At 57.3% G+C, this 55372-nt stretch carries 56 protein-coding genes, 3 tRNA genes and 2 pseudogenes (2 of these 61 cut by a window edge); 46 read left to right on the forward strand and 15 right to left on the reverse strand.

Annotated features, from left to right (window positions below; genetic code table 11):
- Positions 1 to 1423, forward strand: the 3' portion of a protein-coding gene (uvrB, locus tag GNX18_RS03605) for an excinuclease ABC subunit UvrB (protein ID WP_166215458.1). The gene continues 602 nt to the left of window position 1, outside the view; only the last 1423 of its 2025 coding nucleotides appear in the window; its start codon lies beyond the left edge, outside the window; its stop codon occupies positions 1421 to 1423.
- On the opposite strand, the gene GNX18_RS03610 is transcribed toward uvrB, so the two are convergent.
- Positions 1415 to 2419 carry a DMT family transporter gene (locus GNX18_RS03610; protein ID WP_166215460.1) on the reverse strand — a complete coding sequence of 335 codons (1005 nt, stop codon included), beginning with the start codon at positions 2417 to 2419 and terminating at the stop codon, positions 1415 to 1417. The two genes, uvrB and GNX18_RS03610, sit on opposite strands and share 9 nt — an antisense overlap.
- Positions 2420 to 2701: 282 nt before the next feature.
- Here GNX18_RS03610 and GNX18_RS03615 point away from each other — a divergent pair.
- From GNX18_RS03615 to GNX18_RS03670, 12 genes are all read left to right on the forward strand, one after another.
- A tRNA-Val gene (locus GNX18_RS03615) sits at positions 2702 to 2778 on the forward strand.
- 120 nt (positions 2779 to 2898) lie between these two features.
- A complete protein-coding gene (gene thrS / locus GNX18_RS03620; RefSeq protein WP_166215462.1) occupies positions 2899 to 4833 on the forward strand; it encodes a threonine--tRNA ligase in 1935 nt (644 codons plus the stop codon).
- Between the two features lie 55 nt (positions 4834 to 4888).
- Positions 4889 to 5416 (forward strand): translation initiation factor IF-3, encoded by a 528-nt coding sequence (gene infC / locus GNX18_RS03625; protein WP_138235367.1) that lies wholly within the window; start codon positions 4889 to 4891, stop codon positions 5414 to 5416.
- Positions 5417 to 5569: 153 nt separating this feature from the next.
- The gene (gene rpmI, locus GNX18_RS03630; protein ID WP_105104586.1) at positions 5570 to 5764 is read left to right on the forward strand and encodes a 50S ribosomal protein L35; all 195 of its coding nucleotides are present in this window, start codon (positions 5570 to 5572) and stop codon (positions 5762 to 5764) included.
- A gap of 38 nt (positions 5765 to 5802) precedes the next feature.
- Positions 5803 to 6162: a 50S ribosomal protein L20 gene (rplT, locus tag GNX18_RS03635; RefSeq protein ID WP_010131381.1), complete on the forward strand. Its 360-nt coding sequence runs from the start codon at positions 5803 to 5805 to the stop codon at positions 6160 to 6162.
- 185 nt (positions 6163 to 6347) lie between these two features.
- On the forward strand, positions 6348 to 7361 hold the full coding sequence (gene pheS, locus GNX18_RS03640; RefSeq protein ID WP_138235368.1) for a phenylalanine--tRNA ligase subunit alpha: 1014 nt from the start codon (positions 6348 to 6350) through the stop codon (positions 7359 to 7361).
- Positions 7362 to 7484: 123 nt separating this feature from the next.
- On the forward strand, positions 7485 to 9869 hold the full coding sequence (gene pheT, locus GNX18_RS03645) for a phenylalanine--tRNA ligase subunit beta (RefSeq protein ID WP_166215464.1): 2385 nt from the start codon (positions 7485 to 7487) through the stop codon (positions 9867 to 9869).
- Between the two features lie 131 nt (positions 9870 to 10000).
- A complete protein-coding gene (gene ihfA, locus GNX18_RS03650) occupies positions 10001 to 10306 on the forward strand; it encodes an integration host factor subunit alpha (protein ID WP_010131375.1) in 306 nt (101 codons plus the stop codon).
- The gene (locus GNX18_RS03655; protein WP_166215466.1) at positions 10287 to 10652 is read left to right on the forward strand and encodes a MerR family transcriptional regulator; all 366 of its coding nucleotides are present in this window, start codon (positions 10287 to 10289) and stop codon (positions 10650 to 10652) included. Before ihfA ends, GNX18_RS03655 begins: the two co-directional genes overlap by 20 nt.
- 128 nt (positions 10653 to 10780) lie before the next feature.
- Positions 10781 to 10857 (forward strand) — tRNA-Pro (locus GNX18_RS03660).
- 311 nt (positions 10858 to 11168) lie between these two features.
- Complete coding sequence (locus GNX18_RS03665) at positions 11169 to 11564, forward strand: imm11 family protein (RefSeq protein WP_205828046.1); 396 nt, start codon at positions 11169 to 11171, stop codon at positions 11562 to 11564.
- 20 nt (positions 11565 to 11584) lie between these two features.
- Entirely contained in the window at positions 11585 to 16858 is a 5274-nt protein-coding gene (locus tag GNX18_RS03670; protein ID WP_166215470.1) for a DUF4011 domain-containing protein, read from the forward strand.
- A 260-nt stretch (positions 16859 to 17118) separates the two neighbouring features.
- On the opposite strand, the gene GNX18_RS03675 is transcribed toward GNX18_RS03670, so the two are convergent.
- Positions 17119 to 17799, reverse strand: coding sequence for an outer membrane beta-barrel protein (locus GNX18_RS03675; protein WP_166215472.1), 681 nt, complete (start codon positions 17797 to 17799; stop codon positions 17119 to 17121).
- Positions 17800 to 18221: 422 nt separating this feature from the next.
- Between GNX18_RS03675 and GNX18_RS03680 the strand changes: the two genes are divergently transcribed.
- Positions 18222 to 19430 (forward strand): RtcB family protein, encoded by a 1209-nt coding sequence (locus GNX18_RS03680; protein ID WP_166215474.1) that lies wholly within the window; start codon positions 18222 to 18224, stop codon positions 19428 to 19430.
- Between the two features lie 219 nt (positions 19431 to 19649).
- Here the strand turns inward: GNX18_RS03680 and GNX18_RS03685 are convergent, their stop codons facing one another.
- A complete protein-coding gene (locus tag GNX18_RS03685) occupies positions 19650 to 19928 on the reverse strand; it encodes a Rho-binding antiterminator (protein WP_166215476.1) in 279 nt (92 codons plus the stop codon).
- Between the two features lie 261 nt (positions 19929 to 20189).
- On the opposite strand from GNX18_RS03685, the pseudogene GNX18_RS19805 reads away from it, so the two are divergent.
- The 3 genes and pseudogenes from GNX18_RS19805 to GNX18_RS03700 all read left to right on the forward strand — a co-directional run.
- Positions 20190 to 20252 (forward strand): annotated as a pseudogene (locus GNX18_RS19805) (hypothetical protein); the annotation flags it as partial.
- 47 nt (positions 20253 to 20299) lie between these two features.
- Positions 20300 to 20443 (forward strand): annotated as a pseudogene (locus GNX18_RS19555) (RtcB family protein); the annotation flags it as partial.
- A gap of 6 nt (positions 20444 to 20449) precedes the next feature.
- The gene (locus GNX18_RS03700; RefSeq protein WP_166215479.1) at positions 20450 to 21568 is read left to right on the forward strand and encodes a CapA family protein; all 1119 of its coding nucleotides are present in this window, start codon (positions 20450 to 20452) and stop codon (positions 21566 to 21568) included.
- A 44-nt stretch (positions 21569 to 21612) separates the two neighbouring features.
- Here the strand turns inward: GNX18_RS03700 and GNX18_RS19810 are convergent, their stop codons facing one another.
- From GNX18_RS19810 to dbpA, 4 genes are read right to left on the reverse strand one after another with little or no spacing between them, the layout of a single operon-like run.
- Positions 21613 to 21897, reverse strand: a complete 285-nt coding sequence (locus tag GNX18_RS19810; protein WP_371808097.1) for a DbpA RNA binding domain-containing protein — start codon at positions 21895 to 21897, stop codon at positions 21613 to 21615.
- Positions 21807 to 22457, reverse strand: coding sequence for a hypothetical protein (locus GNX18_RS03710; RefSeq protein ID WP_166215481.1), 651 nt, complete (start codon positions 22455 to 22457; stop codon positions 21807 to 21809). Before GNX18_RS03710 ends, GNX18_RS19810 begins: the two co-directional genes overlap by 91 nt.
- A 15-nt stretch (positions 22458 to 22472) precedes the next feature.
- Entirely contained in the window at positions 22473 to 22928 is a 456-nt protein-coding gene (locus GNX18_RS03715; protein WP_166215483.1) for a hypothetical protein, read from the reverse strand.
- Positions 22925 to 24346: an ATP-dependent RNA helicase DbpA gene (dbpA, locus tag GNX18_RS03720; protein WP_166215485.1), complete on the reverse strand. Its 1422-nt coding sequence runs from the start codon at positions 24344 to 24346 to the stop codon at positions 22925 to 22927. The genes GNX18_RS03715 and dbpA overlap by 4 nt, the downstream gene beginning before the upstream one ends.
- Positions 24347 to 24482: 136 nt before the next feature.
- Between dbpA and GNX18_RS03725 the strand changes: the two genes are divergently transcribed.
- The 6 genes from GNX18_RS03725 (at position 24483) to GNX18_RS03750 (ending at position 30707) form a co-directional block, all read left to right on the forward strand.
- Positions 24483 to 24806, forward strand: a complete 324-nt coding sequence (locus tag GNX18_RS03725) for a helix-turn-helix transcriptional regulator (RefSeq protein ID WP_138235380.1) — start codon at positions 24483 to 24485, stop codon at positions 24804 to 24806.
- Between the two features lie 18 nt (positions 24807 to 24824).
- Positions 24825 to 25277 carry an SRPBCC domain-containing protein gene (locus GNX18_RS03730; RefSeq protein WP_205828048.1) on the forward strand — a complete coding sequence of 151 codons (453 nt, stop codon included), beginning with the start codon at positions 24825 to 24827 and terminating at the stop codon, positions 25275 to 25277.
- A 73-nt stretch (positions 25278 to 25350) separates the two neighbouring features.
- Positions 25351 to 25716 carry a DoxX family protein gene (locus GNX18_RS03735; protein ID WP_138235381.1) on the forward strand — a complete coding sequence of 122 codons (366 nt, stop codon included), beginning with the start codon at positions 25351 to 25353 and terminating at the stop codon, positions 25714 to 25716.
- 152 nt (positions 25717 to 25868) lie between these two features.
- Positions 25869 to 26372, forward strand: a complete 504-nt coding sequence (gene soxR / locus GNX18_RS03740; RefSeq protein ID WP_281282509.1) for a redox-sensitive transcriptional activator SoxR — start codon at positions 25869 to 25871, stop codon at positions 26370 to 26372.
- A gap of 208 nt (positions 26373 to 26580) precedes the next feature.
- The gene (locus GNX18_RS03745; RefSeq protein ID WP_205828049.1) at positions 26581 to 27609 is read left to right on the forward strand and encodes an efflux RND transporter periplasmic adaptor subunit; all 1029 of its coding nucleotides are present in this window, start codon (positions 26581 to 26583) and stop codon (positions 27607 to 27609) included.
- Positions 27606 to 30707, forward strand: a complete 3102-nt coding sequence (locus GNX18_RS03750; RefSeq protein ID WP_166215489.1) for an efflux RND transporter permease subunit — start codon at positions 27606 to 27608, stop codon at positions 30705 to 30707. Before GNX18_RS03745 ends, GNX18_RS03750 begins: the two co-directional genes overlap by 4 nt.
- Before the next feature lie 143 nt (positions 30708 to 30850).
- Here GNX18_RS03750 and GNX18_RS03755 read toward each other — a convergent pair.
- Both GNX18_RS03755 and GNX18_RS03760 read right to left on the reverse strand, forming a co-directional pair.
- A tRNA-Arg gene (locus tag GNX18_RS03755) sits at positions 30851 to 30927 on the reverse strand.
- Between the two features lie 283 nt (positions 30928 to 31210).
- Positions 31211 to 31501: a DUF6471 domain-containing protein gene (locus tag GNX18_RS03760; RefSeq protein WP_166215491.1), complete on the reverse strand. Its 291-nt coding sequence runs from the start codon at positions 31499 to 31501 to the stop codon at positions 31211 to 31213.
- Between the two features lie 147 nt (positions 31502 to 31648).
- Here GNX18_RS03760 and GNX18_RS03765 point away from each other — a divergent pair, with 147 nt between their 5' ends.
- Genes GNX18_RS03765 through GNX18_RS03795 form a run of 8 tightly spaced genes read left to right on the forward strand, consistent with a single transcriptional unit; the run spans position 31649 to position 36687 of the window.
- Positions 31649 to 32053 (forward strand): DUF2170 family protein, encoded by a 405-nt coding sequence (locus GNX18_RS03765; RefSeq protein WP_138235385.1) that lies wholly within the window; start codon positions 31649 to 31651, stop codon positions 32051 to 32053.
- Entirely contained in the window at positions 32050 to 32745 is a 696-nt protein-coding gene (locus GNX18_RS03770; RefSeq protein WP_166215493.1) for a PspA/IM30 family protein, read from the forward strand. The genes GNX18_RS03765 and GNX18_RS03770 overlap by 4 nt, the downstream gene beginning before the upstream one ends.
- Positions 32746 to 32748: 3 nt before the next feature.
- The gene (locus tag GNX18_RS03775) at positions 32749 to 33639 is read left to right on the forward strand and encodes a potassium channel family protein (protein WP_205828050.1); all 891 of its coding nucleotides are present in this window, start codon (positions 32749 to 32751) and stop codon (positions 33637 to 33639) included.
- Positions 33591 to 33812, forward strand: a complete 222-nt coding sequence (locus GNX18_RS19410) for a hypothetical protein (protein WP_205828051.1) — start codon at positions 33591 to 33593, stop codon at positions 33810 to 33812. Before GNX18_RS03775 ends, GNX18_RS19410 begins: the two co-directional genes overlap by 49 nt.
- The gene (locus tag GNX18_RS03780; RefSeq protein WP_166215495.1) at positions 33797 to 34447 is read left to right on the forward strand and encodes a YjfK family protein; all 651 of its coding nucleotides are present in this window, start codon (positions 33797 to 33799) and stop codon (positions 34445 to 34447) included. Before GNX18_RS19410 ends, GNX18_RS03780 begins: the two co-directional genes overlap by 16 nt.
- Positions 34448 to 34462: 15 nt before the next feature.
- Positions 34463 to 34879 carry a DUF350 domain-containing protein gene (locus tag GNX18_RS03785; RefSeq protein ID WP_138235389.1) on the forward strand — a complete coding sequence of 139 codons (417 nt, stop codon included), beginning with the start codon at positions 34463 to 34465 and terminating at the stop codon, positions 34877 to 34879.
- Between the two features lie 14 nt (positions 34880 to 34893).
- Positions 34894 to 35496 (forward strand): DUF1190 domain-containing protein, encoded by a 603-nt coding sequence (locus tag GNX18_RS03790; protein ID WP_166215497.1) that lies wholly within the window; start codon positions 34894 to 34896, stop codon positions 35494 to 35496.
- Positions 35497 to 35508: 12 nt separating this feature from the next.
- Positions 35509 to 36687 (forward strand): glutathionylspermidine synthase family protein, encoded by a 1179-nt coding sequence (locus tag GNX18_RS03795; RefSeq protein WP_240914340.1) that lies wholly within the window; start codon positions 35509 to 35511, stop codon positions 36685 to 36687.
- A gap of 20 nt (positions 36688 to 36707) precedes the next feature.
- On the opposite strand, the gene GNX18_RS03800 is transcribed toward GNX18_RS03795, so the two are convergent.
- Both GNX18_RS03800 and GNX18_RS03805 read right to left on the reverse strand, forming a co-directional pair.
- Positions 36708 to 37430, reverse strand: a complete 723-nt coding sequence (locus GNX18_RS03800) for a pseudouridine synthase (RefSeq protein ID WP_138235392.1) — start codon at positions 37428 to 37430, stop codon at positions 36708 to 36710.
- Between the two features lie 19 nt (positions 37431 to 37449).
- Complete coding sequence (locus GNX18_RS03805) at positions 37450 to 37833, reverse strand: YchJ family protein (RefSeq protein ID WP_138235513.1); 384 nt, start codon at positions 37831 to 37833, stop codon at positions 37450 to 37452.
- Between the two features lie 164 nt (positions 37834 to 37997).
- Between GNX18_RS03805 and GNX18_RS03810 the strand changes: the two genes are divergently transcribed.
- The 4 genes from GNX18_RS03810 (at position 37998) to GNX18_RS03825 (ending at position 41678) form a co-directional block, all read left to right on the forward strand.
- The gene (locus tag GNX18_RS03810) at positions 37998 to 38336 is read left to right on the forward strand and encodes a hypothetical protein (protein WP_138235393.1); all 339 of its coding nucleotides are present in this window, start codon (positions 37998 to 38000) and stop codon (positions 38334 to 38336) included.
- A 175-nt stretch (positions 38337 to 38511) separates the two neighbouring features.
- On the forward strand, positions 38512 to 39972 hold the full coding sequence (locus tag GNX18_RS03815) for an amidohydrolase (protein ID WP_166215501.1): 1461 nt from the start codon (positions 38512 to 38514) through the stop codon (positions 39970 to 39972).
- Positions 39969 to 41276: an amidohydrolase family protein gene (locus GNX18_RS03820; protein ID WP_240914207.1), complete on the forward strand. Its 1308-nt coding sequence runs from the start codon at positions 39969 to 39971 to the stop codon at positions 41274 to 41276. Before GNX18_RS03815 ends, GNX18_RS03820 begins: the two co-directional genes overlap by 4 nt.
- A 9-nt stretch (positions 41277 to 41285) precedes the next feature.
- Positions 41286 to 41678 carry an MAPEG family protein gene (locus GNX18_RS03825; protein WP_166215503.1) on the forward strand — a complete coding sequence of 131 codons (393 nt, stop codon included), beginning with the start codon at positions 41286 to 41288 and terminating at the stop codon, positions 41676 to 41678.
- 171 nt (positions 41679 to 41849) lie between these two features.
- Here GNX18_RS03825 and GNX18_RS03830 read toward each other — a convergent pair whose 3' ends face one another.
- Positions 41850 to 42152, reverse strand: a complete 303-nt coding sequence (locus GNX18_RS03830; protein WP_138235395.1) for a YebG family protein — start codon at positions 42150 to 42152, stop codon at positions 41850 to 41852.
- A gap of 494 nt (positions 42153 to 42646) precedes the next feature.
- Here GNX18_RS03830 and GNX18_RS03835 point away from each other — a divergent pair, with 494 nt between their 5' ends.
- From GNX18_RS03835 to GNX18_RS03845, 3 genes are read left to right on the forward strand one after another with little or no spacing between them, the layout of a single operon-like run.
- Positions 42647 to 43471, forward strand: a complete 825-nt coding sequence (locus GNX18_RS03835) for a DUF6249 domain-containing protein (protein WP_240914209.1) — start codon at positions 42647 to 42649, stop codon at positions 43469 to 43471.
- A 12-nt stretch (positions 43472 to 43483) separates the two neighbouring features.
- Positions 43484 to 44038, forward strand: a complete 555-nt coding sequence (locus tag GNX18_RS03840) for an RNA polymerase sigma factor (protein ID WP_166215505.1) — start codon at positions 43484 to 43486, stop codon at positions 44036 to 44038.
- On the forward strand, positions 44031 to 44474 hold the full coding sequence (locus GNX18_RS03845; RefSeq protein ID WP_166215507.1) for a hypothetical protein: 444 nt from the start codon (positions 44031 to 44033) through the stop codon (positions 44472 to 44474). The genes GNX18_RS03840 and GNX18_RS03845 overlap by 8 nt, the downstream gene beginning before the upstream one ends.
- 93 nt (positions 44475 to 44567) lie before the next feature.
- On the opposite strand, the gene GNX18_RS03850 is transcribed toward GNX18_RS03845, so the two are convergent.
- Positions 44568 to 45041 (reverse strand): LEA type 2 family protein, encoded by a 474-nt coding sequence (locus GNX18_RS03850; RefSeq protein ID WP_138235399.1) that lies wholly within the window; start codon positions 45039 to 45041, stop codon positions 44568 to 44570.
- 281 nt (positions 45042 to 45322) lie between these two features.
- Between GNX18_RS03850 and GNX18_RS03855 the strand changes: the two genes are divergently transcribed.
- Together GNX18_RS03855 and GNX18_RS03860 are read left to right on the forward strand one after the other, a co-directional pair.
- Positions 45323 to 46228 carry a 2OG-Fe(II) oxygenase gene (locus tag GNX18_RS03855; RefSeq protein ID WP_205828052.1) on the forward strand — a complete coding sequence of 302 codons (906 nt, stop codon included), beginning with the start codon at positions 45323 to 45325 and terminating at the stop codon, positions 46226 to 46228.
- On the forward strand, positions 46228 to 47181 hold the full coding sequence (locus GNX18_RS03860) for a mechanosensitive ion channel family protein (RefSeq protein WP_166220340.1): 954 nt from the start codon (positions 46228 to 46230) through the stop codon (positions 47179 to 47181). Before GNX18_RS03855 ends, GNX18_RS03860 begins: the two co-directional genes overlap by 1 nt.
- 56 nt (positions 47182 to 47237) lie before the next feature.
- Here GNX18_RS03860 and maiA read toward each other — a convergent pair whose 3' ends face one another.
- Positions 47238 to 47873, reverse strand: coding sequence for a maleylacetoacetate isomerase (maiA, locus tag GNX18_RS03865; protein ID WP_166215509.1), 636 nt, complete (start codon positions 47871 to 47873; stop codon positions 47238 to 47240).
- Between the two features lie 406 nt (positions 47874 to 48279).
- On the opposite strand from maiA, the gene GNX18_RS03870 reads away from it, so the two are divergent.
- The 6 genes from GNX18_RS03870 to GNX18_RS03895 all read left to right on the forward strand — a co-directional run bounded on the left by GNX18_RS03870 (position 48280) and on the right by GNX18_RS03895 (position 55227).
- Positions 48280 to 48813 (forward strand): MarR family winged helix-turn-helix transcriptional regulator, encoded by a 534-nt coding sequence (locus tag GNX18_RS03870; RefSeq protein WP_138235402.1) that lies wholly within the window; start codon positions 48280 to 48282, stop codon positions 48811 to 48813.
- Positions 48814 to 48907: 94 nt separating this feature from the next.
- Positions 48908 to 50104: an amino acid aminotransferase gene (locus tag GNX18_RS03875; RefSeq protein WP_166215511.1), complete on the forward strand. Its 1197-nt coding sequence runs from the start codon at positions 48908 to 48910 to the stop codon at positions 50102 to 50104.
- A 111-nt stretch (positions 50105 to 50215) separates the two neighbouring features.
- Positions 50216 to 51613, forward strand: a complete 1398-nt coding sequence (locus tag GNX18_RS03880; RefSeq protein ID WP_166215513.1) for a class II 3-deoxy-7-phosphoheptulonate synthase — start codon at positions 50216 to 50218, stop codon at positions 51611 to 51613.
- A 93-nt stretch (positions 51614 to 51706) separates the two neighbouring features.
- A complete protein-coding gene (locus GNX18_RS03885; RefSeq protein ID WP_166215515.1) occupies positions 51707 to 52387 on the forward strand; it encodes a glutathione S-transferase family protein in 681 nt (226 codons plus the stop codon).
- A gap of 297 nt (positions 52388 to 52684) precedes the next feature.
- Positions 52685 to 54898, forward strand: a complete 2214-nt coding sequence (locus GNX18_RS03890) for a M3 family metallopeptidase (RefSeq protein WP_205828053.1) — start codon at positions 52685 to 52687, stop codon at positions 54896 to 54898.
- 35 nt (positions 54899 to 54933) lie between these two features.
- The gene (locus GNX18_RS03895; RefSeq protein ID WP_240914213.1) at positions 54934 to 55227 is read left to right on the forward strand and encodes a DUF2905 domain-containing protein; all 294 of its coding nucleotides are present in this window, start codon (positions 54934 to 54936) and stop codon (positions 55225 to 55227) included.
- A gap of 1 nt (position 55228) precedes the next feature.
- On the opposite strand, the gene GNX18_RS03900 is transcribed toward GNX18_RS03895, so the two are convergent.
- Positions 55229 to 55372, reverse strand: partial view of an Lrp/AsnC family transcriptional regulator gene (locus GNX18_RS03900; RefSeq protein ID WP_138235407.1) — the 3' portion only. The gene runs 339 nt beyond the window's last position; only the last 144 of its 483 coding nucleotides appear in the window; its start codon lies off the right edge, out of view; it ends in the stop codon at positions 55229 to 55231.

Consider the following 55372-nt stretch of genomic DNA (forward strand, 5'->3'; position numbering starts at 1 on the left):
CGACATCTATCCAGCGGACTCAGACCTGGAAGCGGTGCGCCTGTCGCTGTTTGATGAGGAAATTGAAGAGATCACCCTGTTTGATCCGCTGACTGGAGAAGTGCTGCAGAAGGTGCCGCGTATCACCATCTTCCCCAAGTCCCACTACGTGACACCGCGGGAGACGATTCTTGAGGCGATCGACCAGATCAAGGAGGAGCTGAAAGATCGCTTGGAGAGGTTGCGCGAACACAACAAATTACTGGAAGCCCAACGCCTGGAGCAGCGGACCCGTTACGACCTGGAAATGATGCAGGAGCTCGGCTACTGCAACGGTGTGGAAAATTACTCCCGCTACCTCTCGGGGCGCGATGCCGGGCAGCCGCCGCCCACCTTGTTTGACTATCTGCCACACGATTCCCTGCTGTTTATCGATGAAAGCCACGTCACCGTGCCGCAAATCGGTGGCATGTACCGCGGCGACCGCTCGCGCAAGGAAACCCTGGTGGAGTACGGTTTCCGTTTGCCTTCGGCACTGGACAACCGGCCGCTCAAATTTGAGGAGTGGGAGCAGCTTGCGCCGCAAACCATTTTTGTTTCTGCGACGCCGGGCAAGTATGAAGCGGAGCATGCCGGCGCGGTGGTGGAACAGTTGGTGCGTCCTACCGGGCTTGTGGATCCGGTGGTGGAGGTGCGTCCCGCGGCCACCCAAGTTGACGACACCCTGTCGGAAATTCATCGCTGTGTTGCGGCTGATCAGCGCGTCCTCATTACCGTTCTGACCAAGCGCATGGCGGAGGACCTCACCGAATACCTGCAGGACAACAAGGTGCGGGTGCGCTATTTGCACTCGGATATCGACACCGTGGAGCGAGTTGAAATTATTCGCGATCTGCGTATCGGTGAATTTGATGTGCTGGTGGGTATCAACCTGTTGCGGGAGGGGCTGGATATGCCGGAGGTCGCTTTGGTGGCGATCTTCGACGCCGACAAGGAGGGCTTCCTGCGCTCCGACCGCTCGCTGATCCAGACCATCGGCCGCGCTGCGCGCAACCTGGAGGGCAGAGCGATCCTGTATGCGGACCGGGTTACGGATTCTATGCAGCGTGCGCTGGACGAAACCGAGCGCCGCCGGGAAAAGCAGCTGGCGCACAATGCCGAGCATGGCATCACCCCGGTGGGGATTCGCAAAAGTGTTGCAGATATTCTGGAGGGCGCTGTTGCGCCCGGGGTGCCAGCGCGCGGACGGCGCAAAGTGGCAGAGAAGGGCGGTTCTTACAAGGCGGACCAGAAACCGCTTACCGAAAAGCAGCGGTGGGCGCGTATTGAGGAGCTGGAGGAGCAGATGTACAACCACGCCAAGAATCTGGAGTTCGAGGCCGCTGCCAAGTTGCGTGACGAAATCGCCAGGCTTAAAGAGCCTGGCGATTTGTCCTCAGCCTGAATCGGCTTGTGATTTTGCCTGCGGTGCGGATGTTGGTGTGGCGGCACTTGGTCTTGCCGGTGCCTTTTTCATCAGCAGCAGGCTCCCGATAATGATCGCCATTCCTATCAGATGCATGCTGCCAAATGGTTCTCCAAGCACCCATGCGGCGGCGATCAGCGTCACGATTGGCCCAGTGGTTCCTATTGCGCCGGTGGTGGCAGATCCGACTTTTTGTATCGCGGCGCTCATCAGTAAGGAAGGAATTACCGTGCAGACGAAGGCCACGGTAAGTGCATAACCATAGACCGGCCAGGGCTGCTGCAGGCGGCTCCATTCCCCCTTGAGCAAGAAGTGTACGGCAATGGCCGCACTCGCTGCGATCATGGCGAGCGCGGTAAATTGTCGGCTGCCGAGTGCCTTGATCACATCCTCGCTGAACACCACGTAGATGGAGAAAGCCAGCGCGCTGCCGAGCGTCAGTAGAGCTCCCCAGCTGGTGGGTGAAAGTCCAACCCAGCCGGGCGCGGGAACACCTGTGTCAAAGTGCTGATCCTGCCAGAAGATCAGCAGAATTCCTGCATAAGCGCACAGGATGCAAAGCAACTGTCGCAGTGAAACCCGCCTGCCGAGAAACATCCAGCCCAGGAGCAGCACCAGCGTCGGGTACAGGTAAATGATCAGTCGCTCGAAATTGGCGCTGATAAAACGCAAGCCCTGTAAATCCAGAAAGCTTGCCACGTAGTAAGCGCAGATTCCGAGAGCCGCCGCCAGCAGTCCGTTGCGTGCAGAAACTGGTCGCCATTCGTTTTTGTTTTTAAGTTGCCCCAGTATGAGCAGATAAAAGGGGAGGGCCAGCAGCATGCGCAGCAATATAAATGTGTCGACCTCCACCTGATAGCGGTAGGCGAGCTTGATGAATATGGCTTTGATGGAAAACAGTGCAGCCGCGGCCAAGGCGAGCAGGTAGCCATTCTCCTGATAGCCGAGGATCGCCCCTTTTCCTTTGTACAACATCCGTTTATAGCTCCTGTGTAGGCGGCTGACAGCCGAGCCTTGCGGGCTGCCAGCGGCACCTGCATTGCCCTGCGTAGGGTGGGCAAGGGTAACAGGTTTGGGTGGCGGTGGGCTTGCCTGTTTTGCGGCTCTCTCTTGAAGGTGTAGATCTTGTGCCGCTGCTCGCGGTGGGGCGGCTGGAGAGGTGTGAAAATGTCATCCCTAAGTTGTTGATTTGCATGAAAACCGGTGCTAAAGTTCGCGTCCTCTGCAGCGGGGTGCTTCCCTGGTCTGCTACTCTCCAGACCCATAGCTCAGTTGGTTAGAGCGCTGCCTTGACATGGCAGAGGTCAGCAGTTCGAGTCTGCTTGGGTCTACCATTTTCCTGCGAGCTTTTTCACTGAGTATGATCTGGCTCGCTCCGGGCGCCGTGCCCGCCATCACCACTGTGAATCACGCGGTCTTTCGTAGGGATCGCCACTGATAAATAAGGAAGTGCAATGCCTGTTGTCACCCTCCCTGACGGTTCCCGTCGCGAATTCTCCGCTCCTGTTTCCGTATTCGATGTCGCCAACGATATTGGTCCCGGCCTGGCAAAGGCTGCGCTGGCTGGTGTGGTCGACGGTAAGGAAGTGGATACCAGTTTTGTTATCGATCGCGACGTAAATCTCGCTATCGTGACCGACCGCCAGCCGGAAGGGCTGGAAGTTATCCGTCACTCCACCGCGCACCTGCTGGCCCAGGCGGTAAAACAGCTGTACCCGGGCGCCCAGGTCACTATCGGCCCGGTGATCGAAGACGGTTTCTACTACGACTTTGCCTACGAGCGTCAATTTACCCCGGAAGATCTCGAGAAGATCGAAGCGCGCATGGAAGAGCTGGCCAAGGAAGATATTCCGGTCAGCCGTCGCCTGCTGCCCCGGGATGAAGCGGTGAAATATTTCCGCGAGATGGGGGAGGAGTACAAGGCGGAAATCATCGCCAGTATTCCCACCAATGAAGATATCTCCCTGTATCGCCAGGGCGACTTCGAAGACCTGTGCCGCGGCCCGCACGTGCCGTCCACCGGCAAGCTGAAGGCCTTCAAGCTCACCAAGGTGGCCGGCGCTTATTGGCGCGGCGATGCCAAAAATGAAATGCTCACCCGTGTGTACGGTACCGCGTGGGCCAGCAAGAAAGAGCTGAATGCCTACCTGCACCGCATTGCGGAGGCGGAAAAGCGTGACCATCGCAAGCTGGCGAAGAAGTTCGACCTGTTCCATATCCAGGAAGAGGCGCCGGGCATGGTGTTTTGGCACCCGAACGGCTGGACCGTGTACAGCGCCATCGAGCAGTACATGCGCAATCGCCAGCGCGAGCGCGGCTACAAAGAAATCAAAACTCCGCAATTGGTGGATATCTCCCTGTGGCAAAAGTCCGGCCACGCGGAAAAATTCGCCGACGGTATGTTCACCCTGACCAGTGAAGAGCGCCAGTTCGCCATCAAGCCCATGAACTGCCCCTGTCACGTACAGGTGTTCAACCAGGGGCTGCGCAGCTACCGCGACCTGCCGCTGCGCCTGGCGGAATTCGGTTCCTGTCACCGCGCCGAGCCCTCCGGCTCCCTGCACGGCTTGATGCGTGTGCGCGGCTTCGTGCAGGACGATGGCCACATCTTCTGTACCGAAGACCAGATTCAATCCGAAGTGTCCGAGTTCATGGACCTGCTGCACGCGGTGTACAAGGACTTTGGCTTCGAGGAAGTGATCTATCGTTTATCTACCCGTCCGGAGCAGCGCGTCGGCTCCGACGAAAGCTGGGACAAGGCGGAAAAGGCACTGGCGGATGCGTTGAACGCCGCCGGCCTGCCGTGGGAAGAGCTGCCGGGTGAGGGCGCCTTCTACGGACCCAAGATCGAGTTCTCCCTCAAGGATTGCCTCGGCCGGGTGTGGCAGTGCGGCACCATCCAGGTGGATTTCTCCATGCCGGGCCGCCTCGGCGCCCAGTACGTGGCGGAAGATGGCTCGCGCCAGGCACCGGTTATGCTGCACCGCGCGACCCTCGGGTCGTTCGAGCGCTTTATCGGCATCCTGATCGAAAACTACGAGGGTGCCTTCCCGACCTGGCTGGCGCCGCAGCAGGTGGCGGTGCTTAATATCACCGATCGCCAGTCGGAATACTGCCGCGGGCTCGAGTCCAAACTGGCCGCTGAAGGTTTCCGCGCCGCCGCCGACTTGAGAAACGAGAAGATCGGATTTAAAATCCGCGAGCACACGCTTCAGCGTGTCCCTTATCTGCTGGTTATTGGCGATAAGGAAGTGGAAAACCAGACGGTCGCCGTGCGCACCCGCAGCGGAGAAGACCTGGGAACCATGACTTACGAGTCGTTCCTTGAGATCCTTCGCGAGGATGTCGCTCGCCGCGGCCGTTCGTCTATTGCGGGCGCACAAGAATAAGCGCCCCAAAGACATTTTTATTGGGTAACCGGAGACGAGAGTTATTAACCGAGATATGAAAGGACGGTCCAAGAAGGCCCGTATCAACGATCAGATTGAAGCATCGCAGGTACGTCTGATCGGTGCGGATGGTGAGCAGGTAGGTGTGGTTTCTCTGGAAGAGGCGCTGGAAGCGGCGCAGAAAGCCAGCCTGGATCTCGTGGAAATCGCTCCGGACTCAGATCCCATCGTCTGTAAAATCATGGACTACGGGAAGCATGTATTTGAGGCCAAGAAAGCCAAGAATGCGGCCAAGAAGAAACAAAAGCAGCAGCAGATCAAGGAAATGAAGTTCCGCCCCGGTACCGACATCGGGGACTACAACATCAAGCTGCGCGCCCTGACCCGCTTCCTGGAAGACGGTGACAAGGCCAAAGTATCCCTGCGCTTCCGCGGCCGTGAAATGGCCCACCAGGAGCTGGGGATGGAAATGATGCAGCGCATCGAGAAAGATCTCGAGGAGCTGGGTGTCGTGGAGCAGCGGCCGAAAATGGAAGGCCGCCAGATGATCATGGTCATCGCGCCCTCGAAAAAGAAAAAGTAAGTCCCCGGTACTAATACCTGATACCAGGGTCTTCTTTTCGGGAAGTGATCGGGCGACGGCTGCCTTCTCACTCCCGCAAGCCGTCCTTCGGGGCGGCCAATATCAACGTAGTAGCCTGCTTGCAGGTGAACCTTTAAAACTTTGGAGTACAAAATGCCGAAAGCAAAAGTACACAGTGGCGCTGCCAAGCGCTTCAAGAAGACGGCTGCGGGCTACAAGCACAAGCACGCGAACAAGAGCCACATCCTCACCAAGATGACCACCAAGCGTAAGCGTCAGCTGCGCGGCACCTCGACCCTGAACAAGTCTGATGCCACCCTGGTCGATCGTATGATGCGCGCCAGATAACACTGGCACCATTCGCAAAGGTTTAAGAGGATAGAAGTATGGCCCGTGTTAAACGTGGTGTAGTGGCGCGTCGCAGTCACAAGAAAATTCTGAAGCAGGCTAAAGGTTACTACGGTGCGCGTTCGCGTGTATTCCGCGTAGCCAAGCAGGCAGTCATCAAAGCTGGTCAGTACGCTTACCGCGACCGTCGCGTTAAGAAGCGTAACTTCCGCGCTCTGTGGATCACGCGTATCAACGCCCAGTCCCGCGCTGAAGGCCTGAGCTACAGCCGACTGATTGCCGGCCTGAAAAAGGCGGATATCGCTCTGGATCGCCGTGTTCTGGCTGATCTGGCGGTATACGACAAAGCCGCTTTTGCTGCCGTAGTTGAAAAAGCCAAGGCAGCCCTGGCAGCTTAATTAGCGCCTGCAGAATAAATCGGCCCGCAAGGGCGGATTTGTGCTTTAAGAATAGGGAAGGGCTGTTCAGCTCTTCCCTATTTTTTTATTGGTTTGACGCAAAGATTCCAAACGCTTCCGGCGCGTATCACCGGCTGCGTGTATAACAGTACTTGTCACTCATTGATCACAACGAGAAGATTTCAATGCAAGAGTTGCAGTCCCTCACCGAGCAGGCGCTGGCACTGGTAGAAGAGGCCGCAGACCTGGCGGCCCTGGATCAGGTGCGGGTAGAGTACCTGGGCAAGAAAGGCCCGATCACCGAACTGCTGAAAGGCCTCGGCAAACTGTCTGCCGAGGAGCGCCCCGCGGCGGGCGCCAAAATTAACGAAGCCAAGCAGCAGGTACAGGACGCCATTAACGTGCGTCGCGAGGCGATGGAAAAAGCGGCCATCGAAGAAAAACTGGCCAAAGAAACCATCGACGTCACCCTGCCGGGCCGCGGTGAGCACCAGGGCAGCATGCACCCCATCACCCGCACCCTGCGCCGCATCGAAGAGATTTTCCAGCGCCTCGGCTTCTCCGTAGAGCAGGGCCCGGAAGTGGAAGGCGACTACTACAACTTTGAAGCGCTGAATATCCCCGCGCACCACCCCGCGCGCGCCATGCACGATACCTTCTACATTGATCCCTCCACGGTCCTGCGCACGCACACTTCGTCTGTGCAGATCCGCACCATGGAAAAAACCAATCCGCCCCTGCGCATCATCTGCCCGGGCCGTGTGTATCGCTGCGATTCCGACGTCACCCACTCGCCCATGTTCCACCAGGTGGAAGGCCTCGTTGTGGATGAGGGCGTGAGCTTCGCGCACCTGAAAGGCTGCATCGACCAGTTCCTGAAAGCCTTCTTCGAAGCCGACGTACCGGTGCGTTTCCGCCCGTCCTACTTCCCGTTCACCGAGCCCTCCGCCGAGGCCGATATCCAGTGCACCAACTGTGGCGGTGAAGGTTGCCGCGTGTGCTCCGGCACCGGCTGGCTGGAAATTCTCGGCTGCGGCATGGTGCACCCGAACGTCCTGGCGTCCTGCGATATCGACAGCGAAAAATACTCCGGTTTCGCCTTTGGTCTCGGTGTGGAGCGCATGGCAATGCTGCGCTACGGCGTCAACGACCTGCGCCTGTTCTTCGACAACGACCTGCGCTTCCTCAAGCAGTTCTGATGCAGGTTTTTGGGCAGGTTGCACACTGCCCAACCTGCGGCACTAACGAAGCACACTTGTAGGAGCCTGCCTTGCAGGCGAACCGCGAATAGCGCAAACCAGAATTCATAAAGAGACAGCACAATGAAATTCAGCAACGCATGGTTGCGGGAGTGGGTAAACCCGGACCTCACAGCACAGCAGCTGGCCGACCAGATCACCATGGCGGGCCTGGAAGTGGACGCCGTGGAGCCGGTCGCGGGCAATTTTTCCGGCGTGGTCGTGGGTGAAATCGTCGCCTGCGAACAACACCCGGACGCCGACAAACTCCGCGTGTGTAAAGTGAAGGGCCACCCGGAAGGCGAGATGCAGGTGGTGTGCGGCGCTCCCAACGCCCGTGTCGGCATCAAGATTCCATTCGCACTGGTAGGCGCGGCGCTGCCCGGCGACTTCAAAATCAAGAAAGCCAAGCTGCGCGGCGTCGAGAGCTTCGGCATGCTGTGCGCACAGACCGAGCTGGAGCTGGGTACCGACAACGACGGTATCTGGGAGCTGCCGGCGGATGCGCCCACCGGCACCGACCTGCGGGAATACCTGCTGCTGGACGACAGCGCCATCGAAGTAGACCTGACCCCCAACCGCTCCGACTGCCTCGGCGTTGCCGGCATCGCGCGTGAGGTCGGGGTGTTGAATCGCTGCGCCGTCACCGAGCCCGCCATCGACCCGGTGGTTGCCACCATCGACGACAGCTTCCCGGTATCCCTGATGGCAGAAGATGCCTGCCCGCGCTATGTGGGTCGTGTCATCCGCAACATCGACATTACCGCCGTCACCCCATTGTGGATGCAGGAGCGCCTGCGCCGCAGCGGCCTGCGCAGCATCGACCCGGTCGTGGACGTCACCAACTACGTCCTGTTGGAACTCGGCCAGCCCATGCACGCCTTCGACCTCGCCAAACTGAGCGGCGGTATCCGGGTGCGTATGGCAGAGCAGGGCGAGAAGCTCACGCTGCTGGACGAGCAGGAAGTCCAGCTGAAAGCCGACACACTGCTGATCGCCGATGAAAAGGGGCCGCTGGCCATCGCCGGTATCATGGGCGGCCTCGACTCCTCCGTGACCGAAAACACCAAAGACATCTTCCTCGAAAGCGCCTTCTTCAGCCCGCTGGCCATCGCCGGCAAGGCCCGCTCCTACGGCCTGCACACCGATTCCTCCCACCGCTTTGAACGCGGCGTGGATTACCGCCTGCAAGAAAAAGCCATCGAGCGCGCAACCAAGCTGCTGCTGGATATCGTCGGAGGCGAGCCGGGCCCGGTGCACCTGCGCGAAGTGGCCGAAGCCATGCCCGCCGAGCGCCGCATCACCCTGCGCCGCGCGCGCGTGAAAACCGGCCTCGGCATCGACCTGGCGGACAGTGAAATCGTCGAGATCCTCACCCGCCTCGGCCTGGAGAAACTCTCTGCAAGCGAAGAGGGCTGGAGCTTCCTGGTGCCGAGCTTCCGCTTCGACATTTCCATCGAAGCCGACCTGCTGGAAGAGCTTGCGCGGGTCTACGGTTACAACCGCATCCCCAGTGTGAGCTTCAACGCCGCGCTGGATGTCGTGCCGCGCGCGGAAGCCGCGGTGGCCCAGTCCCGCCTTGAGCAGACCCTGCTGGCGCGTGGCTACCAGGAAGCCATCACCTTCAGCTTCATCGACCGCGACACCGCCGCGCGCTTCGATCCGGAAGTGGAGCCGGTGGCCCTGCAGAACCCCATCAGCGCCGAACTCTCCGTTATGCGCAGCACACTGATGGCGGGCCTGGTCAAAGCCCTGCAATACAACCTCAACCGCCAGCAGGACCGCCTGCGCCTGTTTGAAACCGGCCTGCGTTTCGTGCCCGGTCAGTCGCTGGCAGAGCTCAAGCAGGAGCGCATGATCGCCGGTCTGATCTACGGCACCCGCCACCCGGAAGGCTGGGCGGGCAGCAAGGACCTGGTGGACTTCTTCGACATCAAGGCCGATGTGGAAGCGCTGCTGGCGCACTACGATGCCGGTGCCGAGTTCAGCTTCGCCCCGGCCAAGCATCCGGCGCTGCACCCCGGCCAGTGCGCGCAGGTCCTGCGCAAAGGCGTGTCGGTGGGCTATATCGGCGCGCTGCACCCGCAGCTGCAGCAGGCCTACGACCTGCCCAAGTCCGCCTACGTGTTCGAACTCAGCCTGGACGGTCTTGGGCAGGCGGTGATTCCATCCTTCAGCCCGCTGTCCAAGTTCCCGGAAGTGCGCCGCGACCTGGCGGTACTGGCCGATGCGCAAACCCCGGTCGGCGAGCTCGCCCAGGCCGCCGTTGAAGCCGCCGGCGAATTTTTGACAGACTTCAATATTTTTGACGTCTATCAGGGCAAAGGCATTGATTTTAATAGTAAAAGTGTCGCGATGGGCTTGACCTTTCAGCATCCCTCGCGCACCCTTAACGACGAAGAAATCAATGCCGCTGTAGAAGCGGTCGTCCGTCAACTGGAACAAAAATACAACGCCAGTCTGCGCTAACCGGTCTATGCTCCGGGGTACGCACACTGACGAGCGTATCCCGAGAGCGTATGCCTCCGGGTTACAAGCCGACGCGGTACAAGGCTTAAACACCGGGAGTCGACGTCTCTGAATCTGTTGGGCAGGAACCAATGACAGAGGCACTGACCAAAGCCGGGCTCGCCGAGAAGTTGTACGAAGAGCTGGGTTTCAACAAGCGCGAAGCCAAGGAAATCGTCGAATTCTTTTTCGAGGAAATCCGCAACGCCCTTGAAAATAACGAGCAGGTCAAATTGTCGGGATTTGGCAATTTCGATCTGCGTGACAAAAGCCAGCGCCCGGGAAGGAACCCCAAGACAGGCGAAGAAATCCCCATATCCGCAAGAAGGGTGGTTACCTTTAAGCCAGGGCAAAAACTCAAGGCACGAGTAGAAGAAGATGCTGGAAGCGAGTCATAACAGCGAACTCCCCGTAATCCCGGGGAAACGCTATTTCACCATCGGTGAGGTCAGCGAGCTGTGCGCAGTCAAACCTCATGTACTGCGCTACTGGGAACAGGAATTCCCACAACTCAGCCCGGTAAAACGTCGCGGCAACCGACGCTATTACCAACATCAGGATGTCATCCTGATCCGTCAGATCCGCGCGCTCCTCTATGAAGAAGGCTACACCATCGGCGGCGCCCGCCTGCAGATGGAAACCGGAAACTCCGAGAAGGTGCAGACCGTACAACTGCAGCAGGTGATCCCGCAGATGATCGCCGAGCTCGAAGGCGTACTTGAATTATTGGCGGCTGACGCCTGATTCAAAAAAGGCAAAAATCGGACTTGCAATCCCCCGGTACTTCGGTATGATTTGCGCCTCATCGCCAAGCGATGCCCCTTATAAATCAAGCACTTAGGTGATTTTTACCCGGCTTGATTTGCTCTTATCGGAGTGTAGCGCAGCCTGGTAGCGCACCACACTGGGGGTGTGGTGGTCGTCGGTTCAAATCCGGCCACTCCGACCATTATTCACGTTGAGCAATCAACGACTTGAAAGCCCGCCCAACTATGCGGGCTTTTTTGTTTCTCGAATTCAATTGCTCGCGCAGCGTTGCATCCGTTGAGTCTCTTCGCTGTCTGCATTCGATCAGACTTTTTCTAGCCAATAAATCCTCACTCTCCAATCGCCAGCAATGATTGGCGGACGAAGGTTTAATTCAGTATCAATTGTGATTAATATCACAAGGTTATCTAGGCGGAACAACAATAAAATACTCCAAGATCGATTGGCCACTTAGTGCACCATCCCTTCTGTAAATTTGCCCGCTCTTAAATCATGTGCAGGCGAATTTACAAAAGGGATGGTGCAACCGAGGCAGATATCGGAATACTGACATTCTGTTCACTGGTGTTAACCGAGGGGGCATGGTCGGAGCTGAAAGAGATTGCTGAACGGTACGGCCATTTATTGCCTTGGCAATATGGTGAGCGCAGGCTTTGGTTGTGGAACGTTACCAATGTGGCGAACGTGCTTGATAGGGACCGCAGCAGCTTCAATCATTTTGGTGGCGTTTCACATCCTGTATTCACCGCAGACAAGTTGACAGATAACCCGGTGTTCAAATTGCGCGAAGATAATTACACCGCCATCTATTGCACGTACACATTCCGTCAACTGATCGAAAACCACAATTTCACAGGGCTCGAGTTCGAGGCGTTGGACGTCGCCTAACAATAAATACAGGTAAAACCATGACCGACCAACAGCCATCAACCGTCAAGATCCACGCAGCGCTTGTTGAAAAAATTAACTTCGCCTGCCACCAGAGCGCTTTCGCGGTGCTGCGCTCGCTGAAAGTCGAGAATCTGGATGAAACACAGGATCTGTCTGATCTGGTGATAACACTGGAGGCTTCCCCGGCCTTCCTGAAGCCGAAGACCTGGACGATCGACCGGATCTCTGCCGGTGGCGAGCTGGCGGTCAAGGATCGTGATCTGCAACTCGACGGCAGCTTTCTGTTCGGGTTGACGGAATCCATGCGGGGCACTGTGTCTGTTCGCGTACAGCGCGCTGGAGCGTTGCTGGCGGAGCAAGGTATCGAGGTGCAATTGCTGGCCTGCAACGAGTGGGGTGGCACGGCTTATATGCCGGAACTGCTGGCCGCGTTCAGTACCCCGAACGACCCGGCGGTAGACCGTGTGTTGGGGCAGGCCAGCCAGATTCTGAAAAAGGCCGGCAAACCCGCCGCCATCAATGGCTACGAGGGAGGCAGTCACGAAGCCGTGTGGCTGATGGCGTCGGCCATCTACTCCGCCGTCGTCAAACTGCAATTGGGTTACGCGCTGCCACCTTCCAGTTTTGAGCGTAATGGCCAGAAAATTCGTCTACCCGCCCAGATTGAGAGCGGCAAACTGGCCACCTGCCTGGATTCCACACTGCTATTCGCCGCGGCGTTTGAGCAGGCGGGGCTCAATCCGATGGTTGTATTGGTCGAGGGGCATGCGCTCGTCGGTCTCTGGCTACAGCCAGACCATTTCTCCAGCGTGGTGGTCACCGAGGGCGAAGTGCTGCGCCAGCGGCTGCCTCTGAAGGAGTTGATCCTGATTGAAACTACGCTCGTCACGTCTCATCCGGCGGTCCCTTTTTCCAAAGCAGTACAGCAGGGGGCTGAAGCGGTAGCGCTGGAAAAGGAGAAGGAGTTCGTTGCGGTGGTGGATATCCGCCGTGCGCGGGCGCACTGCATTCATCCGATCAGTCTGAAGGCGCCGTCTGCTTCTCCCGCAACGGACGGTATTGATTCTGAGTTTATCGAGCCCGATTTGGAAGCGGCCCCCGATTTGCCGGATTTTCCCGTATCTGAACCGGACGATCCCACCGTGAACACACCCGGTGGCCGCCTGGATCGCTGGCAGCGCAAGCTGCTGGATCTTTCCGCGCGCAATCCGCTGCTCAATCACAAGCCGGGTAAAACCAGCCTCACGTTTGTCTGTAACGATCCGGGTGCGCTGGAAGATGTGCTGGCCACCGGCGCGCGCATTTCTATTTCGCCCTTCCCGAAATTGCAGGGGCAGGATCAGGACGAGGATATCTTCCGTCAGCGCACCGGTCAGGAACTGAAGCACGAATACGCGCGGGACGCGCTGGACAAGAAACAGTTGCTGGTGGAGCTCACCGGTGAGGAGCTGGAGAAGCGCGCGGTGGAAATCTACCGCAAGGCACAGACGTCACTGAAAGAAGGCGGTTCCAATACGCTGTTTCTGGCCATCGGCTTTCTGTTGTGGAAGCCGCAGGACAAGGGCGACCGCCGCTACCGCGCGCCGCTGATCCTGTTGCCCGTCTCCCTGGAGCGCAAATCCGTGCGCAGTGGCGTGAAGATGGTTGCGAGCGAAGATGAACCCAGGTTCAACACTACTCTGCTGGAACTGCTGAAAAAGGATTTCGGCATCGAGATCGGCGGTTTACAGGGTGCCCTGCCACAGGATCACAGCGGTATCGACGTGGCGGGTATCTGGCACCGGGTGCGCCACGCGATCAAGGATGTACCTGGGTTCGAAGTGATCGAAGATGTGGCGCTTGGCCATTTCTCCTTTGCTAAGTACCTGATGTGGAAAGACCTGGTGGATCGGGCCGATGCCCTGAAAGAAAACCCGGTGGTGAAGCATCTGCTGGATACGCCCCGCGAGCCCTACGAGAGCGATATCCGCTTTGTCGACCCCGGGGATATCGACCGCGAATACACGCCGGCGGATTTACTGACGCCGCTGCCCGCAGATTCGTCACAGATGTCGGCGATCGCCACTGCAGACCGCGGCAAGGATTTTGTGATTATCGGCCCGCCCGGAACCGGCAAAAGCCAGACCATCAGCAATCTGATTGCGCACATGCTGGGCACCGGCAAAAAAGTGCTGTTCGTATCCGAAAAGACCGCAGCACTGGAAGTGGTGCACCGTCGCCTGAAGGACATCGGCCTTGGACAGTTCTGCCTGGAGTTGCATTCCAGTAAGGCGAAAAAGGCCGACGTGCTGGCGCAGCTGGGCAGTTCCTGGAACAGCTTTTCCCAGGCGGGCGTCAACAACTGGCTGGTGGAGGCGGATCGCCTCAAGGCATTGCGCGATCGCCTGAACCGGGTCGTCAACGCCCTGCATACACCTCGACGTAATGGATTGACCGCGCACTACGCCATCGGCGTTAAGGTGCGCGATGAAGCGTTGGCGGCGAAGGTGAAACTCAGCTGGCCCTGTGCAGACCATCACGATCAGGCGCAATTGCAGAAACTGCGGGAAATGGCCGGGCTGCTGAGTGTACAGGCCAGGGCAGTGGGCAACCTCGCCGACCATCCACTCAAACTGATAGCCAATCACGACTGGCGCCCACAGTGGCAGGAATCTGTAGTAAAGGCCACAGGACTGCTGAAGGCCAGTGCTCAGCAGGTAGCTGGCAGTCTGGCGGCGTTGCAGAAGGCTGCAGGACTCGCCTTTGGAGAGGTGGATCTATCAAGGCTCGCGGCGGTGGCGGAACTCGGGCAGGTATTGCTGGATGCCTATCGCAAGCAGGCGGCATTTGCGCTGGAGCCGGATGCAGCCGATCGCCTGGATGCGCTGGAGGAGGCGGTTACCCAGCTCAAAGCCTATATCACCCAGCAGTCGCAATTGAGTTGCCGCTATGAAGATCTCGCCTGGAAAAAGCTCGATGCCGATGCGCTGGAGCAGGCGTTGCGTGACGCCAACGAGACCTGGTGGCCAAAAAGCTTCTTTGCCAAACGCAAGGTTATTAAAAATATCTGCAGCAATGGCGCCCTAGGTGAGCCGGACCCGGAGAACGATATCCCGGTGTTGAAACAATTGCGGGAAACCGGCAACCGGATCGACAAACTCGATAGCACACTGACGGGGCTGCGTGCATGGAATTCTTATAACTCCAATCCGGACGATATCGCATCGCTCCAGCAACTCGGCGCCCGCGCTCGCACGGCCGTTGGTAAACTCGCTGACGATGCCGAATCCCTGGGAACACTTCGCGCGGCTGTGCGCAGGTTGTTGTTCGATGCCAATGATCTGCTTGCGCCGGAGGCGTCTGTCGGTCGCGCTGTAGTGCAATTCCTGGAAACATTGAAGCGCTTCAATGCCGTCAGAGAAAAATTCGAAGCGCTGATCGGAAGCGGGCTGGAGGACGATTGGGAGGGGAATTCTCGGACGCTCCCGGCAGTCGGCGCGCTTTGCCAGCAGATTATTGACCACCATATCTCCCTGAAAGACTGGTGTGCCTGGGTGCGCAGGCGCGCCGAGGCGCTGGATTACCAGATGGGTCCTCTGGTTGCGGCTATCGAAAGTGGCGGTGTAGAACCGGGAGAAGTGGTCGAAGTGTTCGAGGCGGCCTACTGCGCCTGGTGGTCGTCGGCAGTCATCGGTGAAGATGACGTGTTGAGGACATTCTCGACTCCAGAACATGAATCCGCGATTCAAAACTTCCGTGTGCTGGATACCCAGTTCAGCAAACTGACCGCTCAGTACATTGCCGCGAAGTTGGGCGGACAGGTCCCGAATCCGGACGATGTCAAACGCAGTTCCTCCTGGGGCGTGCTGCGTCACGAGCTGCAGAAAAAGACCCGGCATAAGCCGGTGCGGCAGATGATGGAAGAAATTCCGGATGTGGTTACCTCTCTCGCACCCTGCCTGATGATGTCGCCGCTGTCCATTGCCCAGTACCTGTCGGCCGGGCAGGCGATGTTTGATGTTGTGATTTTCGACGAGGCCTCCCAGATCACCGTTTGGGATGCCGTGGGCTCACTGGCGCGGGGCAAGCAGGTGATCATCGCCGGCGACCCGAAACAGATGCCGCCCACCAATTTCTTTGCCCGCGCCGATGATGACCCGGATGATGAACAGGAAACCGAAGGCGATCTGGAAAGTATTCTGGATGAGCTGATCGGGGCGAGCATTCCACAGCGCGTACTCAATCTTCACTACCGCTCACGGCGCGAGAGCCTGATTGCATTCTCCAACAGCCGCTACTACGACAGCTCGCTGATTACCTTCCCGGCCCCGGTGCATCCCGATAAAGGTGTATCGCTGGTGCGCCCCGAAGGTTTCTACGCGCGCGGTAAGGCGCGGCACAATCAGGGTGAGGCCAAGGCCATCGCCGCCGAAATCGTGCGGCGCCTCACCTCGCCGGATGTGGCGGTGCGCAGCCAGTCCATTGGTGTGGTGACATTCAATACCGAACAGCAGACACTGATCGAAGACCTGCTGGACAAGGCCCGCGCCGAAGACCCATCCATCGAGTGGGCCTTCTCCGATGAGACAATCCTGGAGCCGGTATTCGTTAAGAATCTGGAAACCGTGCAGGGGGATGAGCGGGATGTAATCCTGTTCAGTATCACCTTCGGCCCGGATGAAACGGGCCATATGACCATGAACTTCGGCCCCCTCAACCGCACCGGCGGTGAGCGGCGCCTGAACGTCGCCATGACCCGCGCGCGCTCAGAGATGGTCGTGTTCGCCACCATATCACCGGAACGCATAGACCTTTCGCGCACCAAGGCCCGCGCCGTCGCCGATCTCAAACACTTCCTGGAATACGCGGAGCGTGGCCCTGTTGCCCTGGCTGCGGCGGTAAGGGGATCTGTTGGGGATTTTGAATCACCATTCGAAGTGGCTGTTGCCAGAGGGCTCCAGGACAAAGGCTGGACGGTACATCCCCAGATCGGAGTATCCGCCTACCGCATCGACCTCGGCATTGTTCACCCAGACGAGCCCGGTATTTATCTGGCCGGCGTCGAGTGCGATGGTGCGATGTACCACAGCTCAGCCTACGCAAGAGAGCGGGACAAGATCCGCCAGGGGATGCTTGAAGGGTTAGGCTGGACCCTGTTCCGTGTCTGGTCCACGGACTGGTGGACCAATCGTGCAAAAGCTCTTGAGGAACTCCACCTCGCACTCGAGCAGCACTTGGAAAAGACTCGAAAATTAAAGGTGCAAAGAGAAATTCTGTTGGAAAGCAACTCAGCTGAAGCCGTCTCCGATTAGGTGAAATGGAAAACAATTAGGTAGTGATATGAATTCTGGCGTTCTAAAAATACAAGCTTCATATGACTGCGCACGCCAATTTTTCGGAGAATTTCCAGCTAATGGTTCTGATCTGGGTACTGTCGAGTACACAGATATGATTCGCTCACTGTTGGAGGAAATCCCGCAGAATTGCGTGCATCTCTACGACTAAGGGGGATGTCGTATGTCCCCCCAAAAGGAGGCTCGTGGCCCCCTTGTGTTGTCATCAGCCTGTTCCATTAAAACCGAAAGGTATAGGACCCAGTTAGCAAAGCAGGTCGGTCACCATCTACCGCGAACTGGGTGTATTCCAGCCCCAGTTCCCCGATTGGGGCGTTCCATACGGCAAATACACCGTAGAAGGGATCCTGGCCGTTTTCGCTTCTCGTGCCTTCATACCTATAGATTCCGGATACCGGAGGTTCTTCCGAGTCTTCTTCATAAAAAAAGCCGGGGTCGTATGTGTATTCCTGTATCAAGTTGGAATATGTAGCGATTCTCCAATATTGATATCCGGCCGAGAATCCGACATAGAAGGGTTGTTGCATGTCGGTGTGCACCCGGACGGATGCTCCGAGTGCGCGCCCGGCGAACGACATGGTTCCCTGAACTCTGCCTTCCTGGCCAATGAGCTCGAGGTCGCCATACTCGTAATCTACGCGACTGTCGCTTTCGCCGATATCGTACAGGCCAAGTTCGAAGGCGATATAGCGATTGTATTGATAGCCGCCAACCACGGAGAAGCCGAAACTGCGGTCCTTGGTAAAGTCTTCGGCCTTTTCGTCGAGCTCCAGGCTCGCTACCCCAATGCTGCTGCGGAGGTAGGTTTTGTCCAGGAAGCCCGGGCTCTGGTCGCTGACTTGCGCATTGGCTGAGATGGATGCGGTCGCAGCGATGGCTGCTATAAATACCTTGTACAACGTTATATCCCCATTAGCTGGTCATTTTTGTAGGTGGCGTATTCTTCCACAAGGACGTGCTTGACGCGATAGTGTATTGGGGGAGGGGGCAGACACCGGGGTGGTGCGGGGAATGTTGAGCGCTCTAAATTAGTAGCAGTTCCACACGTAAAATTTCCAAAAACAGGTTGACACAAAAATTTAAGGCAATATCCTTTGCCGCAGTTAATCCACACACGTTATAGGAGCCATGAAATGTCATTACGGAGTCGCAAACCAAGTTCTAACTGAACGACCTTTCATGTGCTCGCGCTTGAAAGGTGACACCGCCTTTCAAGCCAGATCTCTCTGAAGCCCTGGCAATAGCCGGGGTTTTTTGTTTCTGCTTCCCGGTTTTCTGAAAGGCAAATGAATATATACGTGGAGAAATCCAGGGACGAGTTATGCCTGTAAAAATGGTACTCAATAGCAATGCGCCTGCCGGTACCGTGCCGGTAAAAATTTACACGAACGACGTGGAAAACGCGGCATTGCAACAACTTAAAAATATTGCCCAGCTGCCCATCATCCACTCCCATGTGGCGGCGATGCCGGATGTGCATATGGGAATCGGGGCGACGGTCGGGTCGGTTATCCCCACGGTCGGCGCCATTATTCCGGCGGCGGTGGGTGTGGATATCGGTTGCGGGATGAACGCGGTGCGCACCTCCCTGCATGCCAATCAGCTGCCGGATAATCTGAAGGCGCTGCGGGAGGCGATCGAGCGGCGTGTGCCGGTAGGATTCGCCAGCCACAAGCGGATCAGTGCCCGCGAGGCGGCCGCACAGAGGCTGGCTGCTGGTGCGGATCTGTTGTTTGCGAAGCATCCGCAATTGCTGAAAAGGCTGCGCAATCCTCACGAAACCTGGGTAACCCAGCTGGGTACCCTGGGGGGCGGCAATCACTTTATCGAGATCTGTCTCGATGAAAACAACCGCGTGTGGATCATGCTGCACTCCGGCAGCCGGGGTATCGGCAATGCCATCGGTCAGTACTTTATCCAGTTGGCCAAGCGCGATATGGAAGGGCACATGCACAACCTTCCGGATCGCGACCTGGCGTATTTCAGCGAGGGCAATACCCACTTCGACGACTACATCGAAGCGGTGCACTGGGCCCAGGAATACGCGCGGGTGAACCGGCAGGAGATGATGAAGCTGGTGGTGAATGTGTTGCAGCAGCACCTGCCGCCGTTTACGCTGGAATCCGAGGCGATCAACTGCCACCACAATTATGTGGTGCGGGAGCAGCACTTCGGGCGCGATGTATTTGTCACCCGCAAGGGCGCGATCAGCGCGCAGAAAGATCAGCTGGGTATTATTCCCGGCTCCATGGGGGCGCGCTCGTACATCGTTCGCGGCTTGGGCAATGCGGAATCCTTCTGCTCCTGTGCACACGGCGCAGGGCGACGCATGAGCCGCACGGCGGCGCGCAAGCGTTTTACCCGCGAGGATCTCGAGGCCCAGACCCGCGGTGTGCAGTGCCGCAAGGACAAGGGTGTGATCGATGAGATTCCCGCGGCCTACAAAGACATTGATCAGGTCATGGAAAACCAGCGCGACCTGGTGGATGTAGTGCATACCCTGAAGCAGGTGATCTGTATCAAGGGGTGAGCAATTTTATAAGGAGACGTTAGTGAAGAAAAAAGCAGCGCGGAAAATTTCCATTACTATTTCCGCAAAAGAAGTGCGCGCGCCGGGTAATCCGGTTGCGCAGAATCCTCTGTTGCGCAAAGGCGGCGCCCACGTCCGGGCAAAATCCGCCGAGCGCTTTAACAGCAAACAACAAACCAGAAAGGCCGCGCGGGAGTGGGAAGGCTCCCGCGGTCGGTTTCAGAGCCTGCCGTTATCTTCCGCCAGTACTACGCGACCGAAGCTGGCATCTTGATCCAGTGGCGTGATCGCCAACAGTCGATCAAGGCGAACCTCCTGCCGGCCTTCGTCGGTTTCCAGAGTAAGAAACTCCTCCTTGCTTGGTGCTGTGCGCGTATCCAGTGCCTTGGCCACAAAGCTTGTCCCGTCCATTAACTCGACCTGCAGGCGGTAGCGGTGCATGCACGCGATCTCCAGGAAGTCGTGCTGATCGCAGTTCAGTGGTTGATATTCGCTCATGATTCGCCTCCTGTTAGCAAGGCTGATTATAGGCACCCTATTTGGTCCGGTTGCAGACTCAGATCCCGACAATTCGCGCCTGCAAGTTTTTCCATCTTCCCGCCGTTCTATCTTATAGAGGCCCTTTTGCTGCCGAGGGCGCGACCGCGCTTCTTCTGTTCCATATTGCCGTGGAGCACGAGGGCAACGAAACCGACGCTTAATTTTCTATGCAGGTGAACGATGAAAGCCCACTGGGAACATTTCAGCCATGCGGCGGACATGGGGCTGCGGGGCTATGGTGATAGCAAGGCACAGGCGTTCGAGCAGATGGCGCTGGCGTTGACGGCAACGGTTACCGAGCCCGAAAGGGTGGCGCCGCTGCAGTCCGTAGACATTGTGTGTCAGTACGTAGTGTCGCCGAGGAGGCGCCCGGTGCCTACAAGGATGTGCGCGCCGTGGTGGACGCCGCGCAAAACGCCGGCCTGGCGCACAAGGTGGCGCGGATGGAGCCGCGTATTTGTATCAAAGGCTGAGATATTATGTCTGTACGCAAGCCGCCCTGTGTTCGCTTGATACTCGCGGGCGACGTTATGACCGGCCGCGGTATTGACCAGATATTGCCGTGCGCCGGCGACCCGCAAATCTACGAATCCTACCTGCGCTCGGCGGAGGGCTATGTGGCATTGGCCGAGGGGCTTAATGGCCGCATTCCGGCTCCGGTACCTTTTGCCTATGTTTGGGGTGGCGCGCTGTCGGCCATGGCGGCGCGGCAGCCGGATTGCCGGCTCGTTAACCTGGAAACTGCGGTTACCCGCTGCGATGACGCCTGGCCGGGGAAGGGGATCAACTACCGTATGCACCCTGGCAATATTCCGGTTCTCACCTCCGCCGGAATCGATATCTGCAGCCTTGCCAACAACCATGTGCTGGATTGGGGCTACGACGGACTTGCGGAAACCCTGCATAGCCTGCAGCGCGCTGGCCTGAAAACGGTCGGAGCCGGTCGCGACAGAGATGCGGCCGCGTCACCGGTCATCATGCACATCGGGAACAACCGACTGCTGGTATTCGCGGTCGGCCACTACAGCAGCGGAATTCCGACGGAATGGGCCGCGACCACCGGCAAAGCCGGAGTGAATTTTATTGACGATCTGTCTGCGGAAACGGCACAGGCGCTTTCACGGCAGTGGGAGTGCTACCGCCAGCCGGGAGACCTGGTGATTGTTTCCATTCATTGGGGTGGAAACTGGGGCTATGCTATTGAGCGCAGTAAAAGGGAATTCGCCCATCACTTGATCGATGGCGGCGCGGACCTGATATTCGGTCACTCGTCCCACCACCCTATGGGTAGTGAAGTGTATCGTGAGCGCGCCATCTTTTACGGCTGTGGTGATCTAATCAACGACTATGAAGGTATCGGCGGCCACGAGATTTATCGTTCACACTTGCGGCTGCTGTATTGCGTGGATCTCAAGCGCGAGAGTGGTGCACTGAGTGGGCTGGAATTGATCCCGTGGGAAATGTGTCGATTTCGCCTGCGTGCGCCCGCCGCTGCCGACCGCGACTGGCTGCTGGGAACCCTGGGTCGCGAATGTCATCTGCTAGGGGCGACGCTGACATTATCCGAAGACGCAGAGTCCTTTTTCTTGCGCTGGTAGGCGATTTATTTGCCCATATTTCAGGTTGATCTTTCAACAATAAATCACACACCAACAATCCGCGCGCGGAAATTTCGGCCCTTGATTTTTCCACGGCCAAGCTTGTTCAGTGCAACCTTAGCTACAGGTCTCTCCACCGCAACAAACGTAGAAAAGTCGAAAATCTGAATCTTGCCGATCTGGTTGCCGTTGATCCCGCCTTCGCCAGTCAGGGCGTCGATTGTTCTAAATATGTGTCTCAGTAGCGATTGATGACTTGAATATCGCCATCCTTTGCCTCTACCACGAACAGTTCGAACCCGCTCCCAAATGCAGAAGTTACTCTCCAGTCCATGCGCAGTAGCATGTCTTCTATTCCGTTGTGATTAAAGTCCCCCTTCGCTAATACCACATAGTTGATGTTCAAGTCGTTGAATTGAACTTCAATACTGTTCGCTGTTGCAGAGATCTCAGTCAGTTCCGGTTGAGACTCGCCTAGAGGAACATCTAGATTTTTGGAATTGCCACCTTGGTCTGGAATGGCATTTGCCGGGAGTGTGCGGATAAATTCAAGGGATGGGGATGCCGGCAGGTAAGATTTAGCCGAATTGGTTGCCTCAAAATACAATTTCAATGCAAGGCAATTGCGCTTCAACATACTAAATAGTTGGTACTGATCTTCCTTTATGTCCTTTTCGGGAGTCTTATCAATATCGGTACAACTTGAGAAGTGGATTAGCTTACCGTCCTTGCTGTCTAAATCGTAATTTAAACTGACTTCCTTGAATGTGTCGCCAATTGATGTTACGCCCGAAAATTCTTTCCGGTTGATTGTCTTCGGGATTCCGTTTTGGTTCGGAGAACACGCGGATAGAGCAAGAATTACTGCAAAAAATAGAAGCGGTTTCATTCTTTTTTTCTCGAGCTATGGAATGGCTTTCAGCGAGTTATTGTGGGCGCTCAGGAATAACTGTTTGACGTAATTGTTTCGACTGGGGCTTACATCTGGGCGGTGACATTCCCTGCTCGCCATACTCCAATCACTCTTTTTAATGGCGTTGTTGAAGTTCAAAAATAGGTTTCTCAAGCGAGTGGCGCCGAGGTTGAAAATCATATCGAAGAGGGCCATCTGAACCTCGGGAGGCATTTGATCGAACGCGCTGTAACCGTTGCTGCTGCTATAAATGGCGGTCAGTTCTTTATAGAAAGAGCTAATGTGATGGTTTCCCTGGAGGTCGATATCACCCTCTCTCATTGTGAGGGTGCAGAACTGTTTGTACCAAGCTGCGCGGTAATTTCTGGGCTGCTTGGCAATGCGGTCATACTCAGCCTGCTTCTCGGCCAGAGTTGCCGGTGTTGAAGGGGCGAGCTGTCTGCTCAAACCCCAACAATCCGCGCCCGAAAATTCTTCCCTTTGATCTTTCCTTTACCGAGTTTTCCCAATGCCTTTTTGGCGGCACTTCTCTCCACCGCAACAAACGTAGAAAAGTCGAAAATCTGAATCTTGCCGATCTGGTTGCCGTCGATCCCGCCTTCGCCGGTCAGAGCGCCAACCACGTCGCCCGCGCGCACCTTCTGTTTTTTTCCGCCGTCGATCTGCAGGGTGGACATTAATGGCCGGGGTGGGGCGAAGCCTTTAGGTAGGGTTGGTATTTCGAGCAGCGTGATGGGTTGCTGTTGCAATTCCTCCAGCCGCTCTACTTTATAGATTTCCTTTTTGCTCACGAGGGTAAGGGCGATGCCTTTCTGGCCGGCGCGACCGGTGCGGCCGATACGGTGCACGTGCACTTCCGGGTCGCGGGAGAGGTGGTAGTTCACCACCATGGGCAATTCTTCAATATCCAGCCCGCGCGCGGCTACGTCGGTAGCAACAAGGATCATGGCACTGCCGTTCGCGAACAGGGCAAGGGTGCGGTCGCGGTCTTTCTGTTCCATGTCGCCGTGCAGCGCGAGGGCGGCGAAGCCGGCGCTTTTCAGGGACTGGGCGGCCTCGTCGGTTTCCTTCTTGGTGTTGCAAAACACCACCGCGGAAGACGGTGAATGGCTGGCCAGCAGCTGGTACAGCGCGGTGGACCGCTGCTCTTCGTTTTCCACCCGGTAGTATTTTTGCTCAATCGTGCTTTGGGTGTGGGCGGTGGTCACTTCCACTTTCACCGGGTCGCGCAGCACCCGTGTGGCCAGGGCGTTGATGGTTTTCGGGTAGGTGGCGGAGAACAGCAGGGTCTGCCGCTGCTTTGGCAACTCGGCGAGGATCTGATCCAGCACCGCCTGGAAACCCATATCCAGCATGCGGTCCGCTTCGTCCAATACCAGAGTGTGTACATCACCGAGGTTGAGGTTGCCTTTGCGCAGATGGTCTTCAATACGGCCAGGTGTGCCGACCACGATATGGGCGCCGTGTTTCAACGAGCCAATCTGAGGCCCGAACGGCATGCCGCCGCACAGGGTGAGGATCTTGATGTTGTGAATGGCGCGCGCCAGCTTGCGCAGTTCCCGCGCCACCTGGTCGGCCAGCTCGCGGGTAGGGCACAGCACCAGTGCCTGCACGCGGAAACGCTCGGGCTGGAGTTTGTGCAGTACACCGAGGCCGAAGGCGACGGTTTTGCCCGAGCCGGTTTTGGCCTGGCCGATAACGTCCCGTCCTTCCACGATGGCGGGCAGGGCCGCGGCCTGGATTTCGGTGAGCTGCTTGAAGCCGAGGTCCTGCAGGTTCTGCAGGAGTGAGGGCTGCAACGGCAGCGACTGGAAATCGCGCGGGGTGGAGGTATTCGGGGCGCGGGTATTGTTATCGTCGAACATGGCGTAAGGGGCTTGTTTGGAGGGAAAGCGGGGCATTGTAGGTAAGTGGCAGGTGATTTCCCACTTCTGACTGCTTGACTGATCCATAACCCAATGGTTATGCTTTGTCTCATAACCAGCTAGTTATGAGTTTGAGATGACCGATCCGCGTGATGCACTGTTCAAGTCGCTTTCCGACCCGACCCGACGGGCCCTGTTTGAGCAGTTGTGCCGCGGCGGTGAACAGACGGTAGGAGAGCTGACCGCGCATGCCAAAGTCTCTCAACCGGCGGTCTCCAAACATCTCGGAGTGCTCAAGCAGGCGGGGCTGGTGCGCGATCGCCGAGAAGGGCGCGAAACGCACTATCGACCCCAGCCCGATGCTCTCTCGCCACTGCTCGACTGGACCAGTGAAATGGCAGCCTTCTGGGAGCGGCGCTTTGATGATCTGGAAGATCTTCTGAAACGAATGGACCAGTAACGGAAATAAGGCGGAACAATGAGTGAAGCGCAGAGCAGAACAAGCAATATTATGACGGGCGACGAGCGCACTGTTGTGGTCGAGCGGGAGTTTTCGCATCCACCCGAAAAGCTCTGGCGCGCGCTGACGTTGCCGCATCTGCTTGAAGAGTGGCTGATGAAAAATAATTTCAGGCCGGTGCAGGGGCATCACTTCAATCTTCAGGGTGAGTGGGGCGGAGTGCTGGACTGCGAGGTGCTGATCGTCGAGCAGAACAAGCGGCTGTCCTATACCTGGAATTTTCCGCACGAGAATCAGGAATTCAATCTGGAAAGCGTGGTGACATTCACGTTGACGCCCACGGATACGGGTACACGACTACGCATGGAGCAGCGGGGTTTCAGGCCGCATCAGAAGCAGGCTTATCAGGGTGCCAAGTTTGGATGGAGGAACTTTTTCTCAGCGCTGGAGGGCGTTTTGGAGCAAGCGTGACAGGGCAATAAATCGATTTTAGGCGCCTACCGGGTGTTGTCATTGGAAGTTTGAATAATTAATTGGAGGCAATGTGAATATTTTTTTGTGGGTTCTTCAGGTGCTCCTCGCCCTGCACACGGCAACAGGTGCGGTGTGGAAGTTTTCCAATACGGCACAGAGCGTGCCTTCCCTCGGTGCGATTCCTCACGGGGCCTGGTTGGCGCTTGGGGTTGTGGAACTGATACTGAGTTTGTGTCTGGTGCTTCCGGCCTTCTATAAGCCGTTGGCCGTCCTTGTGCCAATTGCCGCGGTCTTGATTGCGATGGAGATGTTGCTTTTCTGCGCGCTGCACTTTGCTTCGGGCGAGGCGGGTTACAGCTCGGTGGTTTACTGGCTGGTTGTTGCCGCGATAGCTGGGGTTATCGCTTATGGAAGGTTTGTACTCAAGCCGCATTGAGTGGTGGGTGAGACTGGAGGAGACGTTGGGGGCGAGCGCTCCCTCGGGCCATCTAGCATCACGCCTTGGTCTGCAAAAATACGTCCCGCCATCTTGCCAAAGTACTCTCTGATTATTTATAAAACCTCAATCAACATTGAGGTTTTATAGTTATGGCGGTAATGAAATCAAAGGCGAAATCCGGGGCCAAAGCAAAAGCGGTCAATGCTGAGGCGCGTGAGTTGAGTGTGGGAGAGGTTGCACGCCGTGCGGGTGTTGCTGTTTCCGCCATTCATTTCTATGAGTCCAAGGGGCTGATCAACAGTTGTCGCAATGCGGGCAACCAGCGCCGGTATTCCCCCGGTGTGTTGCGATACCTTGCCATTGTCAAGGTTGCGCAGCGGGTGGGTATCTCGCTCGAGGAGATCAGGGAGGTACTGGGGACTTATGACTATGGTCGCAAGATGTGCGCGACTCAGTGGAAGGCGAGCGCTTCCAAATGGAGGGATAGCCTCGACCAGCGCATCGAAACCCTGCTGCGGCTCCGCAACGAGATCGACGGCTGTATCGGCTGCGGTTGCCTGTCGCTGAAATGCTGCCCCCTGAGAAATCCCGACGACGTGCTCGGCAAGGAGGGCCCGGGAGCCAGAATTCTGGAAAGACCGTCAAAAACTTGATATTGACCCTTTACCTTAACTTAGGTTGATGTTTTATAAAGCGCCCCTAGACGCGGTATCGCGACTTTTAACCGGAGTTTTCCAGGGGTGATGAATGAGTGACCAACTGACAAGAGCTGTATCTTCCAGCGGTGGCAATCGATGGATTTCAATTGCCGCGGTATTGCTGATGTGTAGTTTGATCGCCTTCGCGATGTGGGCGTGGCGGGTGAGTAAATCTTCCAATGCGGCTTGGAGCCGCGGGCCGGTCCACGTGATTGCGGAAACGGTCCAGCCCGAGGAAGTGCAGGTGAGCCTCCAGGCGTTGGGCGAATTGCGCGCGGTGCGGCAGGTGGACCTGGCTTCTGAGGTGTCTGGCCGGGTCGCTTCCATTCACTTTATTGCGGGCCAGCAGGTCGTCGCCGGTGATCTGCTGGTACAGCTCGATGATTCTATCGAACAGGCGGATCTCTCTGCCGCCAAAGCCAGCGAGGCGTTTGCCTTGCAGCAACTCACCCGGGCAAAAGAGCTTGCCCCTAGCGGCGCCATCACCAAGGAAACGCTACAACAGCGCCAGGCCGAATTCGATCAAAGCACGGCCAGGGTAAAGCAGTTGGAGGCGCGCATCCTGCAAAAGCGCATAGTGGCCCCCTTCGCTGGCGAAGTGGGGCTTCGCCGCGTGGATCTTGGGCAGTATCTTAATGCCGGCGACGAGGTGGCTTCGTTGACGGATGCCGGTCAACTGTTCGTAAACTTTGATATTCCGCAGCAGGTCGTTAACCGTGTGAAGGTGGGGCAGTCTCTGGCAGTGAGTGTCGGTACTCCCGGGATAGACACGGTGCCGGCGACGATCAGTGCTATCGAACCGCAAGTGGGGCGCGATACACGCAACGCGACGGTGCAGGGTATCGTAGATAACAGGCAGCACAATCTGCAGCCGGGCATGTACGCCACCGTGCATGTTGCCATGCCGCCTGAATCCAACGCACTGATGCTGCCGGCATCCGCGGTGTTGGCATCACCTTCCGGCGATACGGTGCTCGTGGTGCGGGATCTCACCGCAGACAAAATTGGAACGGCAGACTTTGTACCGGTCTCCATTGGTCGGAGAATCGGAGACCGTGTCATGGTAAACCGGGGGCTGGCTGAAGGTGACGTGATTGTTACCGAAGGGCAGCTGCGTGTGCAGAAAGGTAGTGCGCTGAAGATCGTCAATGGCGATGCCGAGGCGGTTGCCCAACAAGGAAACGCGCCATGAAGTTTACCGACCTGTTTATCCAGCGCCCGATTCTGTCGATCACCGTCAGTATCATGATTTTATTAACCGGGTTTGCTGCGCTTTTCTCGCTGCCGGTCCGGCAGTATCCGCAAATGGAAAGTGCCACTATCGCGATCTCTACACAGTACCCGGGCGCCTCCCAGGAGGTCATTCAGGGCTTTGTTACCACGCCCATTTCCCAGGCAGTGGCGACCGCGAGTGGGATTGAATATCTCACCTCCACGTCCACCATGGGCTCCAGTGAGATCAAGGCGAAGCTGGTATTGAACGCGGATGCCGACCGGGCGATGACGGAAATTCTGGCAAAACTGCAGGAGGTGAAGTTCCGGCTACCTGAAGGCGCATCGGATCCCCGTGTGCAGAAAATGACGGACGGGGTCTCGGCGGTACAGTATTTGACGTTTACCAGTGATCAACTGAGTGTTCCGGAAATTACCGACTATGTTTCCCGGGTAGTGCAACCGCTGATCACTTCCATTTCCGGGGTGTCTTCGGCAGATGTTTCCGGTGGCCAGACTTTTGCCATGCGCCTGTGGGTGGATCCCATTAAACTGGCCGCCCACGAAATGACCGCGGGAGATCTGACCAACGCACTGCGGGCCAACAACGTACAGGCGGCACCAGGGGCATTGCGCGGCAGGGATACGCTGATTCCCATCACCGCGGCCACGGACCTGCGCAGCATCGAGGATTTTCGCAACATGGTGGTGAAGCGCGCGGACAACAGTATCGTGCGCTTGAGCGATGTGGCGACCGTCGAGCTGGGCGGACACAACTACGACTCCAGTTTTTACGGCAGTGGCTCGACCGCTGTCTCCCTGGGCATTACCCCGACGCCCGATGGCAACCCACTCAATATCGTGGCGGACGTAGAAGATCTGCTACCGGACCTGCGGGCATCCGCACCGCCCGGTGTGCAAATCGCCAATGTGTTCGATACGGCGCGCTTTGTGAATGCTTCTATCGATGAAGTAATCAAGACGCTGCTCGAAGCGGTGATTATCGTTATTGCCGTGATCTACCTCTTTCTGGGGTCGCTGCGCGCGGTCATCATTCCCATCGTTACGATTCCGTTGTCTCTGGTCGGTACCGCGGTATTGATGATGATGTTCGGGTTTTCCCTGAACCTGCTGACATTGCTGGCGATGGTTTTGGCTATTGGCCTGGTGGTCGATGATGCCATTGTCGTGGTGGAGAATATTCACCGGCATATCGAGGAGGGGTTGTCACCGGTCAGGGCAGCGTTGATCGGTGCGCGGGAAATTGTCTGGCCCGTGATTGGGATGACTATCACTCTGGCCGCCGTGTACGCACCCATTGGCTTGATGGGTGGATTGACCGGGGCGCTGTTCAAGGAGTTTGCGTTTACCCTGGCGTGTTCGGTGATCGTGTCGGGCATTGTCGCGCTGACCTTGTCGCCGATGATGAGTAGTTACCTGCTCGACAGCAAACTGTCCGAAGGGCGTTTTGCGCAAAGCGTGGAGAAAACCATGCACCGCCTGTCGACCCGTTACGAGAGTATGCTGGGGCATGCCCTGAACGCGCGCGCTGCGGTGCTGGTGTTGTGTGTTGTGATCATGGGCGCGATTGTGGTGCTGTTTCTCGGTACCAAACGTGAGTTGGCGCCCGGTGAGGACCAGGGTTATGTGTTTGCCTCGGTGAAGGCGCCGCAATACGCGAACCTCAATTACACCGAGCGATCCGTCGATCAGGTCGAAAGTATCTTCCGCACCATGCCGGATTATCAGGCCAGCTTCTTTGTCAACGGTATGGGCGGACAGAACAATGCCTTTGGTGGCATTGTGCTGACGCCATGGAAAGACCGAAAAATGTCGGCCTCTGAGGTGGAGGGGGCGATCAATGGTCAGAGTGCGGGTGTTACCGGTGCCGCAGTGACCGCGTTCCAACCGGCACCGCTACCTGCGGGTAGTGGTGGATTGCCTGTCCAGATGGTGTTGCGTGCGCCCATTGCATTTTCCGAACTGTACAGCAGCCTGGAAGCGATCAAGGGAGCTGCCTGGGGCAGCGGGCTGTTTGCCTATGTAGACAGTGATCTGGCCTTCGACAGCCCCCAGGCCAGGCTGAAGATCAATACCGCCAAGGCTGGGGAAATGGGGGTGACCATGAATGAGATTGCCGAGACCCTCGCCACTCTGGTTGGCGAGAACTATATCAACCGGTTCAACTGGTTCGACCGTTCCTACGATGTGATTGCGCAGGTGCTGCAGGAAAACCGGCGTACCCCGGATGACCTCACCGGCTACTATGTGCGCGCGCAGTCCGGCAAGCTGGTACCGCTGTCTACAGTGGTGGATGTACACGTGGAATCGCAGGCAAACCGATTGCCGCAGTTCAACCAGATGAACTCGATAACCCTGTCCGCGGTGTTGATGCCCGGCGTCACTATGGGGCAGGCGGTGGACTTTCTTAAAAGTCAGCCGCTGCCTGCTGGTGCCTCCATTGATTGGCTTTCCGATAGCCGCCAGTTTGTGAAGGAGGGCAATCAACTGGTGTTTTCCTTCGGATTTGCGCTGGTGGTGATTTTCCTGGTTCTGGCTGCACAGTACGAGAGTTTCCGGGATCCACTGGTGATTCTTGTCACGGTACCACTGGCGATTTGTGGTGCACTACTGCCGCTCTGGCTGGGTTATGCCACCATGAATATCTATACGCAGATCGGCTTGGTGACATTGATCGGTTTGATTTCCAAACATGGGATCCTGATGGTTTCTTTTGCCAACGATATACAAAAGCGTGAAGGAAAAGCGCCGGTGGATGCCATCCGCAAAGCTGCCGTCATTCGTATGCGTCCAATCCTGATGACCACTGCGGCGATGGTAGCGGGGCTGATTCCTCTGTTGTTCTCGGATGGTGCCGGTGCAGCGAGCCGCTTCTCTATCGGCGTAGTGGTTGTGGCGGGAATGCTAATCGGAACCTTGTTCACATTGTTTGTACTGCCGACCCTGTACAGCGTGCTGGCAAGGGATCACCGGCTGGCAAGTACATCGGAACGCGCAGCTCACAGCGATGGCTTCGGGGGGGAGAGTGGACTTACAAAACACTCTGGTGTTTTGTGACCCTTCGGGCTTACTTGCACTCGGGATCAACTCGCTTTGCGAGTTGATCGAACCGGGAGGTTTGTCCCCCGGCCGGGTGAAGCCCTATTTATATAGCGAAGAAACAAAAAAGCCCGATCCTTGCGGATCGGGCTTTTTATATATGGCGCACTCGGGAGGATTCGAACCTCCGACCGCTCGGTTCGTAGCCGAGTACTCTATCCAGCTGAGCTACGAGTGCGTTGGGGTGCGAACAATATGGATTGCGCCTGGGTGAGTCAAGTGTTTTTTGAAAATTTCCTGGAATCCACTCGTTACCATTTTTTCCGTACCACTGATGGGGTTTGTTCTTTTCTCGTAGGTCATGACCTTGTAGGGCTTGCTGCCTTAACGTTGAGGTCCGGTGTTTCACTGGCGCGCCAGGCATGCACTTGGATCTGTGGGCGGCGAGTCCAGAGGCCGTCGTGGTAGCTGAGATCAGCGTGCCGAGTAGGGCGGTAATAAAAGCTGCAGAGGTCTGGTTTCTAATCATTGTTTTGCAATTCCTGCGTCTGCTTGAGAATATCGGGCACCGCGCTGCTCTCGACGCCGAGGACATCGATAATCGCGACAAACAGGTCGGCAGAAAACATGCATTTGCTGACTTTGCTGCGCAGGTTTTCCGGGGTGACGGTGATCCCCCGCTGAGCCAGGGCATCGGCGAGGTCGTTGTAGCGTACATTTTTCAGTGCCATCGAGGCGCGCACATAGCGGGCGATGGCCTGCTTGTAGGGGGTCAGGGCGCGGTGGTTCTCCAGGCTTTGCTTGTGATCCATTGTTTGTAATCCAACTGTCCGCTCATATTTGTTGCTCATGATAACCTTACGTGTCTTATTTGCAACAAAAGTGCCGTATAGGTGTTGACCGCTCAATTTTTACTGTTATATTTGTGACTCATATTCCACATCAACAAGGGAGTTGAAATGACCTGGAACAACGAAAACCTGCGCCAGCTGGCCGAGCAGCACCCGGACTGGGTGGTCGAGGCGGAGGGCGATTGCCTGAGCGTTTCTAATGACGAGGGCGTCGACGCCTTTGTTTATGTGGGCGAGCGGCAGATCGTAGTAGAGAGCATCCTGTTTCCTGTCAGCCAGGTAGAAGACGCGGCGGCACTGAACAAGCTGATCCTGCAAACGCACCAGCTGGTGCCGTTGACCACTGTCGCCATCAAGCATATCGGCGGTGAAGATTACTACGTGGCTTTCGGGGCGCTGTCTGTGTCCAGTAAGGATGAAGTGGTGATTGAAGAAATTGAAACCCTGTTTGGTAACGTGGGTGACTTCCTGGATTTGTACTCAGCACATTTTGAACTGGAGGGTGTAGCATGAGCCTGAAAAAACTTTGGACCGCACTGCGCGGCGCGGTCAATGAAGGTGCTGAAGCTGTTGCTGACAGCCAGTCTTTGCGTATTCTGGACCAGGAGCTGCGCGATGCTAAAACCGAGCTGAAAGCCTGCGACGAAAATCTGACCAAGATCATGGCCAAGCGCAAGCTGGCCGAGAACAAGGCCAATGCCCTGCAGGCGGATATCGACAATTACACCAACCACGCCATCGCGGCCAGCGAGAAGGGCGACGATGCCCTGGCCATTGAGTGTGCCGAGCGGGTTGCGGATCTGGAGTCCCAGCTGGAAATGGAGCAGAGCATTCTGCAGGGCTTCAAATCTTCCGAGGTCACCCTGAAGAGCAACATCTCCAAGGCAAAGGCCAATGTGCGTCGCATGGAACAGCAGATCGACCAGATCAAGGCGACTGAGTCTGTGCAGAAAGCCCAGGTAGCGGTCTCCTCCCGCCATATGGGTGCCAACAGCAAGGTAAAGACCGCGCTGGATAGCATGGAGCGTATCAAGGCGAAGCAGCAGCAGCGTGCGGCGGAGCTGGAAGCGGCGGAAGAGCTGGCCACTGAAGAAAGTGGTTCCAGTCTGGATGCCAAATTGAAGCAGGCTGGTATTACCCCGGGCGGCCAGGTGAGCGGTAGCGATAAGCTGGCTCAACTGCTGGCCAAGCGCACCCAGGCTTAAAACATGGTTCTGTATAAAGTGCGACGCCTTTTGGCGTCGCTTTTTATTAGGGCTTCCGGAACCACGGTCATCCTTGCTGCGGCAGTATATGTACTGAGCAGTTATCTGCTGCTTACTTTTGCCGGTGAGGCGGAGATAGTTGCGCCGGAGAATTTCTTCTACTGGCTGGTAGTGACTGCCTCCACCGTTGGCTACGGGGATTTTTCTCCAAGTACGCCGGTGGGCAAGTTGGCGGTCAGTCTCTGGGTTATTCCTCTGGGCCTGAGCCTATTTGCGATGATTGTCACACGTGTGGGCTTTGGTATTTCTGAATTTGTACAGCGGGGCAAGAAAGGTTTACGCAAAATGAACCATCAAAACCATACCGTTATCATCGGCTGGAACGGCACCCGCACATTGCGCCTGATCGAACTGTTGCTGTCCAAAACCAACGGCAATGCGTCGGAGATAGTGCTTTGTGTCGAGGCGGAAATTGAAAACCCCATGCCGAAACAGATTGATTTCGTGCGGGTGGAATCCTTCTCTCACGCAGAAAGCATGCAGCGCGCCAGCCTGGATAAAGCAGCGCGAATCATCATCGACAATCCGCTGGATGATGTGACTCTGACTACGGCCCTGTTCTGCGACAAAATGAGCCCGAACAGCCACAAAACGGCTTACTTTCAGGACGAAAATGTCGGGGAGTTGCTGCGTGGCCACTGCCCGAAAATCGAATGTATTCCGTCTGTCGCGGTCGAGCTACTCGCCAAGTCCTCTCTCGATCCAGGTTCTGCGCGTCTGCACCGGCAGTTGCTGGACAGCACCTACGGTATGACACAGTACAGTGTGGTGAGCAGCCGCTTTCGGTGGGTGCGCTGTTTGATCATTTCAAGCACGGCCTGTCTGCAACCCTGATCGGTGTGCGCCGGGCCGGTGAACAGAAGATTGCGATTAATCCGGCACTGAACGAGAATGTCGCCGCCGGCGATACCCTCTATTACATCGCCGCGGAGCGTTTGCCGGAAAAACGCTGTTTCGACGTAAAAATTACCGAAAGGGAAGCGCTCGGGGAATGTTTGACAAGCTGATTAATAAATTCAAAAAGCCCGAAGTGAAGCCGCAAACTCCGGAAATTATGGGGCTGCGGATGGGTGCAAGCTTTGAAGTCGATCCGCTGGCAATCCGCCTGATATTGGAAGAGCTGGCGATTGAGACCTTCGAACCCACCCAGATCATCAAGGCGGCTGGTGTGGTCGAACTGGATGGTACCTGGGTATACCGCTTCTATACCGATGACGATGCCTGGTTGCAGGTGGTCGCGGAAGGCGGTCGGCGGGACGAAAACGTGGTAGATGTAAAGCTCTTCCATTTTTACGACACCCGCGATGTATCCACAGAGAGCACCTGGAACAACCTGCTGAACCGCGAAATTGGCGCTGCCAGCTATACGCTGGATGGTCGCAATTACGAGCGCGTATGGACGGCCACCGGGGATTACCACAACCCGGTGCATATGGTGGAAACCACCTACGACGAAGACGGCAGCCACTCCAGTACAGATCAGTTCACCATGCTGTTTGAGCGTCCGCTGTCGGATCAGCGCACCGAATCCTTATTTCTTTCTGCGGAAGAAAAACTGGAGGCTGGGGGTTACCTCAGCCGCTGTCTGGTGCTCAGTACCGGCATTTCTCTCACACCTTCACAAATTACAATTCACGGATAACAAGGAGTAGTACCCATGGAGCAGTCTTACGATTTATTGGCTGGCATCCTGCATTTTGCCGCTTATTTCGGCCTGTCGCTGGTGTTATTGATCGCATTCAAATTTTTGTATGCACTGGTCACACCCCACGATGAATGGAAATTGATCCGTGAAGACAAAAATACGGCAGCGGCCATTGGCTTTGGTGGTGCCGTGCTGGGTTTTGCGATTGCCCTTGGGGGTGCTGCGAGCAATTCCGTCTCCCTGCTGGACTTTGCTACCTGGGCGCTGATCGCTCTGGTTGCGCAGTTGCTGGCGTTCGCCATTATTCGTTTCCTGTTTATGCCGCGCATCGTGTCCCGTATTGAAGAGGGCGAGATCAGCGCGGGCGTCATGCTGGCCGCGACCACCATTGCGGTAGGCGTACTGAACGCTGCCTGCATGTCCTACTGAACGGAGGCCGTGCAATGAAATCATTGAAACGTACAGCGGCGATCAACCTCGACCGGATGCGCAAAAATCCGGGCCGCAATTTTGTGCTGCGTCCCATCGCACTTGGCATCGTGGCGGCGCTGATGGGCTGTAGTTCCAAGGAGGAAGTAAAAGTTGTCGCCTCTGTAGCGGACTGTGTCGACCAGACCGAGCTCAATCAGGCCCAGTGCGAGGCCGCGTATCAGCAGGCCCTGCAGGAAGCCGAGCGCACCGGCCCGAAATACGATTCGCGCCAGTTGTGTGAGGCGGAGTTTGGCAATTGCCGTCAGTCCGGCAGCTTTTTCCTGCCGCTGATGACCGGTTTTATGGTCGGACAGATGCTGGATGGGCGCGACCGCCGTCAATACTACAATCCGGTTTATCGTTACACCAATCCTTACTCCGGGCATTACGACCGATTGATGACCTCCGACGGCAGCGTAATCGGCCGTTCCGGCAAGGTGAACTACACGGTTCCATCCACGGCGACCAAGCCCAAACCCACGGTGACCAAAACTGTGTCCCGCGGTGGCTTTGGTTCCGTTGCGTCTGCCAAGTCCAGCTGGGGTGGCGGCCGTTCCGGGGGCTGGGGAGGCTAAGCTTTGCTGCGTATGCCCATCAACCCGCGCCCGGACTGGAAGGAAAGGGCGCGGGAGTTCGGCTTCGGCTTTCATACCATGTACGGTGAGCCTTACTGGGATGAAAGTGCCTATTACCAGTTTACCCTCGAGCAGATAGAGCGGGATCTGGAAGATCCCAGTGAAGAAATTCATCGGATGTGTCTGGAGGTCGTGGCCCGCGTGATGGCGGACGACGAACTCATGCGTCGCTTCTGTATCCCCGAGCGCCACTGGGATTTTGTGCGCAACTCCTGGGAGAGCGGCGATCCCAGCCTCTATTCCCGGTTGGACTTTGCCTATACCGGCAAGGGCCCGGCAAAGCTTTACGAGAACAACGCCGATACACCCACCAGCCTGTTTGAAACTGGCTTCTGGCAGTGGTTGTGGTTGCAGGACAATGTCGACCGGGGAGCCTTGCCTCGTCAGGCCGATCAGTTCAACAGCCTGCAGGAAAAGCTCGTCAATCGCTTTCGCGATCTGCAGTTTCTGACACCCGGCCGGGCGCTGCACTTTGCCTGCTGCAAAGGTACCGAGGAAGATCGCGGTACCGTGCAGTATTTGCAGGACTGTGCGCGGGAAGCGGGCATCGAAGAGCACTTTGTCTTTATTGAAGATATCGGCCGCGATGCGGAAGGGCGCTTCACGGATTTGCAGGATCAGGTGATCAGCTGGATGTTCAAGCTCTACCCCTGGGAGTTTATGTTCCGGGAAGAGTTCGGCGATTACTTGGGTGGCAACAATATCCGCTGGCTGGAGCCGCCGTGGAAGGCCATTCTCTCCAACAAGGCCCTGTTGCCCATGTTGTGGCGCATGTTTCCGGGGCATCCCAACTTGTTGCCGGCATTCTTTGAAGACGAGCTGGATCAGGCTGCGGAATTTGACGAATTGGTGAAAAAGCCGATTTTCTCCCGGGAGGGAGCCAATATTTCCATCGTCAAATCCGCGTCTTCCGATCGGGCCGGCCACAAGACAGAGGTTTTGTCAGATGGGCCTTACGGAGAGGAGGGCTATATCTATCAGGCCATGTACCCCTTGCCAAAATTCGGCAAGAACTACACCTTGATAGGTAGCTGGCTGATCGACGACGAGGCCGCCGGTATTTCCATTCGCGAAGACAGCGGCCTGATCACACTGGACTCCAGCCGTTATCTGCCACACATCATTCTCTGATTTCCACTCGATAACCCGGACTATTGAATATCCCAGTCCAGGATTTCAGCCAATGAACGGAAGCACCCCTGTAGCGGTGCTTCCAGCTTCAGTCGTTCATTGCTGACAGGGTGAACCAGCTCCAGCCGGTGCGCGTGCAGCAGCAATCGCCCGCAGCCGAAATGCTCCGAAAAGAAGCGGTTATGCACCGATTTCCCGTATTTGGGGCAGCCAATCAGTGGGTGCTGGATGTGCTTGAAGTGACGGCGTATCTGGTGGCGACGCCCGGTTTTCAGCTGTACTTCCACCAGGGAGTAGCGACTGCTGGGGTAGCGGTCTACAGCAATCGGAATTTCAACCGTATTGAGCCTGCGGAATAGTGTGACGGCATCCTGGCGAGGCAGTTCGCTTTTGGGGCGCTTACGCTGGTGTTTAAAGTCCGCCACCGGAGGCAGTGGGTGGTCGATAACACCCTGCTCGGGACAGTAGCCGCGGCACACCGCCAGATACTGTTTAACCGACGTGTCGCTGTCGAGCTGCGCCTGCAATCGCGCCGCTACATCACTGCTTTTTGCAAACACGATGACGCCGGAGGTGGGCTTGTCCAGCCGGTGCACCGGGTATAGATGGCAGCCGGTCAGGTCCCGCAGGGTCTGCAGCAGGAGGCGGGTTTCGTGGCGGTCGATATCGGAGCGGTGCACCAGCCAGCCCTCGGGCTTGTAAGCGGCGACAAGGTACTCGTCTTCGAAAATCAGCTTCGGCATATCCCCCGGAGCTGTGAACTCAGGGCCAGTCACTGAGCGGCTCCACATAGACCCAGCGCTTCTTGTATAGCTTGAATAGGGAGATTTCGTGCAGAGCGGATTCGCCACTACCGTCGCCATTGCGGAACCAGGCTGTAAACTCGACCACGGATTTCTTCAGCCCCTGTTTGCTCTTGACGACTTCCAGCCGGCACCAGTCGGTGTTGAGGTCGTCTGCGCTCAGGTCCGGGCAGGTGTCCGGGTGCCAGCTTTTGCGTAAGTACGGCAGATTGCCGGTCACATAGGCGGAGAAGCGGCTGCGCATCAGTGCTTCCGCCGTATTGGGATAGGCCTGACCGGAGAGATATAGGCCGCAGCAGTGGGCGAAAGGTTTACCGGAGCAGCAGTGGCAGAGTTGGGACATAGCGTTGAGACATGAATGGTCTGTGGAATGATCGGCGGAATGTCGGAATTTGCGCGCATGATAACAGCGGCGCGTGAGACTGGCAGGTCAGTTATGGGAGGGAAGGGCGCGCCACAGCTGCTAGGCTTAAGAATGTGGTAAACGACTACGCGGGTATCGTCTATATGAAATGTTGGCCCCTCTGCTCCGGATCGTTCCAGGTTTACGCAGCGGCCGGTGCCGTGATCGGCTGCGTGATGTCAGGTGCGGCAGTTTCCCAGACGGTGGAAAGCGGCCAGCAGCAGCGGGGAGGCCAGAGTCCGAGCCTGGCCTTCTGCCAGGAGCGGTTCTTCAAACAGGACGACGGACTGCTGCGCTGCAACTGGGCGGTGAACTTCAATTTTGCCTGCTTTATTTCCTACCCGTCCAACAAAGTGGTTCAGGCGGGGGCGCTGCTCTCCGAGCCGGAAGTGGTGGGCGAATGCGATAACGGCGAACGCATTATCAAAATCCTGCATTACTGACCTTCGAACTCGCCGGCTATCCGCAGGCTTCTCCGCCTGCGCTTCCCAATATCTGTTGAGTCAGAATTTACGTTGCCAATTGATGCATGCGGCAACTGGCGCATTCCCGAATTGCTGCTAGCATGGCGAAGTTTTCACCATGGTTTCCTGATAATAGCAAGACATAGGAGGGGGAATGCGGTTCACTCTGAACTCGAATATCGCCGCGCGGCATTTGTCGACTGTGGTGTGCGGTGCGCTGCTGGTAACGGCACTGGTGTCCTGCGGCGGTGGCAAGGCGGAAAAACATGAGGGGCCGGACTTTTCCCGTCAGAGTGCTTTTCCTTCCAGCTATAAGGCAGGCGAGGCTGCGCCGGTGCTGATCCGCGGTGCGACACTCCTGACCGGCACCGGTGAGCAGATGGTCAACGCCGATATCCTGTTGAAAGATGGCAAGATCGCGGCCATCGGCGAGGGGTTGAAGGCCCCGAAAAAAGGCATGGTAGTTGAGGGCGCCGGCAAGTGGGTGACCCCGGGGATTATCGACGTGCACTCCCACCTCGGGAATTATCCCGCACCCTCTATTGAATCCTCCCAGGATGGCAACGAGATGACCGCGCCCAACACGGCGCAGGTGTGGGCGGAGCACTCGGTCTGGACCCAGGATCCCCAGTTCGCACTGGCGCTCGCCGGCGGCGTGACCACCCTGCAGATCCTTCCCGGTTCCGCCAACCTGTTTGGTGGCCGCGGCGTGACCCTGAAAAACGTTCCCGGGCGCAGCGTGCAGGACATGAAATTCCCCGGCGCGCCCTATGGCCTGAAAATGGCCTGCGGGGAAAATCCCAAGCGGGTGTACGGCGGCAAGGGAACCCTTCCATCCACGCGTATGGGCAATGTGGCGGGTTATCGTCAGGCCTGGATCGACGCGGCGTCCTACCGCGACAAGTGGGACGACTACGAAAAAAATGGCGGTGAAGAACCGGAGCGTGACTTGCAGCTGGAAACCCTTGCCGGCGTTTTGAATGGCGAAATCCTGGTGCACAACCACTGCTACCGCGGTGAGGAAATGGCCATCATGATGGACGTGGCTAAGGAATTCGGATTCCAGATTACCGCGTTCCACCACGCAGTGGAGGCCTATAAAGTGGCGGACCTGCTGGCGGAGAACAATGTCTGCGCCGCGGTGTGGGCCGACTGGTGGGGCTTCAAGCACGAGGCCTTCGACATGACCGAGGCCAATCTCGCCATTATTGACCAGGCCAAGGCCTGCGGCATGATCCACTCGGATTCCGAAATCGGTATCCAGCACCTGAACGAGGAAACCGCCAAGGCCATGGTGGCTGGTCAGCGCGCCGGTTTCGCGATCGAACCACGTCATGCAGTGGCGTGGATGACTCTCAACCCGGCCAAGGCGCTGGGCATCGACGACGTTACCGGCAGCCTGGAAAAGGGCAAGATGGCGGACCTGGTGGTGTGGTCCGGCAATCCGTTCAGCGTGTACGCCAAGGCGGAAAAGGTATTTATTGATGGCAACCTGATGTACGACCGCAGCAATCCCGAGCGTCAGCCCCACAGTGACTTTGAGCTGGGCATTATGGATGCGGAAGGTGTGCGACTGTCCGGCAGCGATGTGGAAACCCAGGGAGGTGCACAATGATCGGCGTTAAACAGCGTTGCGGGATTGCCGCGCGGCTCGCTTTGGTTTCACTGGTGGCCATGGTGCTGGCGGCTGCGGCCCAGGCACAGACGGTGCTGATCAAAAATGCAAAGATCGTCACGCTGACGGACCAGGGTACCCTGGCGTCCGCGGATTTGCTGGTGCGCGACGGGCGCATTGAACAGATCGCCGACAATCTGGGGGACCTGAACGCGGACCTGATCATAGACGGCTACGGCAAGGTGGTAACCCCCGGCCTGATTGCGCCGAGCAGTGAACTTGGGTTGACCGAAATCGGCGCCGCCGCCTCCACCAACGATGGCGCGGTGCTGGATAGCGCCATTGGGGCGGGTTTCGATCCGTCGGTGGCCTACAACCCGCGCTCGACGCTGATCCCGTTCAATCGGGCTGGTGGCCTGACCCGCGCCGTCGTAGTGCCGAGCAGTGAGGAAAAAATCTTCGCGGGACAGGGCTTCGCCATCAAACTTACCGGCGAATTCGACAGCATTATCGATACCGGGCTGGTGCAAAAAGTGTATTTCGGCGAGTACGGTGCGCAATTGGCGGGTGGCAGTCGCGCGCGGGCCTACGAGCAGATTGAAGGTGCACTGCAACAGGCTGTGGAGTACAACCGCAATCGCGATGCCATTCGTAAGGGTGCATGGCGGGAGCTGGAGTTCTCCATCGCGGATCTCGAGGCGCTGCAACCGCTGATAGAAGGCGAGCAGTCGCTGCTGGTCAGTGCCAACCGAGCCAGCGATCTGCTGCAGATGCTGGCGCTGGCCAAAAAATACAATCTAAAGCTTATCATTCAGGGCGCCGCAGAAGGTTGGATGGTGGCGGACCAGTTGGCCGCCGCGCGGGTGCCGGTGGTGATTGACGCGCTGGGGAATTCTCCCGATGCGTTCGAGAAACTCGGCGCACGCCTGGACAACGCCGCGCTGATGCAGAAAGCCGGTGTACTGGTGGCGATCAGTGGCCCGGGTTACGCGGGTTCTCATAACAGTTACCTGTCCCGCCAGGGGGCTGGCAACGCCGTGGCTTACGGTCTGCCATTTGAAGAGGGTGTGAAGGCCATCAGTGCCAATGTCGCGACCATCTTCGGCCTGGAGGGCGGGGTTCTGGCCCCCGGTAGCCGGGCGGATCTGGTGCTGTGGAGTGGCGATCCACTGGAAGTTACCAGTTTCGCGGAAATGGTGCTGATTGACGGCAAGCCGCAGTCATTGGTAACCCGCTCGACGCGCCTGCGTGACCGCTATCTGCACCCGCAGGCCGGTACCGGGCATGGCTATAAACTGAAGTAAGGAATAAAAATGCAAAATGTGGAAATTACCGCGCTCTACGCGGGTTTGTGTGCGTTGCTGGTGCTTGCGCTGGCATTCAGAGTGGTGGGTTTTCGCCGCGGCAAGAAGGTGGGGATCGGCACTGGCGGCGACAAGGAGGGCTCGGTACTAATCCGGGCCCATGCCAATGCGGTGGAATATATCCCCCTGGCGCTGATCCTGATGTTGATCGCCGAACTTAACGGCCTGGCGCCCTTGTGGCTGCACTGTCTCGGCGGCGCATTGGTGTTCGCGAGACTGCTGCATGCTATCGGTCTGATCGGCGGCAAGGGAGGCTACCATCCGGGGCGCTTCTTCGGCACCTTGCTGACCTGGCTGGTGATCGCCACTCTGGCGCTGATAGATATCGCCGCTGTGCTCTGATCGAGTGACCGCTACGCGCGCGGCCATTATTCCGCGGCCACAAAAAAAGCCCGGCGGGGGCCGGGCAGAGTACAGGGATGGAAAAAGGTGAGGCTTCCATTCTCCCCAGAGGAGAGGGATGCCCCGGGATCGGGTCGCCCGGCCAGCGGGGGACAGGCCGGGCGGCGCGAATTACTGGTTTGCCGCGAGCGGAGTTACGTTCTCGCTCTGGGCATTTGATTCGTTGAAGCTTTCATCCTCAGTGAGCAGGTCTTCCGGCTTGCCCTTGCAGGCCCGGGCCAGGACTTCGCGACGCTTCGCCAGCATCAGGCCAATTTCTTCGCTCGCCTGCTCGGAAACGCCCGCTACATGGCGCTCGATCAGCGCGGTAATGTTTGCGGCCAGTTCCAGCATCTTGTCGTGTTCTTCGGCGTCTTTCTTGTTGTCGAACATGGCTCCGTCTCTATCGCATTTCCAAACGGCTACTACCGCCATAAGGGCCTCCTGTTGTTCTGGAAAAATTGCTCTGGAAAAATTGTCTTGGCTGATTGCTGACCAGTGCAGTCGCAGGCTGTATCCCGCAAACATTGGTTAACTTGTTATTGGCCGGGATGCACACAAGGTAACTGTATAGGTATCCAGTGTCAACCGCGATTTGAGCCCCGGTGAACCGATTGGGGAGATTCGCAGCGAGAGAATTTTTCGCGGCCATTGCATCCAAATCGGAACTCTCCCGCGTCCATCTGTTGAACGGGTAAGACGCATTCGGTCCCCGGGGCCGGGCAGATGGCCAGTAGTCGCCCCCCTGATGCGGAGTGATCGAAAAAGGTACAATCTGGTGCCAGTGCGGCGCCTTTGCCGCGGGAATATATGCCCGCGGGCTGTTTCCCGGTACTGCTTCCAGGACCAATTTGAGTAAGAGCGAGATAACACGAATGAGAGCGAGCAATTCACATGTTCAGCGCCGGTCACCGGTTTGGGGCTTCGCCTTGGCGGCATCCCTAGCTGTGGGGTTGTCCGGAAACCTGGTTGCCCAGGAAGCGGGGGAGGCGGCTGCACCAGTACCTCCTGTGCCGCCCGCACCCGAAGTGGCGCCGGCACCTGAGGCGAAGGTCTCCAAGCAGGTGAGGATTCTGCGCCAGGAGGACGGGAGTCTGCGTATTCACGCCCGTGATGAGAATGGCGAGAGTGCCAATGTGGAGATCAACCTCGGCGAGGAGTTTGGCGGTGCGGTAACCCGCCGGATCTACGAGAAGCTTGAGGAGAAGGGCATTCTCGATGAGAAGGGCCTGGTGGTGGATGAGGCGCTGGAATCCGTGCCACGCAACATCGAAATCGGTATCAAGGCCGAGATGGAACAGGCCGAACGCGCGCGGGAGCGGGCCGAACGCGCTCGCGAGCGTGCGGAACGAGATATGCATCATGGGCACGATATCGAACAATATCGCCCGCGGGACATGGAGTGGCTGATCGGCATTTTCGCCATTCTGGGATTTTTCGGTATGCCGATCCTGATCGTGTGGCTGGTGACCCGCAACAGCTACCGCAAGAAGCAACTGGTGATGGAGAACATCAACCGCCTGGTATCGGAAGGTCGCGATATTCCGCCGGAACTCCTCGATGCGATGGAAGGTGAAGGGCGCCGCAACACCAAGGACCGGGGCTTTACACTGATTGCTGTGGGCGCTGCGATCTTTATCTGGCTGACCGCGACCGCTGGCCTGGGGGTCGGTAGCCTGGGCCTGATTCCGCTGTTCATCGGTATAGCCCGCTATATCAACTGGAAACTCGATCAGCAGCAGCAAGCAGGTTAAGGGCGGCCATCCATGAGCCTCAATGATGAGGACCTGATCCGGCGCGTCGTCGAAGACGGGGACCAGCGGGCCTATGCCCAGCTGGTTCGTTGCTATCAGTCACAGCTGCGTTTCTCGCTTCGTCAGCTGTGCGATGGCGACCAGGCGCTCGCCGACGATATGGCGCAGGAGGCTTTTATCAAAGCCTATAAGGCGCTGCCTGCTTTTCGGGGGGATGCGCGATTCAGCACCTGGCTGTATCGCATTGCCTACAATCTGGTCATGAGTCACAAGCGCAAGAATGCGCCGGACGTGGACCAGGATGCGGTAGATCGGGCCCAGGCCAGCGAGAGCGTCGAAGAAGCGCTGCAGCTGGGGATGGCCAGAGATCTGAATTCGGCTATGGGGGAATTGAGTGACGTCCAGCGGCAGGCGGTGCATCTGTGCATGCAGCGCGGCTTTTCACACGAAGAGGCCGCGAGCATTATGAAGTTGCCGCTGGGCACGGTAAAATCCCACGTCAATCGCGCGCGGGCCAAACTGCAGACCCTACTGCAGGCCTGGCGAGAGGAGGTAGTCAATGGCTGATTTCAAACAGCAGTCAGCACAACCCCGAAACACATCTGGTGATGCTTCTGGGAGTGATAGTAAAGGCATGGTTACCAAAGACGGTTTCGCGCAGCCCGGGCTGCGGCCGGATATGACAGACGGTGAGCCGGATTTTGACACTTGGCTGTCGCAGCAACTGCAGTTCAACGAACCGCATCTGGACGATGATGGCTTTTGCGAACGGGTGATGGCAGATCTGCCTCCGGTTCCGGCGAAACGCGCAGAGCGTCGAGCCTCCCGCTTTCAATATGCGGCGGTGGTGGCTGCTTCCGCCATCGTCTGCTGGCAGTTCCCGCTCGATCAGGTACTGGCGTCACTGGTGGAGCAGAGCATCAGCCTGTACAGCCTGGTGGGCCTGAGCATTGCGAGTTCCATGGCTGCCATGACTGGCGGAATTCTGGCCGCGCGGCGCTGATCTGATCCCGGCGTCCAGGCGGCAATGTCCTTCCAGCCGGAGGTTTTCCTCCGGCTTTAACCTCTCTTCTATTTGTCTCTGCTCTCTCCCCCTTTATCGACTGTATTGCCCCAATGGTATTTCGCCGCGCTTGGTTACGCGGATGGCGGGCAGGAGGGTGCGCTGCAGCCCGAGCTTGGCCTCCAACTCATAGGGCACGGTGTTACCCTGCAACTGAAGCAATTCCGCGGCCGCCATAAATGAACCCATCAGGTTGGCGGAGGCGTCGACGACAATGGCCTCCTGTCCGTAGGCCGGGATTACCGGTAGCGTGTTGGACGTGCCAGTGATCACTTTGTGTCCCGCCAGTTTAAGGGTGTAGTAGAGGCCGGACAGCGCCAGGTCCGTGTCATTGGGATTGAATACTCGCAAATGGATGCGGAAACGCAGATCGCCGCTGTGGTTGTTCGGCAGGGGCTCCAGCGCCGTCACTTGTACCTCGGGGGTTTCAAAATCCGGCGAGAGGGTTGCGCAGCCCTGCAGGGAAAGGGCGACCAGCAGAGTGACCAGTAGAATGGGTACATTCATGGCCCGGCATACCGCTTTGTAGGCGGACGGATTAATTCGTGCAAAAAGTGGAAGCAAATGACTCACTGTTCCCCCTTGGGATACGGTTGGATTGGTCGGTAAAAGACCGCATTCGCGACAAAGGGTTCAGCGCGCGGGCAACCTGGGCACCCGGGAAGCCCGGTTTGAGTCGTCGGGTTTCGCGGGGATTTGTACACAGGGCTATACTCTGGTCCCAGTACGGTGTCAATTTGGAGCGACACTGGAGGGGCGTAGGGCAAAGTAGGGCAAAGGAGTGTCTTGTGGAGTTTGCGCAGTTACAGCCGGATCTGCAGCAGTGGATACGGGATGCCATAAAGCGTGGTCAGAGCCTCGCTGCAATGATGGATGCCCTGCTGAAAGCGGGGTATCGGCCCGAGATTGAACGCGCTGTGCAACAGTGTTTGGCCGGTCAGGATTTGGCTGACCATGAGACCGGTGCCGTGACGGCGGAGGCTGCCGCGGAGCACGGATCTGCAACCGCGGTGGAGGATGGCAAGCGCTTTCGGCTGTTTGAGTTGAGTGCAAATTGCATCGACCTTAATGATCGCCAGGTGGAGGTGCTGCTGGCCATGCGGCAACCCAACGTCGTTCTGTTTGGTAATCTGCTCTGTGACTGGGAATGCGATGCCCTGATCGAATCGTCGCGCCCGAAGCTTACGCCTTCGCGCGTGGTCAATGCCGACAAAGGAACCTACGAGCTTAAACGCGACGTGCGCACAAGCTCTGGGGCTTTCTTTCAGCGCGGGGAAACCCCACTGGTCGCCGCCATCGAATCCCGCCTGTCCCGTCTGTTGGGGGTGGCCGAAAGCCGGGGTGAACCGCTGCAGATTCTTCACTATCCGCCCGGGGCTGAATATCGGCCGCACTACGATTTCTTTGATCCGGCGCGCCCCGGAAACCAGCGGGTTCTGTCAATGGGCGGGCAGCGTGTGGGTACCCTGATCATTTACCTGAACGATGTAAAGGCCGGCGGTTCTACGGTGTTTCCCAAAATCGGCCTGGATATCCTGCCCAAGAAAGGCTGCGGCCTGTTCTTCTCCTATGCCGATGATGCCGGCGGCCTGGATTACCAGACGCTACACGGTGGCAGCCCCGTGGTGGCGGGGGAAAAATGGATTGCCACCAAGTGGTTGCGCCTGGGGGATTACCTGGCGCGGAGCGACTGATGGGCGGGCAGGAGCAGCCCCCGGGGGGCGACAAAGCGGAAGAGCTGGCGGAGTCACTGAAGCTCGCGGAGGTCGCCCCTTCGTCGTTTCCGGAAATTCTGGATACGGTGACGGCTTCTATTCTCAACATCTGGAAGGCGTTTCTCGGCCATATCCCGTTTATCGTCGCCAGTATGCTGATGCTGGTGCTGACTTGGGTGGTGGCCACGCTGGTGGGGCGTTGCGTATTCCGCTTCGCCAGGCGAACCACTCAACGTCCTTCTCTGCAACATCTGCTGGTGCGCCTCGCCAAGATCGTGGTTTGGGTGATCGGGCTGCTGTTTACCGCGATGATTATGTTCCCGGGGTTAACGCCGGCGCGTGCCCTGGGTGGCCTGGGGTTGCTGTCGGTGGCGGTTGGTTTGGCATTCAAGGATATTTTCGAGAATTTTTTCGCCGGCATCCTGATCCTGTGGCGCTTTCCTTTCGAAGCTGGAGATGTCATCAAGTGCGAAGAGGTGCAGGGGCGGGTGGAGCAGGTGGATGTGCGCAATACCGCAATTCGCCGCACCACTGGGGAGCTGGTGATCGTACCCAACCTTTTCCTGTTCAAGAATCCGGTGGAAATTCTCACCGATCGCAACAAACGCCGCTTTACCGTCATTGTGGGTGTCAGCTATGACGTGGATCTCTCAGCCGCAGTGACCGTTATTACACAGGCGGTGGAGTCCTGTGAGTCGGTGCGCGACGACGAACCGGTGCAGATCTTTCCGCGTGCTTTTGCCGACAGCAGTATCGAAATCGAGGTCACCTGGTGGGGCGGTTCAACGCCACTGCAAGAGCGGGAGTCCCGGGGGGAGGTAGTCCGTGCGGTCAAGCAGGCATTGGATGCCGCTGGTATGGAAATTCCCTTCCCATACCGGACGCTGGTGCTCAGAGACCCCTTGAGGTTGGAAGAGGCTCACAGCGAGTAAGAGGTTGGTGCAATTAACCCGGCAATGAAATGTTGCCGGGTTGAATACTGCGCGGTTTACACCGTGCTGTCTGGCTGGTTTTCCGGTCTCGCCCGGTCAAAGGCGGGCAGGGCGGCACACGCCTTGGCGATCCGCGCAATATGCGGGTAGTCATCCACCTTCAGTCCGAAGCGTTCGGCGTTATATATTTGCGGGATCAGGCAGCATTCAAACAGCCCCGGGGTCTCGCCGCCGGCAAATGGTGTGGCACTTGAGCTCAACTGCGGTTCCAGTGCGCGGAATCCTCCGTCGATCCAGTGGCGAATCCAGTCGATTTTCTGTTCTTCACCCGCACTCAGTGTGGACTGCAGGTATTTAAGCACGCGTAGATTCTGCAGTGGCTGAATGTCGCAGGCGACGTTATAGGCCAGGGCGCGTACCTGTGCGCGGGCGAGCGATTCCCGGGGTAAAAGCGCAGGCTCAGGGTATTGCTCATCCAACCACTCGAGAATGGCGAGGGACTGGGTAAATACGTGGCCGGCATCGACCAGGGCTGGTACCAGCCCCTGTGGATTCAGGCTGCGGTAAGCCGCCTCCCGTTGCTCGCCTTCCAGCAGGTTCACCGGATGGTAGTCGTATTGGAGCCCTTTGAGGTTGAGGGCAATACGTACGCGGTAGCTGGCGGAGGATCGGAAGTAGCCGTGCAGTTCCATTTCTGATTTCCTGTCTGATTATTGAGCGTTGGGTAGGTCGCATTCGCGAGTCCGGCTCTGTGCCATGTTGTTGCGGCAGGTCATTGGGAGACATCGACGCAAACAGTTTGCGTGAAACCCTGTAATTGCTGACAAAAATGGCGTCAAACCCCGTATAATGCGCGGCCGATTTCTTGAACTGCTATACGGCCGCGCCCAATTGCCGATTTGTTCGCCAGTGGACAATGCCCGGCTGGGCAGCCATCAGCGTCTCCGGGCGGGTTGCCAATGCTCGTTCGTCCCTGTCGGCGGCTGCCGGGAGTCTGTGTCAGCCAAAAATTCCTGCGGCAGTGGTTACAATTGAAACCAATCTTAGTTACATTTGAAACCTGGTACAACCCGTTCCTCAGCAGGTGAATGAACCGCGATGACAACAGATAACACACGAAGCGATAGCGTAGATCCGGCAAGCGCCATTGCGGACCCTATTGACGCTGTGCGTCCGGACGACCTGCGTCTGGAAAAATTTCTGCCTTACCGGCTGTCGGTACTTTCCAACCGAGTGAGCAACGCCATTGCGGATGCCTACAGTGCGCGTTTTGACCTCACTATCCCTGCCTGGCGGGTGATGGCAATACTGGGGCGCTTTTCCAATCTCTCCGCCGCAGATCTGGTGGAGCAGACAGCGATGGATAAAGTGGCCATCAGTCGCGCCGTGTCGATCCTGATCAAGAACGATTACATCACCCGTAGCGAAGACCTCGCGGACCGCCGTCGCCAGGTGCTGAATCTGTCGGAGCTGGGGCGCGATGTGTACGAACGCATTGTGCCGCTTGCGCAACAGTATGAGAACGACCTGATGGGATCGCTCTCGACCGATGAGCGCCAACAGCTCGACAGCATCATCGAAAAGCTGATGGCGCGCGCGCAGGACTGGGCCAACCGCGGCCTTATCGACTGACCCGGGCTTTTGTTGCCCTGGCCATTCGCGCCCCCACCCAAATTGCAAGAGGTGCGCCCTCTGGACGCGCCAGTATGAATTATCAGGAGCTACCATGTTCGATCACCTGACAAGCCTCCCCGCAGACCCGATTCTCGGCCTGCTGGCCACCTATCGTACCGATGAAAACCCCAACAAAATTGACCTGGGGGTGGGGGTATATAAGGACGAAGCGGGCCATACACCGGTGCTGCAGGCGGTGAAGGAAGCGGAGACGCGTCTGCTGCAAAGCGAAGAAACCAAATCCTATATTGGCCCGGCCGGTACCCCGGGGTTCAACAGCGCCATGCAGGAGCTGGTGTTGGGTGCGGGCCACCCCGCGCTGGTAGGCAATCGTGTGCGCTCTGCGCAGACGCCCGGTGGCTGCGGTGCACTGCGTGTGCTGGCAGAATTCACCAATCGCGCCAAGGCTGGCGCCACTATTTGGGTGAGTGATCCCACCTGGGCGAATCACGTTCCGCTGCTTGGCAACGCGGGTTTGCAGATCAAGAGCTATCCGTATTACGACCGCGCTACCAGCAGTCTGCAGTTCGACGCCATGGTGGAAACCCTTAAGAATGTGGGCGAAGGCGATCTGGTATTGTTCCACGCTTGCTGCCACAACCCCTGCGGTGCGGACCTCTCCCGCGAGCAGTGGAAAGTGCTGGCAGAAATGGCGCAGACACAGGGGTTCACACCTTTTGTGGATATGGCATACCAGGGTTTTGGCGAGAGCCTGGATGCGGATGCCTATGGTCTTCGTCTGATGGCAGAGTCAGTACCGGAAATGCTTGTGGCAGCCTCATGCTCAAAAAATTTCGGCCTTTATCGCGAGCGTGTCGGTCTGGCAATGGTGATATACAGCGATGCCGCCGCAGCGGATCGTGGCCAGAGCCAGCTGCTGAATGTAGTGCGCGGCAATTACTCCATGCCACCCAACCACGGTGGCGCCATTGTCGAGTCCATCCTGACCGATGCCAGTCTGCGCGCGAATTGGGAAGCGGAGCTCGCGGAAATGCGCGAGCGTATTAACGGCCTGCGCTCAGGGTTGGTCGAAAGTCTACAGGCCGCAGGGGCAGCAGGTGATTTCCGGTTTATCCAGAACCAGAAGGGAATGTTCTCATTTCTGGGAATCAACCCAGAACAGGTGCAGAAACTGCAACGGGATTATTCCATTTATATGGTAGATTCCAGCCGAATCAGTATCGCCGGTCTAAGTCAGAGCAACATGGCGTACTTCTGCCAGTCTGTTGCTGAAGTTCTGGAATCCTGACGCTGGATGTCGGCCGCGCCGCCGGCGCGGCCTGTTAAGCCCCGTCAATAATTGAGCTGCGCGGCGGTTTCGCCGTGCAACACCTGCATATCGTTTGAAGTGAAACCGAAAATGGAAGTTGAGGTAGATGCCCCTGTGTCCGAGCCTTTAGTCAAACCCTGGGATCCGGCGAGCTGGCGCAAGCTTACCGCACACCAGCAGCCGAAATACCAATCCATATCCGAAGTCGAATCCGTCGAGCGTGAGCTCGCCAGCTATCCGCCGCTAGTTTTCGCCGCCGAGGCGCGCGAGCTACGCCGGCAGTTGGCGGAAGTCGCGCAGGGTAAGGCGTTTCTACTGCAGGGCGGGGATTGCGCCGAGTCTTTTGCCGATTTCAATGCCAACCGAATTCGCGACACCTTCAAGGTGTTGCTGCAGATGGCGGTAGTGCTGACGTTTGCGGGCAATCTGCCGGTGGTGAAGGTTGCGCGCATGGCGGGACAGTATGCCAAACCCCGTTCTGCCGATATGGAAAATATCGGTGGGGTAGAGCTACCCAGTTATCGCGGCGACATCATCAACGGCATTGACTTTACCGCACAGGCGCGGGTGCCAGACCCGCGACGCATGTTGACGGCCTACAACCAGTCCGCTGCCACGCTGAATCTGCTGCGTGCTTTTGCCCAGGGCGGGCTCGCAGATTTGCACCAGGTGCACGCCTGGAACCTGAGCTACCTGGAGAATAATCCGCAGCGGGACCGCTATCTGCAACTGGCTGAGCGTTTGCAGGATGCGTTGGAGTTTATGGCAGTCTGTGGAATCAATTCCACCAATACTCCGGCCATTCGCGAGACCACGTTGTTCACTTCGCACGAAGCACTGCTGTTGAACTACGAGCAGGCGCTGACTCGCACCGACAGCCTCACCGGCCGATGGTACGACTGCTCTGCGCATATGCTGTGGATCGGCGAGCGTACCCGTCAGCTTGACGCGGCACATGTGGAGTTCCTCGCGGGTGTGTGGAACCCGATCGGGGTCAAGGTCGGGCCGGGTATGGCCACGGATGAGCTGATTCGTCTGATCGACCGCCTGAACCCGAACAACGAGCCCGGGCGTCTGACGCTTATTACCCGTATGGGGGCGAACACTTTGGGCGAAAAATTACCGGAGCTGGTGCGCGCGGTAGAAAGGGAAGGGCGCTCGGTGGTGTGGAGCACCGATCCGATGCACGGTAATACGGAGAAAGCATCGAGCGGCTACAAGACGCGAAACTTCGACAATATCCTGCGGGAAATTCGCGACTTCTTTGCGGTGCATCGCGCCGAGGGTAGCCATCCCGGCGGTATTCATCTGGAAATGACCGGCCAACACGTTACTGAGTGCACAGGCGGTGCCTGGAAAATTTCCGATGCGGATCTCGCCAGCTGCTATCGCACCCAGTGCGATCCCCGATTAAACGCAGACCAGGTACTCGAACTGGCGTTCTGCGTTTCCGAGTTGCTGCGCGAGGGCCGCAACGGCGGCGCATAAACACTGAAAACCTGGCAGGGCATCGGTACGATGGCTTCAGGCTGAGCGTGCCGGATTGCCCGGCGACCCGAACTTTTTGAAAGGGAGAGTGCGATGTATCAGTTATTTATCGGCAACAAGAATTATTCATCATGGTCGCTGCGCCCCTGGCTGCTGGCGACCCAACTGGATATTCCCTTCGAAGAGGAGCTTGTGCCGTTTGATGAAGGTGGCAGCTGGGGCAAGTTCCGCAGGTTTTCTCCCACCGGCCTGGTACCGTGCCTGGTGGATGGAGAGACCACCGTGTGGGATTCTCTCGCGATCGCGGAATATCTCTACGAGTCTTTCCCCCGTGTGTGGCCGCAGGACCGGCAGGCGAGGGCCTGGGCACGCAGTGCGGCGGCAGAAATGCACTCGGGATTTTCTGCATTGCGCAGTCAGTGCAGTATGAACTGTGGTGTGACTGTGGCGCTGCATGAAGTAAGTACCGCTCTCCGCAAGGATCTCGACAGAATTGAGGAATTGTGGCTGCAGGGCTTGAGGCGATTCGGAGGTCCTTTCCTTGCAGGGGCTTCGTTTACCGCGGTGGATGCATTTTTCGCACCTGTAGCCATACGCTTGCGGGGCTATCAACTCTCACTCGGGGATGAGGCCATGGCTTATTGCGAGCGCATACTGGCACTGCCGGGCCTGCAGGCCTGGATTGCCGACGCACTTCGCGAGACCTGGCGCGAGCATGATCACGAAGCCGAACTGGAAATGTACGGGTCGATTGTGGACGACCGTCGGGCCTGATCAGAGCTTTTTTGTGTAACCGGGCTTAGGCCCGGTTTCTATGAGCAGGTTAAAAGTATTCACTTAATAAGCCGTTATCAAACTAGGGAACTGGCTCCTCCCACAGACTTTTCTCCGCAAAGTTGGTCAGGAGCAGGGGGTTGTTCGGTGTGAAATTCGCTTCGCCATACAAAAACGCGGGCTGGTCGGTGCGTCATAGCGACATCTGCCGCCTCGGGGTACACTCGGGCAGGTCAGGATTTTAACAATCTTAAAAATAGTCAAAGAAACTTCCAAAGAAAGAAGAGGATCGAGTCGATGCGTCAAACATTGATCGCGATGTCCATTGCCGCCGCACTCGCGGCCCTTGCGGGCTGCGGTAAAGATTCCGAACAGGCGCAGGTGGCCAAGCCATCGGAGCAAGCGGTGGCTTCCGCTGCGACTGCAGCCGATGCTATCGGTGCTAATCCACTGTTAACGGAATGGGCCGGCCCTTATGGCGGCGTGCCGGCCTTCGACAAAATGAAGGTGGAAGACCTTAAGCCCGCGCTTGAGTACGCGATGGCGCAGAATCTTGCGGAAATTGAACAGATTGCCGGCAACCCGGATGCCGCCACCTTTGCCAATACCATTGAAGAAATGGAGCGCAGCGGCAAGGCGCTTGATCAGGTATTCACGTACTGGGGCATCTGGAGTGGCAACATGTCATCTCCTGAGTTCCGCGCCGTGCAGGCTGAGATGGCGCCTCAGCTCGCAGCGTTCAATTCCAAGATCATTCAAAACGATAAGCTGTTTCAGCGTGTGAAAGCCGTTTTTGATACGCGCAATGAATCAGACCTGACGCCAGAGCAGAAGCGCGTGGTTGAACTGGTCTATGACGAGTTTGCCACCAACGGTGCCACCCTGACCGGTGAAGCCAAGGCGCGCTATGCGGAAATCAACGAGCGTCTTGCAGAACTGCACACCAGATTCGCCAATAATGTACTGGCGGATGAGGAGGGCTACGATATTTTCCTGCTCAGTGATCAGTTGAAGGGCCTGCCGGAATCTTTCGTCAAAGCGGCAGCTGCGCTGGCGGAGGAGAAGGGGCAGAAAGGCAAGTACGCGATCACCAATACTCGCTCGTCGATGGACCCGTTCCTTACCTATTCGGAAGACCGCGCGCTGCGCGAAAAGGTGTGGCGTAATTACTACAGCCGTGGCGATAACGGCGGTGAACACGATAACAACGCGATCATTGCTGAGATTCTGCAGCTGCGCGATGAGCGTGTAGGTCTGCTGGGCTTTGATAACTACGCCGAGTGGCGCCTGCAGAACCGCATGGCCAAAACCCCGGAGAATGCCATTGAACTGATGGAGGCGGTGTGGCCGGCGGCGGTTGCCCGTGTACACGAAGAGGTGGCGGATATGCAGGCGGTTGCCGATGCGGAAAAGGCCGGCATCAAGATCGAACCCTGGGACTATCGTTTCTATGCGGAAAAAGTACGCAAAGCGAAGTACGACCTGGATTCCGATGAGGTCAAGCAGTACTTGCAGCTGGATAAGCTGCGCGAGGGCATGTTCTATGTGGCGGGGGAACTCTTCAATTTCAGCTTTACCCCAGTGAAGGCGGGCTCTGTGCCGGTATACCACGAGGATGTGAAAGTTTGGGAAGTCAAAGATAAGACGTCCGGCGAACACATCGGGCTGTGGTATCTCGATCCATTTGCCCGCGCCGGCAAACGCTCCGGTGCATGGGCCAGTATGTACCGCGACCACACGACCTTTGATGGCAAGGAAACGGTACTTGCTTCCAACAACTCCAACTTCATCAAAGGCGAGCCGGTATTGGTGAGCTGGGATGATGCGACCACGTTCTTCCACGAGTTCGGCCACGCATTGCACTTCCTCGCGTCCAACGTCGCCTACCCGACGTTGAACAGCGGTGTGCGTGACTACACCGAGTTCCAGTCGCAGTTGCTGGAGCGCTGGTTGAGCACGGATCCGGTCATCGATAATTATCTTGTGCACTACAAAACGGGCGAACCGATTCCGGCGGAGTTGGTTGCAAAGATCAAGAAGGCCGCAAACTTCAACCAGGGTTTCAGCACTACCGAGTATCTGGCATCCGCACTGGTGGATATGAAGCTGCACACCACCGATCCGAAAGGTATTGACCCGGATAAATTTGAGCGTGAAACACTCGACGCGCTGGGTATGCCGAGCGAACTGGTGATGCGCCACCGCACGCCTCAGTTCGGTCATATCTTTTCCGGTGAGGGTTATTCCGCCGGCTACTACGGTTACATGTGGGCGGACGTGCTGACCTCTGACGCGGCTGAAGCCTTTGCCGAGGCGAAGGGTGGTTTCTACGACAAGGAAGTGGCGGGCAAGCTGGTGAAATACCTGTTCGCACCGCGCAATGCCATCGACCCGGCGGAAGCCTATCGTTTGTTCCGTGGCCGTGATGCGGGCATCGAGCCGCTGATGCGCGATCGCGGGTTCCCCGTCCCTGGTGAAAAAGCAGAAGCTACAGCCTCTGCGGGTGAATAACCTGCGGGGCTGACCCGCTCAACAAAAAGGCCGCGATGCGCAAACATCGCGGCTTTTTTGTTTTATCTCGGCAGTGCGCAAAAACTTCTACACTGAATGGAATCTTTGAAGGGGGCGGAAGCGTGTCAAAGTGGCTGATCATTCTTGGCTGCGCGCTGGTATTAGTCGGCGTGCTGCTGCATTTCTTTCCGAGCCTGTTCAGTTGGTTCGGGCGCCTTCCCGGTGATATTCGAATCGAATCCGAGCGCAGCCGGGTTTATTTTCCGATTACGTCGATGATCATTATCAGCGTGGTGTTGAGTGTACTTTTCAGCTTGTTTCGCCGCTGACTCATTTTTCCAGTAACTGGTCCAGTGGCAGTTCGGTTCTGTAGCGCACCTGCTTCAGTGAAAAGCTGCTCTTGATATGGTCGATACCGGGCAACTCGGTCAATTTCTTGTCAAGAAATTCCTGATAAGCATGCAGATTTGGCAC

The sequence above is a fragment of the Microbulbifer sp. SH-1 genome, assembly GCF_011326135.1.
Lineage (GTDB): Bacteria > Pseudomonadota > Gammaproteobacteria > Pseudomonadales > Cellvibrionaceae > Microbulbifer > Microbulbifer harenosus.

Excerpts from the sequence above, each read along its gene's own strand:
- GNX18_RS03610 (WP_166215460.1), bottom strand. The coding sequence starts at position 2,419 with ATGTTGTACAAAGGAAAAGGGGCGATCCTCGGCTATCAGGAGAATGGC.
- thrS (WP_166215462.1), top strand. The coding sequence starts at position 2,899 with ATGCCTGTTGTCACCCTCCCTGACGGTTCCCGTCGCGAATTCTCCGCT.
- infC (WP_138235367.1), top strand. The coding sequence starts at position 4,889 with ATGAAAGGACGGTCCAAGAAGGCCCGTATCAACGATCAGATTGAAGCA.
- rpmI (WP_105104586.1), top strand. The coding sequence starts at position 5,570 with ATGCCGAAAGCAAAAGTACACAGTGGCGCTGCCAAGCGCTTCAAGAAG.
- rplT (WP_010131381.1), top strand. The coding sequence starts at position 5,803 with ATGGCCCGTGTTAAACGTGGTGTAGTGGCGCGTCGCAGTCACAAGAAA.
- pheS (WP_138235368.1), top strand. The coding sequence starts at position 6,348 with ATGCAAGAGTTGCAGTCCCTCACCGAGCAGGCGCTGGCACTGGTAGAA.
- pheT (WP_166215464.1), top strand. The coding sequence starts at position 7,485 with ATGAAATTCAGCAACGCATGGTTGCGGGAGTGGGTAAACCCGGACCTC.
- ihfA (WP_010131375.1), top strand. The coding sequence starts at position 10,001 with ATGACAGAGGCACTGACCAAAGCCGGGCTCGCCGAGAAGTTGTACGAA.
- GNX18_RS03655 (WP_166215466.1), top strand. The coding sequence starts at position 10,287 with ATGCTGGAAGCGAGTCATAACAGCGAACTCCCCGTAATCCCGGGGAAA.
- GNX18_RS03665 (WP_205828046.1), top strand. The coding sequence starts at position 11,169 with ATGTGCAGGCGAATTTACAAAAGGGATGGTGCAACCGAGGCAGATATC.
- GNX18_RS03670 (WP_166215470.1), top strand. The coding sequence starts at position 11,585 with ATGACCGACCAACAGCCATCAACCGTCAAGATCCACGCAGCGCTTGTT.
- GNX18_RS03680 (WP_166215474.1), top strand. The coding sequence starts at position 18,222 with ATGCCTGTAAAAATGGTACTCAATAGCAATGCGCCTGCCGGTACCGTG.
- GNX18_RS03685 (WP_166215476.1), bottom strand. The coding sequence starts at position 19,928 with ATGAGCGAATATCAACCACTGAACTGCGATCAGCACGACTTCCTGGAG.
- GNX18_RS03700 (WP_166215479.1), top strand. The coding sequence starts at position 20,450 with ATGTCTGTACGCAAGCCGCCCTGTGTTCGCTTGATACTCGCGGGCGAC.
- GNX18_RS03710 (WP_166215481.1), bottom strand. The coding sequence starts at position 22,457 with ATGAAACCGCTTCTATTTTTTGCAGTAATTCTTGCTCTATCCGCGTGT.
- dbpA (WP_166215485.1), bottom strand. The coding sequence starts at position 24,346 with ATGTTCGACGATAACAATACCCGCGCCCCGAATACCTCCACCCCGCGC.
- GNX18_RS03725 (WP_138235380.1), top strand. The coding sequence starts at position 24,483 with ATGACCGATCCGCGTGATGCACTGTTCAAGTCGCTTTCCGACCCGACC.
- GNX18_RS03730 (WP_205828048.1), top strand. The coding sequence starts at position 24,825 with ATGAGTGAAGCGCAGAGCAGAACAAGCAATATTATGACGGGCGACGAG.
- soxR (WP_281282509.1), top strand. The coding sequence starts at position 25,869 with ATGGCGGTAATGAAATCAAAGGCGAAATCCGGGGCCAAAGCAAAAGCG.
- GNX18_RS03750 (WP_166215489.1), top strand. The coding sequence starts at position 27,606 with ATGAAGTTTACCGACCTGTTTATCCAGCGCCCGATTCTGTCGATCACC.
- GNX18_RS03760 (WP_166215491.1), bottom strand. The coding sequence starts at position 31,501 with ATGGATCACAAGCAAAGCCTGGAGAACCACCGCGCCCTGACCCCCTAC.
- GNX18_RS03765 (WP_138235385.1), top strand. The coding sequence starts at position 31,649 with ATGACCTGGAACAACGAAAACCTGCGCCAGCTGGCCGAGCAGCACCCG.
- GNX18_RS03770 (WP_166215493.1), top strand. The coding sequence starts at position 32,050 with ATGAGCCTGAAAAAACTTTGGACCGCACTGCGCGGCGCGGTCAATGAA.
- GNX18_RS03775 (WP_205828050.1), top strand. The coding sequence starts at position 32,749 with ATGGTTCTGTATAAAGTGCGACGCCTTTTGGCGTCGCTTTTTATTAGG.
- GNX18_RS03780 (WP_166215495.1), top strand. The coding sequence starts at position 33,797 with ATGTTTGACAAGCTGATTAATAAATTCAAAAAGCCCGAAGTGAAGCCG.
- GNX18_RS03785 (WP_138235389.1), top strand. The coding sequence starts at position 34,463 with ATGGAGCAGTCTTACGATTTATTGGCTGGCATCCTGCATTTTGCCGCT.
- GNX18_RS03790 (WP_166215497.1), top strand. The coding sequence starts at position 34,894 with ATGAAATCATTGAAACGTACAGCGGCGATCAACCTCGACCGGATGCGC.
- GNX18_RS03795 (WP_240914340.1), top strand. The coding sequence starts at position 35,509 with ATGCCCATCAACCCGCGCCCGGACTGGAAGGAAAGGGCGCGGGAGTTC.
- GNX18_RS03800 (WP_138235392.1), bottom strand. The coding sequence starts at position 37,430 with ATGCCGAAGCTGATTTTCGAAGACGAGTACCTTGTCGCCGCTTACAAG.
- GNX18_RS03805 (WP_138235513.1), bottom strand. The coding sequence starts at position 37,833 with ATGTCCCAACTCTGCCACTGCTGCTCCGGTAAACCTTTCGCCCACTGC.
- GNX18_RS03810 (WP_138235393.1), top strand. The coding sequence starts at position 37,998 with ATGAAATGTTGGCCCCTCTGCTCCGGATCGTTCCAGGTTTACGCAGCG.
- GNX18_RS03815 (WP_166215501.1), top strand. The coding sequence starts at position 38,512 with ATGCGGTTCACTCTGAACTCGAATATCGCCGCGCGGCATTTGTCGACT.
- GNX18_RS03820 (WP_240914207.1), top strand. The coding sequence starts at position 39,969 with ATGATCGGCGTTAAACAGCGTTGCGGGATTGCCGCGCGGCTCGCTTTG.
- GNX18_RS03825 (WP_166215503.1), top strand. The coding sequence starts at position 41,286 with ATGCAAAATGTGGAAATTACCGCGCTCTACGCGGGTTTGTGTGCGTTG.
- GNX18_RS03830 (WP_138235395.1), bottom strand. The coding sequence starts at position 42,152 with ATGGCGGTAGTAGCCGTTTGGAAATGCGATAGAGACGGAGCCATGTTC.
- GNX18_RS03840 (WP_166215505.1), top strand. The coding sequence starts at position 43,484 with ATGAGCCTCAATGATGAGGACCTGATCCGGCGCGTCGTCGAAGACGGG.
- GNX18_RS03845 (WP_166215507.1), top strand. The coding sequence starts at position 44,031 with ATGGCTGATTTCAAACAGCAGTCAGCACAACCCCGAAACACATCTGGT.
- GNX18_RS03850 (WP_138235399.1), bottom strand. The coding sequence starts at position 45,041 with ATGAATGTACCCATTCTACTGGTCACTCTGCTGGTCGCCCTTTCCCTG.
- GNX18_RS03860 (WP_166220340.1), top strand. The coding sequence starts at position 46,228 with ATGGGCGGGCAGGAGCAGCCCCCGGGGGGCGACAAAGCGGAAGAGCTG.
- maiA (WP_166215509.1), bottom strand. The coding sequence starts at position 47,873 with ATGGAACTGCACGGCTACTTCCGATCCTCCGCCAGCTACCGCGTACGT.
- GNX18_RS03870 (WP_138235402.1), top strand. The coding sequence starts at position 48,280 with ATGACAACAGATAACACACGAAGCGATAGCGTAGATCCGGCAAGCGCC.
- GNX18_RS03875 (WP_166215511.1), top strand. The coding sequence starts at position 48,908 with ATGTTCGATCACCTGACAAGCCTCCCCGCAGACCCGATTCTCGGCCTG.
- GNX18_RS03880 (WP_166215513.1), top strand. The coding sequence starts at position 50,216 with ATGGAAGTTGAGGTAGATGCCCCTGTGTCCGAGCCTTTAGTCAAACCC.
- GNX18_RS03885 (WP_166215515.1), top strand. The coding sequence starts at position 51,707 with ATGTATCAGTTATTTATCGGCAACAAGAATTATTCATCATGGTCGCTG.
- GNX18_RS03890 (WP_205828053.1), top strand. The coding sequence starts at position 52,685 with ATGCGTCAAACATTGATCGCGATGTCCATTGCCGCCGCACTCGCGGCC.
- GNX18_RS03895 (WP_240914213.1), top strand. The coding sequence starts at position 54,934 with ATGCGCAAACATCGCGGCTTTTTTGTTTTATCTCGGCAGTGCGCAAAA.